The sequence below is a fragment of the Caballeronia sp. LZ033 genome, assembly GCF_031451265.1.
GTDB lineage: Bacteria > Pseudomonadota > Gammaproteobacteria > Burkholderiales > Burkholderiaceae > Caballeronia.
Genome location: NZ_JARUXQ010000007.1, coordinates 1 through 55,700, shown reverse-complemented (window position 1 = coordinate 55,700; position 55,700 = coordinate 1). Strand labels below are relative to the sequence as shown.

Annotated in this window: 56 protein-coding genes and 3 pseudogenes (1 of these 59 running past the window's edge); 21 read left to right on the top strand and 38 right to left on the bottom strand. The window is 65.2% G+C overall.

Features of this window, described 5'->3' with window-relative positions; all coding sequences use genetic code 11:
* Both sdhB and QCE62_RS34175 read left to right on the top strand, forming a co-directional pair.
* Positions 1-45 (top strand): annotated as a pseudogene (gene sdhB / locus QCE62_RS34180) (succinate dehydrogenase iron-sulfur subunit) (its annotated part extends 151 nt beyond the left edge of the window); the annotation flags it as partial.
* 139 nt (positions 46-184) lie between these two features.
* A complete protein-coding gene (locus tag QCE62_RS34175) occupies positions 185-1,375 on the top strand; it encodes an amidohydrolase family protein (RefSeq protein WP_309927731.1) in 1,191 nt (396 codons plus the stop codon).
* A 10-nt stretch (positions 1,376-1,385) separates the two neighbouring features.
* Here the strand turns inward: QCE62_RS34175 and QCE62_RS34170 are convergent, their stop codons facing one another.
* From QCE62_RS34170 to QCE62_RS34105, 14 genes are all read right to left on the bottom strand, one after another.
* Complete coding sequence (locus QCE62_RS34170; protein ID WP_309927729.1) at positions 1,386-2,222, bottom strand: bifunctional allantoicase/(S)-ureidoglycine aminohydrolase; 837 nt, start codon at positions 2,220-2,222, stop codon at positions 1,386-1,388.
* A 124-nt stretch (positions 2,223-2,346) separates the two neighbouring features.
* Positions 2,347-2,739 carry a hypothetical protein gene (locus QCE62_RS34165; protein ID WP_309927727.1) on the bottom strand — a complete coding sequence of 131 codons (393 nt, stop codon included), beginning with the start codon at positions 2,737-2,739 and terminating at the stop codon, positions 2,347-2,349.
* A 64-nt stretch (positions 2,740-2,803) separates the two neighbouring features.
* Complete coding sequence (locus tag QCE62_RS34160; protein WP_309927724.1) at positions 2,804-3,472, bottom strand: RraA family protein; 669 nt, start codon at positions 3,470-3,472, stop codon at positions 2,804-2,806.
* The gene (locus QCE62_RS34155) at positions 3,469-4,512 is read right to left on the bottom strand and encodes an amidohydrolase family protein (RefSeq protein WP_309927722.1); all 1,044 of its coding nucleotides are present in this window, start codon (positions 4,510-4,512) and stop codon (positions 3,469-3,471) included. The genes QCE62_RS34160 and QCE62_RS34155 overlap by 4 nt, the downstream gene beginning before the upstream one ends.
* Positions 4,513-4,541: 29 nt before the next feature.
* On the bottom strand, positions 4,542-5,864 hold the full coding sequence (locus QCE62_RS34150; RefSeq protein ID WP_309927720.1) for an MFS transporter: 1,323 nt from the start codon (positions 5,862-5,864) through the stop codon (positions 4,542-4,544).
* 183 nt (positions 5,865-6,047) lie between these two features.
* A complete protein-coding gene (locus QCE62_RS34145; RefSeq protein WP_309927717.1) occupies positions 6,048-6,947 on the bottom strand; it encodes a LysR family transcriptional regulator in 900 nt (299 codons plus the stop codon).
* Positions 6,948-7,023: 76 nt separating this feature from the next.
* Positions 7,024-7,281, bottom strand: coding sequence for a PAAR domain-containing protein (locus tag QCE62_RS34140; RefSeq protein ID WP_309927733.1), 258 nt, complete (start codon positions 7,279-7,281; stop codon positions 7,024-7,026).
* 586 nt (positions 7,282-7,867) lie between these two features.
* Positions 7,868-9,022: an acetylornithine deacetylase gene (gene argE, locus QCE62_RS34135; RefSeq protein ID WP_309927715.1), complete on the bottom strand. Its 1,155-nt coding sequence runs from the start codon at positions 9,020-9,022 to the stop codon at positions 7,868-7,870.
* A complete protein-coding gene (locus QCE62_RS34130; protein WP_309821382.1) occupies positions 9,019-9,432 on the bottom strand; it encodes a RidA family protein in 414 nt (137 codons plus the stop codon). Before QCE62_RS34130 ends, argE begins: the two co-directional genes overlap by 4 nt.
* A 23-nt stretch (positions 9,433-9,455) precedes the next feature.
* Positions 9,456-10,196 carry an amino acid ABC transporter ATP-binding protein gene (locus QCE62_RS34125; RefSeq protein WP_309927713.1) on the bottom strand — a complete coding sequence of 247 codons (741 nt, stop codon included), beginning with the start codon at positions 10,194-10,196 and terminating at the stop codon, positions 9,456-9,458.
* Positions 10,193-11,152, bottom strand: coding sequence for an agmatinase (locus QCE62_RS34120; RefSeq protein WP_309927712.1), 960 nt, complete (start codon positions 11,150-11,152; stop codon positions 10,193-10,195). Before QCE62_RS34120 ends, QCE62_RS34125 begins: the two co-directional genes overlap by 4 nt.
* A gap of 30 nt (positions 11,153-11,182) precedes the next feature.
* Positions 11,183-11,845 (bottom strand): amino acid ABC transporter permease, encoded by a 663-nt coding sequence (locus tag QCE62_RS34115; protein ID WP_309927711.1) that lies wholly within the window; start codon positions 11,843-11,845, stop codon positions 11,183-11,185.
* Positions 11,835-12,515 carry an amino acid ABC transporter permease gene (locus QCE62_RS34110; RefSeq protein WP_309927710.1) on the bottom strand — a complete coding sequence of 227 codons (681 nt, stop codon included), beginning with the start codon at positions 12,513-12,515 and terminating at the stop codon, positions 11,835-11,837. The genes QCE62_RS34115 and QCE62_RS34110 overlap by 11 nt, the downstream gene beginning before the upstream one ends.
* 4 nt (positions 12,516-12,519) lie before the next feature.
* Positions 12,520-13,371: a transporter substrate-binding domain-containing protein gene (locus tag QCE62_RS34105; protein ID WP_309927708.1), complete on the bottom strand. Its 852-nt coding sequence runs from the start codon at positions 13,369-13,371 to the stop codon at positions 12,520-12,522.
* Between the two features lie 149 nt (positions 13,372-13,520).
* Between QCE62_RS34105 and QCE62_RS34100 the strand changes: the two genes are divergently transcribed.
* A complete protein-coding gene (locus tag QCE62_RS34100) occupies positions 13,521-14,426 on the top strand; it encodes a LysR family transcriptional regulator (RefSeq protein ID WP_404987875.1) in 906 nt (301 codons plus the stop codon).
* A gap of 18 nt (positions 14,427-14,444) precedes the next feature.
* On the opposite strand, the gene QCE62_RS34095 is transcribed toward QCE62_RS34100, so the two are convergent.
* On the bottom strand, positions 14,445-14,828 hold the full coding sequence (locus tag QCE62_RS34095; protein WP_309927702.1) for a hypothetical protein: 384 nt from the start codon (positions 14,826-14,828) through the stop codon (positions 14,445-14,447).
* A 505-nt stretch (positions 14,829-15,333) separates the two neighbouring features.
* Here QCE62_RS34095 and QCE62_RS34090 point away from each other — a divergent pair.
* The 5 genes from QCE62_RS34090 (at position 15,334) to QCE62_RS34070 (ending at position 21,706) form a co-directional block, all read left to right on the top strand.
* A complete protein-coding gene (locus QCE62_RS34090; RefSeq protein ID WP_309927699.1) occupies positions 15,334-17,400 on the top strand; it encodes an EAL domain-containing protein in 2,067 nt (688 codons plus the stop codon).
* 205 nt (positions 17,401-17,605) lie between these two features.
* Positions 17,606-19,177 carry a sensor domain-containing diguanylate cyclase gene (locus QCE62_RS34085; protein ID WP_309927697.1) on the top strand — a complete coding sequence of 524 codons (1,572 nt, stop codon included), beginning with the start codon at positions 17,606-17,608 and terminating at the stop codon, positions 19,175-19,177.
* Positions 19,174-19,455: a DUF3253 domain-containing protein gene (locus tag QCE62_RS34080; RefSeq protein ID WP_309927695.1), complete on the top strand. Its 282-nt coding sequence runs from the start codon at positions 19,174-19,176 to the stop codon at positions 19,453-19,455. Before QCE62_RS34085 ends, QCE62_RS34080 begins: the two co-directional genes overlap by 4 nt.
* 381 nt (positions 19,456-19,836) lie before the next feature.
* Positions 19,837-20,448 (top strand): DUF1275 family protein, encoded by a 612-nt coding sequence (locus QCE62_RS34075; RefSeq protein ID WP_309927694.1) that lies wholly within the window; start codon positions 19,837-19,839, stop codon positions 20,446-20,448.
* Between the two features lie 34 nt (positions 20,449-20,482).
* A complete protein-coding gene (locus tag QCE62_RS34070) occupies positions 20,483-21,706 on the top strand; it encodes a Gfo/Idh/MocA family oxidoreductase (protein WP_309927691.1) in 1,224 nt (407 codons plus the stop codon).
* A 17-nt stretch (positions 21,707-21,723) separates the two neighbouring features.
* On the opposite strand, the gene QCE62_RS34065 is transcribed toward QCE62_RS34070, so the two are convergent.
* Entirely contained in the window at positions 21,724-22,965 is a 1,242-nt protein-coding gene (locus QCE62_RS34065; protein ID WP_309927689.1) for an FAD-binding oxidoreductase, read from the bottom strand.
* A gap of 201 nt (positions 22,966-23,166) precedes the next feature.
* On the opposite strand from QCE62_RS34065, the gene QCE62_RS34060 reads away from it, so the two are divergent.
* Both QCE62_RS34060 and QCE62_RS34055 read left to right on the top strand, forming a co-directional pair.
* Positions 23,167-24,762: a winged helix-turn-helix domain-containing protein gene (locus QCE62_RS34060; protein WP_309927687.1), complete on the top strand. Its 1,596-nt coding sequence runs from the start codon at positions 23,167-23,169 to the stop codon at positions 24,760-24,762.
* On the top strand, positions 24,763-25,398 hold the full coding sequence (locus QCE62_RS34055) for a hypothetical protein (RefSeq protein WP_309927685.1): 636 nt from the start codon (positions 24,763-24,765) through the stop codon (positions 25,396-25,398). It begins immediately after the preceding gene.
* A gap of 27 nt (positions 25,399-25,425) precedes the next feature.
* Here QCE62_RS34055 and QCE62_RS34050 read toward each other — a convergent pair whose 3' ends face one another.
* Together QCE62_RS34050 and QCE62_RS34045 are read right to left on the bottom strand one after the other, a co-directional pair.
* Complete coding sequence (locus QCE62_RS34050; RefSeq protein WP_309927681.1) at positions 25,426-26,322, bottom strand: oxidoreductase; 897 nt, start codon at positions 26,320-26,322, stop codon at positions 25,426-25,428.
* Between the two features lie 139 nt (positions 26,323-26,461).
* Entirely contained in the window at positions 26,462-26,875 is a 414-nt protein-coding gene (locus QCE62_RS34045; RefSeq protein ID WP_309927678.1) for a thioesterase family protein, read from the bottom strand.
* Positions 26,876-27,053: 178 nt separating this feature from the next.
* On the opposite strand from QCE62_RS34045, the gene QCE62_RS34040 reads away from it, so the two are divergent.
* The 3 genes from QCE62_RS34040 to QCE62_RS34030 are packed head-to-tail and all read left to right on the top strand — an operon-like array spanning position 27,054 to position 29,811.
* Entirely contained in the window at positions 27,054-28,187 is a 1,134-nt protein-coding gene (locus QCE62_RS34040; protein WP_309927675.1) for an acyl-CoA dehydrogenase family protein, read from the top strand.
* A 1-nt stretch (position 28,188) separates the two neighbouring features.
* Positions 28,189-28,956, top strand: a complete 768-nt coding sequence (locus tag QCE62_RS34035; protein WP_309927673.1) for a 3-ketoacyl-ACP reductase — start codon at positions 28,189-28,191, stop codon at positions 28,954-28,956.
* A 9-nt stretch (positions 28,957-28,965) separates the two neighbouring features.
* Complete coding sequence (locus QCE62_RS34030) at positions 28,966-29,811, top strand: sugar phosphate isomerase/epimerase family protein (RefSeq protein ID WP_309927670.1); 846 nt, start codon at positions 28,966-28,968, stop codon at positions 29,809-29,811.
* A 15-nt stretch (positions 29,812-29,826) separates the two neighbouring features.
* Here the strand turns inward: QCE62_RS34030 and QCE62_RS34025 are convergent, their stop codons facing one another.
* The 16 genes from QCE62_RS34025 to QCE62_RS33950 form a co-directional block, all read right to left on the bottom strand.
* Entirely contained in the window at positions 29,827-30,606 is a 780-nt protein-coding gene (locus QCE62_RS34025) for an enoyl-CoA hydratase/isomerase family protein (protein WP_309927667.1), read from the bottom strand.
* The gene (locus QCE62_RS34020) at positions 30,599-32,194 is read right to left on the bottom strand and encodes an acyl CoA:acetate/3-ketoacid CoA transferase (protein WP_309927665.1); all 1,596 of its coding nucleotides are present in this window, start codon (positions 32,192-32,194) and stop codon (positions 30,599-30,601) included. The genes QCE62_RS34025 and QCE62_RS34020 overlap by 8 nt, the downstream gene beginning before the upstream one ends.
* A 22-nt stretch (positions 32,195-32,216) precedes the next feature.
* Complete coding sequence (locus QCE62_RS34015) at positions 32,217-33,377, bottom strand: acyl-CoA dehydrogenase (protein WP_309927663.1); 1,161 nt, start codon at positions 33,375-33,377, stop codon at positions 32,217-32,219.
* Positions 33,378-33,416: 39 nt separating this feature from the next.
* Positions 33,417-34,937 carry a CoA-transferase gene (locus QCE62_RS34010; RefSeq protein WP_309927660.1) on the bottom strand — a complete coding sequence of 507 codons (1,521 nt, stop codon included), beginning with the start codon at positions 34,935-34,937 and terminating at the stop codon, positions 33,417-33,419.
* A gap of 1 nt (position 34,938) precedes the next feature.
* Positions 34,939-35,412, bottom strand: a complete 474-nt coding sequence (locus QCE62_RS34005) for a MaoC/PaaZ C-terminal domain-containing protein (RefSeq protein ID WP_309927658.1) — start codon at positions 35,410-35,412, stop codon at positions 34,939-34,941.
* A gap of 10 nt (positions 35,413-35,422) precedes the next feature.
* A complete protein-coding gene (locus QCE62_RS34000) occupies positions 35,423-36,241 on the bottom strand; it encodes an aldo/keto reductase (RefSeq protein ID WP_309927655.1) in 819 nt (272 codons plus the stop codon).
* Between the two features lie 4 nt (positions 36,242-36,245).
* Positions 36,246-37,004: an enoyl-CoA hydratase/isomerase family protein gene (locus QCE62_RS33995; protein WP_309927652.1), complete on the bottom strand. Its 759-nt coding sequence runs from the start codon at positions 37,002-37,004 to the stop codon at positions 36,246-36,248.
* Between the two features lie 10 nt (positions 37,005-37,014).
* Positions 37,015-38,181, bottom strand: coding sequence for a dihydrodipicolinate synthase family protein (locus QCE62_RS33990; RefSeq protein ID WP_309927649.1), 1,167 nt, complete (start codon positions 38,179-38,181; stop codon positions 37,015-37,017).
* A 40-nt stretch (positions 38,182-38,221) separates the two neighbouring features.
* On the bottom strand, positions 38,222-39,022 hold the full coding sequence (locus QCE62_RS33985; RefSeq protein WP_309927648.1) for a 3-ketoacyl-ACP reductase: 801 nt from the start codon (positions 39,020-39,022) through the stop codon (positions 38,222-38,224).
* Entirely contained in the window at positions 38,998-40,263 is a 1,266-nt protein-coding gene (locus tag QCE62_RS33980; RefSeq protein WP_309927646.1) for a TRAP transporter large permease, read from the bottom strand. Before QCE62_RS33980 ends, QCE62_RS33985 begins: the two co-directional genes overlap by 25 nt.
* Positions 40,260-40,820 carry a TRAP transporter small permease gene (locus QCE62_RS33975; RefSeq protein WP_309927643.1) on the bottom strand — a complete coding sequence of 187 codons (561 nt, stop codon included), beginning with the start codon at positions 40,818-40,820 and terminating at the stop codon, positions 40,260-40,262. The genes QCE62_RS33980 and QCE62_RS33975 overlap by 4 nt, the downstream gene beginning before the upstream one ends.
* A gap of 22 nt (positions 40,821-40,842) precedes the next feature.
* Positions 40,843-41,826: a TRAP transporter substrate-binding protein gene (locus tag QCE62_RS33970; RefSeq protein ID WP_309927639.1), complete on the bottom strand. Its 984-nt coding sequence runs from the start codon at positions 41,824-41,826 to the stop codon at positions 40,843-40,845.
* A gap of 203 nt (positions 41,827-42,029) precedes the next feature.
* Complete coding sequence (locus tag QCE62_RS33965) at positions 42,030-43,067, bottom strand: LacI family DNA-binding transcriptional regulator (protein WP_309927637.1); 1,038 nt, start codon at positions 43,065-43,067, stop codon at positions 42,030-42,032.
* 64 nt (positions 43,068-43,131) lie between these two features.
* The gene (locus QCE62_RS33960; protein ID WP_309927634.1) at positions 43,132-43,947 is read right to left on the bottom strand and encodes a shikimate dehydrogenase; all 816 of its coding nucleotides are present in this window, start codon (positions 43,945-43,947) and stop codon (positions 43,132-43,134) included.
* The gene (locus QCE62_RS33955; protein ID WP_309927631.1) at positions 43,944-44,990 is read right to left on the bottom strand and encodes a Gfo/Idh/MocA family oxidoreductase; all 1,047 of its coding nucleotides are present in this window, start codon (positions 44,988-44,990) and stop codon (positions 43,944-43,946) included. Before QCE62_RS33955 ends, QCE62_RS33960 begins: the two co-directional genes overlap by 4 nt.
* A gap of 93 nt (positions 44,991-45,083) precedes the next feature.
* Positions 45,084-45,776: a TetR/AcrR family transcriptional regulator gene (locus tag QCE62_RS33950; RefSeq protein ID WP_309927628.1), complete on the bottom strand. Its 693-nt coding sequence runs from the start codon at positions 45,774-45,776 to the stop codon at positions 45,084-45,086.
* 324 nt (positions 45,777-46,100) lie between these two features.
* Here QCE62_RS33950 and QCE62_RS33945 point away from each other — a divergent pair, with 324 nt between their 5' ends.
* From QCE62_RS33945 to QCE62_RS33915, 7 genes are all read left to right on the top strand, one after another.
* Positions 46,101-46,859: an enoyl-CoA hydratase/isomerase family protein gene (locus QCE62_RS33945; protein WP_309927625.1), complete on the top strand. Its 759-nt coding sequence runs from the start codon at positions 46,101-46,103 to the stop codon at positions 46,857-46,859.
* A 119-nt stretch (positions 46,860-46,978) separates the two neighbouring features.
* On the top strand, positions 46,979-48,322 hold the full coding sequence (locus QCE62_RS33940) for an MFS transporter (RefSeq protein ID WP_309927623.1): 1,344 nt from the start codon (positions 46,979-46,981) through the stop codon (positions 48,320-48,322).
* Positions 48,323-48,381: 59 nt separating this feature from the next.
* Positions 48,382-49,986: a CoA-transferase gene (locus QCE62_RS33935; RefSeq protein ID WP_309927620.1), complete on the top strand. Its 1,605-nt coding sequence runs from the start codon at positions 48,382-48,384 to the stop codon at positions 49,984-49,986.
* Positions 49,983-50,816 (top strand): shikimate dehydrogenase, encoded by an 834-nt coding sequence (locus QCE62_RS33930; RefSeq protein WP_309927617.1) that lies wholly within the window; start codon positions 49,983-49,985, stop codon positions 50,814-50,816. The genes QCE62_RS33935 and QCE62_RS33930 overlap by 4 nt, the downstream gene beginning before the upstream one ends.
* A 24-nt stretch (positions 50,817-50,840) precedes the next feature.
* Positions 50,841-51,998 carry a dihydrodipicolinate synthase family protein gene (locus QCE62_RS33925; protein ID WP_309927614.1) on the top strand — a complete coding sequence of 386 codons (1,158 nt, stop codon included), beginning with the start codon at positions 50,841-50,843 and terminating at the stop codon, positions 51,996-51,998.
* 12 nt (positions 51,999-52,010) lie between these two features.
* Positions 52,011-52,862 carry a sugar phosphate isomerase/epimerase family protein gene (locus QCE62_RS33920; RefSeq protein ID WP_309927610.1) on the top strand — a complete coding sequence of 284 codons (852 nt, stop codon included), beginning with the start codon at positions 52,011-52,013 and terminating at the stop codon, positions 52,860-52,862.
* 40 nt (positions 52,863-52,902) lie between these two features.
* Positions 52,903-53,394 carry a MaoC/PaaZ C-terminal domain-containing protein gene (locus QCE62_RS33915; protein ID WP_309927607.1) on the top strand — a complete coding sequence of 164 codons (492 nt, stop codon included), beginning with the start codon at positions 52,903-52,905 and terminating at the stop codon, positions 53,392-53,394.
* 10 nt (positions 53,395-53,404) lie between these two features.
* On the opposite strand, the pseudogene QCE62_RS33910 reads toward QCE62_RS33915, so the two are convergent.
* Positions 53,405-53,959: pseudogene (locus QCE62_RS33910) on the bottom strand (LacI family DNA-binding transcriptional regulator); the annotation flags it as partial.
* Here QCE62_RS33910 and QCE62_RS33905 point away from each other — a divergent pair.
* Positions 53,928-54,278: an enoyl-CoA hydratase-related protein gene (locus QCE62_RS33905; RefSeq protein ID WP_309927604.1), complete on the top strand. Its 351-nt coding sequence runs from the start codon at positions 53,928-53,930 to the stop codon at positions 54,276-54,278. The pseudogene QCE62_RS33910 and the gene QCE62_RS33905 sit on opposite strands and share 32 nt — an antisense overlap.
* Before the next feature lie 13 nt (positions 54,279-54,291).
* Here the strand turns inward: QCE62_RS33905 and QCE62_RS33900 are convergent.
* From QCE62_RS33900 to QCE62_RS33890, 3 genes and pseudogenes are all read right to left on the bottom strand, one after another.
* Positions 54,292-54,411 (bottom strand): annotated as a pseudogene (locus tag QCE62_RS33900) (alpha/beta fold hydrolase); the annotation flags it as partial.
* 420 nt (positions 54,412-54,831) lie between these two features.
* Positions 54,832-55,404 (bottom strand): PAS and helix-turn-helix domain-containing protein, encoded by a 573-nt coding sequence (locus QCE62_RS33895; RefSeq protein ID WP_309927602.1) that lies wholly within the window; start codon positions 55,402-55,404, stop codon positions 54,832-54,834.
* 63 nt (positions 55,405-55,467) lie between these two features.
* Positions 55,468-55,700: membrane dipeptidase (locus QCE62_RS33890; protein ID WP_309927599.1), on the bottom strand; the 233-nt coding region annotated here is incomplete at its 5' end.

Genomic DNA, 55,700 nt, shown 5'->3' with positions numbered 1-55,700 from the left:
GCGATCGGCAAGATCAAGGAATTGATGGTGCGCCGGGCGGTTTAAGGCAAGACAAGGCATCGAACAACGCGAAAGGCGCGGCCCCTCAAAAGGCCGCGCCTTTTTGTCTGGCGCGTGCCAAAAGCGGTCACGGTCCGGCAGGGTACTATTCCCGCATACGAAGCCAACCGTCTCAGGTGCGTTCATGCCGCGCTCACTCCATCTCAGCAACCTTCGCCTGGCCGATGGCCAGCGCGTGTCCGTCACCATCGAAGACAAGCGTATCGCAGCGCTTGGCCCTGAGCTTGCCGTGCCGCCCGGCGTGCCCGTCGAAGACGGCGGCGACGCGCTGCTGCTGCCGGGCTTCGTCGAGGGCCACACGCATCTCGACAAGACCCACTGGGGACTGCCGTGGTATCGCAACGAAGTCGGCCCGTTGCTGACCGACCGCATCAGCAACGAACGCGCGTGGCGCAGCACGTCAGGACATAGCGCCGAAACCCAATCGCTGGCACTGGCGCGTGCATTCATGCAGGCCGGGACCACGCGTTTGCGCACGCACGTTGACATCGATACCGATGCGGGCCTGCGTCACCTCGAAGGCGTGCTCGCCACGCGTGAAACCCTGCGCGAGATGCTCGACATGCAGATCGTCGCGTTTCCGCAGTCGGGCATGCTGATCCGTCCAGGCACGGCCGAACTGCTCGACCGCGCGCTCGCCGAAGGTGCGGACGTGCTCGGCGCACTCGATCCCGCCTTGATCGACCGTGATCCGGTGGCCTCGCTGAACACGACATTCGCGCTCGCGCAACGCCATGGCAAGCCCATCGACATTCATCTGCACGAACCCGGCGAAGTGGGCGCATTCACGCTGCGGCTGCTGCTGGAGCGCGTCGAGGCGACGGGCATGCAAGGGCAAGTCGTCATCAGCCATGGCTTCTGTCTGGGCGCATTGCCAGAACGTGAACGCGACAGCTTGCTCGATCGCATCGCGCACTTGCGCGTGGCGTTGATGACGAGCGCGCCGCCGTCAGTCACCGTGCCGCCCTTGAAGACATGCATAGACAAAGGCATCACGATATTCGGCGGCAACGACGGCATACGCGATACCTGGACGCCCTACGGCGTGCCCGACATGCTCGAACGCGCGATGCTGATCGGCATGCGCTACGACCTGCGGCGCGACGACGATCTGCAGCTTGCGTTCGATACCGTCAGCGTGGCCGGAGCACGCGGCTGCGGTTTTACGGACTATGGCTTGCGCGTCGGCGCGCGCGCGGATCTCGTGCTCGTCGATGCAAAGTCCGTCGCACAGGCGGTCGTCGCGCGGCCGAAGCGCAAGCTCGTCATGGCGAACGGGCGCATCGTCGCGCGCGACGGAGCACTCGTCGCGTGATGAAGCCTTATCAACGCCGCGCGCCGAGCGTGAGCTTCACGTGGCGGTTGACGTCCTTGTACAAGAGATAGCGGAAGCGCCCTGGTCCGCCTGCGTAGCATGCTTGCGGACAGAAGGCGCGCAGCCACATGAAGTCGCCGGCCTCGACCTCGACCCAGTCCTGATTCAGCCGATACACCGCCTTGCCTTCGAGCACATAGAGCCCGTGCTCCATCACGTGCGTTTCCGCGAACGGAATCACACCGCCGGGCTGGAACGTGACGATGTTCACGTGCATGTCGTGACGAATGTCTTCGGGATCGACGAAGCGCGTCGTCACCCAGCGCCCTTCGGTGCCGGGCATTGGAATGGGCTCGATGTCCAGCTCATTGGTCACGAAGGCGTCGGGAAGCGGCACGCCGTCGACGGCTTCATAGTGCTTGCGCAGCCAGTGAAAGCGCGCGGCATCCTGATGACGATTGCGCATCTGCCAGGACACGCCCGGTGGAATGAACGCATAGCCGCCGGGCTTGAGCACATGCAGGGCGCCTTGCAATGTCAGTTCGATCTCGCCTTCCACGATGAACAACACGCCTTCGGCATCGGGGTCCTGCTCGGGCTGCTCGCTGCCGCCACCGGGCGCGACTTCCATGATGTATTGCGAGAACGTCTCGGCGAATCCCGTCAACGGGCGTGCCAGGACCCACAGACGGGTCTTGTCCCAGAACGGCAGATAACTGGTGACGATGTCGCGCATCACGCCTTTCGGAATGACGGCATAGGCTTCGGTGAACATCGCACGGTCGGTCAGGAGTTCGGTCTGCGCCGGATGGCCGCCATGCGGCGCATAGTAGGGTTGGCTTGACATACGAGAGTCTCCGTAAGGGTGGACATCGCATGCGCGTGGCGGAGCCGTGATCGTTGCGCCGTGCCGCGCATCGATCCATCATAGTCTTTCCGGCGCAGCCCGATGGCGCCTTTGCCGTGACCGCCTACAGCGGCACGTCTTCGATCAGTGCGAGACGCAATGCGCGAATGCGGCGATCCACGAAGTAGCCGCCGCCTTCCGTGTAACGCAGATAGAGACGCCCGCAGACCGAGCACTCCCACACGCCGCAACGGTTGTACGGGAAGTAGCGCGGCGCGATGGGCGCGTCCGCTGACCAGTACTGGATCTTGTTGGGCAGATACTCGGCGAACGTGGGCTCCGGATCGTCTTGCGGCCACAAGGTGCCGATCTCGCGGAGCTGCGTTTCGTCGAGAGAAAGCGGTTGCGACTGCCAGCCGTCGAGCGGGGTTTTCGTGCAGGTGCAGGGGCCGGGATTGCCGGCCTCGGCGTGTCGTGCGAGTTCGATGAGTGCTGCAGTGTCCAGGGTGTCGGGCATGACGCGTGAAGTCGGAGAGGCGAACGCGTCATCATGCGCGCGCGGGCGTGAGTTCGGCAAGCCCTCAGCCGTTCATCATCCGGTCACGTTGTGCCGCGACCCAGGTGCGATCGAAGCGTCCTTGCGCGATGGCTTCGAGCTGTGCCGCTTCCTTCGCTGCCTGCTTGCGCGCGCCTTCGATGACGGCTTCGACATCGGCCGGTGCAATGGCCAGCACGCCGTCCTCGTCGCCGACGACGATATCGCCCGGATGCACCACCATGCCGCCCACGGTCACCGGCACGTTGATCTCGCCCGGTCCGTTCTTGTAGGGTCCGCGATGCGTGACGCCGCGCGCATACACCGGAAAATCACGCTGGCTCAGCGCGCCGACGTCGCGGATCGCGCCATCGATCACGAGGCCCTGCACGCCGAGGCTTGCCGCATAGCTCGCCATGATGTCGCCCATCAGCGCTTGCGTGAGTTCGCCTGCGCCATCGATCACGAGCACGTCGCCGGGGCGGCAGTAATCGAACGCGCGATGAATCGCGAGATTGTCGCCGCCGCGTGTGCGCACCGTGACCGCGGTGCCGGCCATCGGCCGCGGACGATGATAGGGACGCAGCCCGGTCGTGCCGCTCACGCGGGCCATGTTGTCGCTCAGAAGCGAGACCGCGAGTTCGCGCAACGCAGCGAGCGTCGCGGGGCTCGCCTGTACCGCCGATTCATGTTCACGCCAGCCAGCCGGATTCATGACGTTGCTCCTTCGGTGGATTGTTGTTGTCGGTCGAGCTGCGCGTTGAGGCGTCCATACACGGCCCGCGCGTTGTCTTCGTAGATGCGCTGACGGTCGGCATCCGCGAGCCATTCGATGGCGTCGATATAGCGGCGCGTATCGTCGTAATGATGGCCGGTCTCGGGATCGATGCCCTGCACCGCGCCGATCGTCTCCGATGCAAACAGGATGTTCTTCGCCGGAATCACCTTGGCGAGCAGCTCGGCGCCCGGCTGGTGATAGACGCAGGTATCGAAGAACACGTTGTTGAGCAGATACTCGGTGAGCAGCGGCCGCTTCATGTCCTGCGCGAGTCCGCGATAGCGGCCCCAGTGATAAGGCACTGCGCCGCCGCCATGCGGAATGATGAACTTGAGCGTCGGGAAGTCGGCGAACAGATCGCCGCTCAGCAACTGCATGAACGCGGACGTATCGCCGTTGATGTAATGCGCGCCCGTTGCATGAAAGTTCGGGTTGCACGACGACGAGACGTGGATCATGGCCGGCACGTCGAGTTCGACCATCGCTTCATAGAGCGGATACCAGGACCGGTCCGTGAGCGGCAGCCCGGACCAATGACCGCCCGATGGATCCGGATTCAGATTGCAGCCGATGAAGCCCAGTTCTTGCACGCAGCGCCGCAATTCGGCGATGCAGTTGTCCGGCGCGACACCGGGAGCCTGCGGCAACTGGCACACGCCGACGAAGTTACGCGGAAACAACTCCACCACGCGATGCACGAGATCGTTGCATGCGCCGGACCAGACGGCATTGGCTTCGGCTGTGGCGAGGTGATGACCCATGCCGGCGGCGCGCGGCGAGAAGAGGGTGAGATCGGTGCCGCGTTCGCGCTGGATGCGCAACTGCCCGCCTTCGATGCTCGCGCGAATCTCGTCATCGGACACGGCGGGCAGCGGGGGCGGCGTATGACCGTCCTTCAGCGCGGCAATCTGTTTCGCGCGCCATGCTTCATGCTGCGGGGGCGAGGTCGTGTAGTGGCCATGGCAATCGATGATCATGCGTAAGGTCCGTTGCGTTGAGTGCGAATTCAGGTGCGTGCGGCGGGGTCGCCGGCGGGCAGGGAGGAGGCTTCGTCGTCGGCGGGCTTGACGCGCATGACCAGCGCGATCACGGTGGCCACCACGAGAAACGCCGCGATGGTCAGCAATGCGAGCTTGAAGTTGCCGGTTGCGTTGCGCACGAGGCCGATGCTCCACGGCCCGACCAGCCCGCCGAACTGCGCGATCGTGTTGATGAGCGCGATGGTGGCCGCGCCTGCCGCGCCGGTCCGGAACGACGACGCGAGACTCCAGAACAGCGGATTGCCTGCGTAGATGAAGAGCCCTGTCACGCACAGCAGCACATAGGCGATGACGGGATTCGGCGCATAGGCGCTGCCCGCGATGGCCACGGCGCTCATGCCATAGACGAAGGCGAGATGCTTCTTGCGGTCGCCGGTGCGGTCGGAACTGCGGCTGATGATGAAGGTGCCGAGCACGCCCAGCAGCGGCGGCGCGGCCGAGAGAAAGCCGACTTCGATGTTGCTCAGGTGGCCGAGGCTCTTGACGATCTGCGGCAGCCACAGGAACAGTCCATAGATGCCGACCAGTGCGCAGCCGAAGAGGCAGGCGAGGCTCCATACGCGGATGTCGCCCGCGACGCGCAACAACGGGAAGTGCTTGGCGCCGCCCACGGCTTCGCGTTCGGCGGCGAGCGTGGTTTCGAGCCACTGCTTTTCGTCGTCGCTCAGCCAGTCGGCTTCAGCGGGCCGCTCTGTCATGATGCGCAGCGTGAGCAGGCCGAGCAGCATCGCGGGAATGCCTTCGAGGATGAACATCCATTGCCATCCTTGCAGGCCCAGCACGCCGTTCGCGTAGGTCATGAGCATGGTCGAGATGGGGCCACCGAGCACCGCCGAGAACGATCCCGCGATGATGTAGCCGCCCACCGCGCGGGCCCGGTAGCGCACCGGGAACCACTTGGTCAGATAGACCGCGACGCCCGGCAGGAAGCCCGCTTCCATCACGCCGAGCGTGAAACGCAGCACGTAGAAGCTCTTGTCGTCGAAGACGAAGGCAGTGGCCGCGGCGACGGCGCCCCACGTCAGCAGGATGCGCGCAATCCAGCGGCGCGCGCCGACGCGATGCAGCAACAGGTTGCTCGGCACTTCGAGCACCATGTAGCCGACGAAGAAGATGCTGCCCGCGAAGCCGAACACGGCCGGGCTGAAGCCGAGCGCCTTGTTCATGTCGAGCGCGGCGAAGCCGATGTTGATGCGGTCGAGATAGTTGAAGAACATCATGGCGAAGAGCAAGGGCATGAGGCGCCCGTAGACTTTTCGCATCGTCGCCGCTTCGTTGAAAGGGGTCATGCCGTCTCCACGTTCTTCATCGGATCGCGAGGCTCTGCGGCCCCGCTTTACAAACAGCCTGCGCCGTTCTTGCAATCGGGCTGGCTGACGTGTACAGCACGCCAGCCTGTACGTTGGATCGATGATAAGAAGCGCGACGGCGCGCGTCCAAGACGCGTTGCTTATGCTTCTATAAGCTTCTGCTTATAGTGTGGGAGAGTCGAGGGACGGCGGAAGGCAGCGCAGGAAGGCGTGCAGATGCGCCGAATCGTCTTCGCTGCGGAAGGTGGCGGCGAGTGTCGACCAGAGCGATGCGCCGGGGCCCGCGAGCGGGCGGAACACGACGTCCGCGCGTCCGTGCCGCGCCACGGATTCACCGACGAAAGTCACGCCGAGCCCTGCTGCGACGAGTGCGATCGCGGTCTGGATCTCATAGGCCTGATGCGCGATGAACGGCGTCACGCCTGCGTCGCGATACAAGGACTGCACGGTGTGCTTGAACTGCGCGTTCTGATGTTTTGGATAGACGATGAGCGGGGTATCGGCGAGTTCGGCGATGCGCACTTTCTTTCGTGCAGCCAGCGGATGATCGGGCGAAAGCACGGCCACTACATGCTCGCGCAGCAGTGTGTAGGAGGTGCAGCCCGGGATATCGAGCGGCTGCCGTCCGATGCCGACGTGGATGCGCAGGTCGCGCAAGGCATCGGTTTGCTCCTCGGTCAGCATTTCGAAGAGCTTGAGTTCGACTTTAGGGTAAGCGTGATGAAAGGCTTTGAGCGCGGGCGGGAGGATGCTGTACATCGCGGAGCGCGTGAAGCCGATCGAGAGCCAGCCGCGCCGTCCAACGCCGATCTCTTGTGCGCCGAGGCTCGCCTGTTCCCATGAGCCGAGTATCTGGCGCGCTTCGGTGCACAGGTAGTGGCCGGCTTCGGTGAGCCGCAGCGGCCGTTGCGCGCGGTCGACGAGTTGCGTGCCGAGGCGCTCTTCCAGCAGGCGGATCTGCTGGCTCAGGGCGGGTTGCGCGATGTGCAGGCGCTCCGCGGCACGGCTGAAGTTCAGTTCCTCGGCGAGAATGACGAAGCATTGGAGGGATCTGAAGTTCATGGGAGTGTTGGAGTTCTGTGATGGCGATGTGGGATTCGGCTGCGGCCGGGCGGGCCGCGTTGACATTGGCACGACGTTACACGGAGGGACCGCTGCTTGTCACGATGAGGCTCGCGCCGCATGAGGTGCTGCTGCCGTGACGGGCAAGCGGACGGCCATCGACTACGCTGTGAGCGCCGTCGATGATGACGCCGGGGCCATGCAGCGGGCAACTGACGCTGTCGCCTAAGCGTGCGACAGGGCGGGTGCTGACGATGAGGCCGGATGTGGCGGAGGTCACCATGCCGCCGTGGGTGGTGGGGGTGCCTAGGGTGGCGATGGGGGTGGAGTGCATGGGGGAGGGGCGCGGACGTTCCGGGTTGCTCATAAAGTATTGCTTTCAATGCATTTACTTCCACGATACCCATGGGATGAGGCTTGCACATGAGGGTAGTTTTGACGCCGCTCCACTCATCATTGCCATGCTGGCTCGGAAGCCGCTCCGAGTATATATCTTGATATCAGTCGTCCAAACGCGAACTATTCGACACTGATGAGTTTTCCGTTGTCGAACTCAAATCGAACGCTATCAAGATAGACATGATGGGTTCCAGGCTCGGTCTTCAATACAACGGAGCCCGGTGGTCGCGATGTAACGTATGAATTCAGGCGGAACAAGACTTCATCAGCAGCGCCGGTTCACCCGCAGGCAGGATGGGCAGCGCGGGGCCGCTGACGGTCAGGGTGCGGGACAGGCCCTGCATGCTGTTCGTGTTCCTCGTTCCGTTCATGGCTGTGGAGCACACGAACAAGGAACACAAGCGAACAATGTGTACGGGACGCGCGCGGTGAAGGCACTAATGTCCGCGAGCGTGTCACTGACTGTCTACCAGAATGGTCCGAAACTGGACGGTCGCTTTGGGACACACTGATTGGAAGTGTCAGGGCAGAGTCCCTCCCTGGGCCAAACTCCCCACCAACCGCGCCAGAAACTCATCACACGCATCCAGCTGCGCCAGCTCGACAAACTCATCCGGCTTGTGCGCGACAGCGATATCGCCGGGACCGCACACCAGCGCCGGCACCGAGAGCCGCGCCGAGAACAACCCGCCTTCCGTACCGAACGCGACCTTGCGCGTATCCGTTCCTGGCGGCAACAGCGCTTCGAGAAAGCGCACCGCGTCGCTTGTAACGTGCGTCTCGAGACCGGGATAAGCATTCACTTCCTCGATCTCCGGCAGCGTCGCGCTGCCGTCCGCTGCAGCGCGCGCCCGGATGCCGTCGAGAATCGCTTCCGCACGATCCGCCGCCAGCGTGCGGATCTCGAAGTCGAGCGTGCACTCGTTCGGCACGATATTCAGCGCACGGCCGCCGTGAATCGTGCCGACGTGAATCGTCGAATAAGGCACGTCGTAACAGTCGTCCTGTGCGCCGTGTTCCGCGAGCTGCTGCTGCGCCGCGCGCATGGCCGTGATCCAGTCGGTGGCGACGTGGATCGCGTTCGTGTACTTCGGTGCGAGGGCAGAATGCCCTTCCTCGCCGCAACAGACCGCGCGGTACGCGGCCTTGCCCTTGTGGCCGGTGGCGATCTGCATCATCGTCGGCTCGCCGACCACGCACAGCTCGGGCCGCACCGGCGCGCTTTCCAGCACGTCGATCAGCCGCCGCACGCCCACGCAGCCGATTTCCTCGTCATACGACAGCGCGAGCTGCAACGGCTTCCTCAGCGTGCGTGCCGAGGCATCGAGCATCGCGACGACCGCGCACGCAACGAAGCCTTTCATGTCGGCCGAGCCGCGTCCGTACAGGCGTCCGTCGCGCACCGTCGCCTCGAAGGGCGGCACGGTCCACGGCTGGCCTTCGACCGGCACGACATCGGTATGACCCGAGAGCATCACGCCGGGCACATGCGCCGGCCCGGTGCTCGCGAACAGGTTGGCGCAGGTGCCCGCATCGTTTCTGACGAGCGTGCATGCGATTCCCGCCGCGCCGAGCAGTCCTGCGACATGCTCGATCAGCGCGAGATTGGGCGTGCGCGAGATCGTCGGGAAGGCGATCAGCGCCTTCAGCAACTCGGCGCTGCGGCCGGGCGTCATGCCGGCTTTACCGCGGTCACGTCGATCTCGACCAGCCACTCGGGCCGCGCGAGCGCCTGCACGACGATGCCGGTGGAAACCGGAAACACGCCCTTGAGCCAGCGGCCCATCACGTTGTAGACGGCCTCGCGATAGCGCGGATCGATGATATAGACCGTCACCTTGCAGATGTCTTCGAGCTTGCTGCCGCATTCGTCGAGCAGCATCTTGACGTTCGCCATCGCCTTTTCAGTCTGCGCGGTGACGTCGCCGATGCCCACCGACTCGCGCGTGTCGAGATCCTGGCCGATCTGGCCGCGCAGATAGATCGTGTTGCCGGCGATCACGGCCTGGCACAGGTCGTTATCGAGCTTCTGTTCCGGATAGGTTTCGCGCGTATTGAACTTGCGGATGCGGGTATGCGTGGTCATGTCGTATCGAAAAAAAAGTGGAATCAGTGCTGAAGAATTTTCGAAAGAAAGCGTTTCACCGCGGGACTGGCCGCGTCCTGGAAAAACGCATCGGTGGGGCTGTCCTCGATGATCGCGCCGTCCTCCATGAACACGACGCGATGTGCGACGCGCCGCGCGAAGCCCATCTCGTGCGTCACCACCATCATGGTCATGCCTTCGCGCGCAAGCTCCACCATCACGTCGAGCACCTCGTTCACCATCTCGGGATCAAGCGCGGAAGTCGGTTCGTCGAACAGCATCGCCATGGGGTCCATCGAGAGCGCACGCGCGATGGCGACGCGCTGCTGCTGGCCGCCCGACAACTGCCCCGGATACTTGTGCGCATGCGCCGAGAGCCCGACGCGATCGAGCAGTTCACGCGCCTTTGCACGCGCGCTCGTCTCGTCGCGGCCGAGCACGATGCGCTGCGCAAGCGTCAGGTTGCGCGTCAAGTCGAGATGCGGAAACAGCTCGAAGTGCTGGAACACCATGCCGACGCGGCTGCGCAGCTTCGGCAGGTTGGTCGACTTCGCGGCGAGCGAGGTGCCGTCGACGAGAATGTCGCCTTTCTGGAACGGCTCCAGCGCATTCACGGTCTTGATGAGCGTCGATTTTCCGGAACCCGAAGGCCCGCAGACCACGACGATCTCGCCCTTGTTCACGTGCGTCGAACACTGCTTGAGCACGTGATGCGCACCGTACCATTTGTCGATGCCGCGAATCTCGATGACCGGTGTCGTCATTTGTCGAAATACCCCGCGCGGATCGACGCGCCGATCAGGTTGAGAATCAGGCGGCCCGCCGTGATGCAGGAGATCAGGTTCTTGTCGTCCTTCTCCGGCTGGATCTCGACGATGTCCATGCCCACCACGCGACCCTTCTTCACCAGACCGTGAATCAGCTTGCGCGCCTGCACGAAGGTCACGCCGCCCGGCGCCGGTCCCGCCACCGCCGGCATCACCGAGGGATCGAGACCATCGGCGTCGATGGTCAGGTAGTAGTTGCCGCCGTCGGGAATGCGGGCGAGCACCGCCTCCATGCCGATGTCATGCAGTTCGTAAGCCGTCACAAGGTCCGAGCCGTACGCGCGCGCCGCGACCAGTTCCTCGGGGCGTCCGCTGCCTTGCGCGCGCAGACCGATCTGGATGATGCGGTCGACGTGCGCCATTTCGGAGGCGCGGCGAATCGGGCTGGAGAGGCCTTCGCGCACGCCGTTGACATCGTCGCGCCAGTCGAGGTGGGCATCGATATGCACCAGCGTGATCGGGCCTTTCTGGTCGAGGCCGCGCAGCACCGGCGTGGTGATGCCGTGATCGCCGCCGAGCACGATGGGCATCGCGCCGCCCGCCGCGATGCGGCGCACCGCTGCTTCGGCACGCGCATAGTGTTCGCCAGGCTTCATCAGGTCGGGGATGATGTCGCCGCAATCGACGAAGCGCACATCAGTACGGCCTTGCAGCAGCGGACCGTCGATATCGAAGTCGTAGTGATAGGGCTTGCGCACGACGCGGTCCGTTGCCTGGCGGATCGCCGAGGGCGCGTTGGTCTGGTCGTTGCTGAAGTCCGATGCGTCATAGGGCGCGCCATACGGCATGCCGAGCACGGCGATGTCGGCCTTGAGGTTGTCGATGTCGAGATCGAGTTCCGAGTACAGCAGCGTGGGATGGCCGACGCGCGGCGCGACAGTGTATTGGGTCATGGGGTGTCTCCAGAGTGAGGGGAAGGCGCGTCAGACATGACGCGTGCGGCGGCCGATCACGGTCTCCAGGCGCCGGCCGGCGCCCGCCAGCAGAACGCTGCAGATCCAGTACATCAAGGCCGTCGTGCCGAGCACTTCGACATAGGCGAACGTGTTCGCGGTGAGCAGGTTGCTCTGGTACGTCATCTCCGGCAGGCTCATCACGGAGAAGATGGCGGAGTCCTTGAACATCATGATGACGAGGCTCGTGGTGGGCGGCGTGATGAAGCCGAACAGCTGCGGCGCGATGATGTGCCGCTGCGCCTGCCAGAACGTCATGCCGAGCGACAGCGACGCGAAGGTCTGGCCGCGCGGCACGGAACGCAACGCGGCGCGCAGGATCTCGCAGAAGTAGCCGCCCGTGTAGAACACCGTGCAGCCGATCGCCACCGTCATCGCCGAGGCGGGCACGCCCAGTTTCGGCAGGCCGAAGAACGCCAGGTACACGAGGATCAGGTACGGAATGTTGCGCACCAGCTCGACATAGGCGAGCGCCACGGGCCGCAGCACGGTGCGCGACTGCGCCGCATAGGCCGCCACGATGCCAAGCACGATACCCAGCGGAATGCCGGTCACGCTGACCAGCGCGGTGATGCGCAATCCTTGGAGCAGCGGGGGAATCGCTTCACGGACGATCGAGAAATCAATGGCCATGGGGAAGCATCCTCGCGACGCGGCGTTCGCACAGTCGCGAAGCAGCGGAAATCAGGAACAGGATCACGAAATAAACGGCGGCCGTGATTGCGAAAACCTGCAGCGGCAAGTCGGTCTGCAACGTCGCGTTGCGTGCGACGGTCGCGAGCTCGGGCACGGCGATGATCGACATCAGCGAGGACGCCTTGAGCAGGATCGTGAACTCGCTGGTGAGCGGCGGAATCGATCGATAGATCACTTGCGGCAGCAGCACATGACGCCAGACCTGCGCGGTGCGCATGCCCACCGCATAGCCTGCGGCGCGCTGACCCCAGGAGATCGTGCCGAGCGCGCCGCGCAGGATTTCGACGATATACGCGCTGGTGTTGCAGGCGAGCGCGGCAATCCCCGCCGTGACCGGCGAGATCGAGATGTCGAGCAGCGCGGGCACCATGTAGTACGCGATCAGCATGTGGATCAGCGCGGGCGTGCCGCGAATCAGGCTGACCCACAGCACGACCAGCGAGCGCAGCGGCGCGAACGGCGAAATGCGCGCGAGCAGCAGCACGATGCCGAGTGCGAGCCCGATCACGAAGGCGCATGCCGACGCGCTCAGCGTGAGCGCCGTCCCTGACACGACGCCGTCGAGGAAGGGCGCGATCACGCCGCCCGGGTCGATCCAGTCGAACATGGCGTCAGATCGCCCCGGCCGGCAGATAGTCGCTGCGTGGCGTGTCCATCGCGGCGCCAAACCATTTGGTCTGGAGCGCGGCGAGCTTGCCGTCGTTCCGGAAAGATTCGAGCGAATCGTTGATGAATTTGCGGATCTCGAGATCGTTCGGATTCGCCACCCACGCGAGCAGCTTCGGCTGGCCGATGGTGCCGGCGATGCGGAACGCGTTCGGCTGGCGCTTCATCTGCACGGCGGCGATGTTCGACGGCATCAGCGCGACATCGACGGTCTTGTTCGCCAGCGCGTTCGATACATCCGGATAGGCCTGGAACAGCTTGGTGTCCGCATAGCCCTTGCCAGTCTTGTCCTTCAGTTCCTTCTCGAACTCGGTGGCCACCGGCTGCGACGACGAACCCATCTGCGTGCCGATGATCTTGCCGCCGATGTCGAGGTCGCGGTTGATGCTCTTGTCGTCCGCGCGCACCATCAGCACCGAACGCACGACGCCGACCGGCTCGCTGAACGCGAAACGCTTCGCGCGCTCCGGCGTGATGCCGACGCTGGTCGCCACGAAGTCGAACTTGTGCGACATCAGGCCCGGCAGCAGACCCTGAAACGGCAGGTTCATTTGTTCGAGCTTGACGCCGAGTTTCGCCGCCATCAGTTCCAGCACGTCATGCCCATAGCCGACGATCTGGCCGTTCTCGACGAATTCGAACGGCTCGTACGCCGCCTCGGTACCCACCACGAGCTTGCCGCGCTTCTTGATATCGGCGAGCGTGCCGCCTTCGGCGTGCGCGATGGTCGGCAGCGCCAGCGCGGCGCCCGACGCAAGCGTCGCTTTCACAAAAGATCGTCTGGACCAGGTTTTCATTGCTTTCTCCGCTTGAGGGGACGGCTTGAGGGACGCTCGGGGACGAGGCAGCCGAAATGTATGTCGCCATAAAGTGAGTGAAAAATGATTTTTTTATCGGTATGGTTCCGAAAAACGTAACCTTTTTCGAAGCTCTTTTCTTCGCTGCCATGTCCGAACGACCCCCCGTCAAACATTCCGTCGTGAAGCGCCCCGACTTCAGCGAGCGTGACCTCCGGTCGCTGCGCATCTTCTGCTCGGTCGCGCAGGCGAATGGTTTTGCCGCCGCCGAGAAGCAGCTCAACATGTCGAAGGCGTCGATCAGCCGGCATATCCGCGAGGTCGAGGAAACACTCGGGGCGCGGCTGTGCGAACGCGGGCCGTCAGGTTTCGTGCTGACGCACGCGGGCAAGGTGGCGCTCGAACTCGCGCGCGATGCGCTGATGTCGCTCGCGCGCATCCGTCCGGAAATCGATGCGGTGCGCGGCGTGTTGTCCGGAACGCTCGCCATCGGCATGGTCGAGCACATCGTCAGCGACGAAGGCTGTCATCTGCCGGAAGCACTGGCCTCGCTCAAGGAACTGGCGCCGGACGTGAGCGTGGAACTGCGCGTGATGACCTTCAATGAGCTCGATCTCGCGTTGCGCGAGCGTCGCGTGCAGGTGGCGATTCGCGGAATGTACCGGCGCGAGGCCGGCTTTCACTACTTGCCGCTCTTCATCGAGCGCCAGCAGCTTTATGTGGCGCGCCGCAGTCTCCGTGATGCCGCGGCGCTGCCGCTGGTGTATCGGTCGCAACCCTTCGTGCACGAGATGCTCAATACGCTCGGCATGGCGCGCGGGCCGTCGGCTTCGGGTCTGGAGGCGGTCGCGATGCTCGTGCTGTCAGGCCACTATGTCGGCTTGCTGCCGCAGTTCTATGCGGCTTCGTTTGCGAAGCGGCAGGCGCTCGTCAAGGTGCCGGGCGTGCCCGTGTACGAAAACACCATCAGCGCCATCACCGAGATCTCGCGGCCCCGCACGCGCGCGCTCGATCTGTTCCTGGACCTTCTGCAACAGCTCCATGGCAGTGCGTGAAAGGAGGATGGCGCGTCTTCACACGACGCGGTTCATGCGATCGACGACGAGTTCACCGCAGGCGGCGATCGCCCCAGCCACGACAGGAACGAGATGATCGGGCACGCGCCACTCGGCGGCGGTCGTATCGGAGAGCAATTGCTCGGAGAACAGGTGGAAGACTTCGGAGCAGGCTACCTCGGGTCGCGGGTCGCGGCTGCCGTGTTCCCGGTAGAGACAGGCAAAGTGCAATACACACCGGCTGAGCGAAGCACTGGTCAATTGCGCCCATGAAGAATCCTCCCGGCCCGCCAGACTCATCTGCATCTCGCGCACGGTAGCCCACAGCACGCCGGCCAGACGCTCGGGAATCCCGAGATAGCTGTAACCCACGCTTCCGCTTTCCATGATTTCGTTCTCCATCCATACGTCGTGACTGGCGCGACCAATGTGCAATCGTCATGCCGAGTAATACACCGGTAAGGCGGAATGTCTTTTTGAACCACTCGTCCTTTCCGTTGCGCACGCTATGCAGCGGCCACAAAGCCTGATCCCACTTCCTTTCGCAAGTTCCATCGATAACATCCTGGGTCGTTAATGCAATACGTACGCACGGGACGAATGGACGTAACACTGTGTGCATGTAACGTAACGGACCGCGTGACACCCGCTGCGTATGGGTTACGCGCATACGTTTCTGGTAAGACAATTGGCATGGAACCTGCATGAAGCTTTATTCGGAAACGGACGGTCAGACCGTTTCATCAAGGGCTTTTTGAGTGCACGAAAATGCTGTGACAGTTGCGCACGTTCGGTTCAGAATGTCGCGTGCATCGGTTTCGGAAGCAGATACGCACGAGGTTGAAGCTGTTCATTCTTGGAACACCAGCAACACACAAGCGTTGCTAAAAAAAGCAATCCGGAATACATGCTCGCCACTTCCTATAATCCGCTCCTCGTCGTCTGTTCGCTGTTCGTAGCGATCCTGGCTTCCTATACCGCGCTCGACATGGCCGGCCGTGTGGCATCGGCCAAAGGGCTGGCCGGCCTCTTCTGGCTCGTCGGCGGCGGTTGTGCAATGGGGCTCGGCATCTGGTCGATGCACTTCGTCGGCATGCTCGCCTTCGATCTGCCCATCCCCGTCGGCTATGACCCGGCCATCACCTTCCTGTCGCTGCTGATCGCCATCGCGGCATCCACCTTTGCGTTATGGCTCGTCAGCCAGTACGCGCTGCCGTGGCGCCGGCTGATGCTCGGCTCACTGCTCATGGGGCCCGCCATCGCCGGCATGCACTACACGGGCATGGCCGCGATGCAGATGAACCCGGTCATCGACTACGACTGGAGCCTGGTGGCGCTGTCCATTGTCATCGCCGTTGCGGCGTCGGGCGCGGCCTTGTGGACGGCCTTCCATATCCGCGGCAGGGCGGCCGGGGTGTTCCTGTTTCGCGGCGGCGCATCGCTGCTGATGGGGTCGGCCATCGTCGGCATGCATTACACCGGCATGGCGGCCGCGCATTTTCCGCTGGGCAGCATATGCGAGGCGGCGCGTCACGGGACGAACACGTCATGGCTGGCAGCGATCGTCATCGTCGTGACCGTGGCGGTGCTGAGCATCGCGCTGATCGTATCGGTGCTGGAGCTCAGGCTCGAACTGCGTACCGCCGCGCTGTCCCGGTCGCTCGCGGAAGCCAACAAGGAGCTGATTCATCTCGCCCTGCATGACAGCCTGACCCGGCTGCCCAACCGCGTCCTGCTCGATGACCGCCTGAACCAGCTCATCCAGCAGGGGCGGCACTTCACGCTGATGTTCCTCGACCTCGATGGCTTCAAGGCCGTCAACGACGCATTCGGGCACCAGGTGGGAGACCGCTTGCTGATCGACGTCTCGCGACGCATTGGCGCCAGCATGCGCGAGAACGACACCTTCGCCCGTGTGGGCGGCGACGAGTTCGTCCTGCTGTGCGACGTCACCCGACCTGCGGACGTCGCGAACATCGCGGCCACGCTGATCCGCATCGTTGAAGAACCGTACTCGGCGGGCGAGCATGAAATCCAGGTGTCGACGAGTATCGGCATTGCCTGTCATCCCGAGCATGGCCGGACCCAGAGCGAGCTGCTGTCGAGCGCCGATACGGCGATGTACCGCGCCAAGGCCATGGGCCGCAACAACTACTGCTTCTTCGAGCCGTCCATGCACGCCGACGCCTACGAGCACATGCAGTTGGCGCGTGAGCTGCGCATGGCGCTGTCGGGCGGCGAACTGATCCTGCACTATCAGCCTAAATTCGAAGCGCGGAGCGGTCCCGTGGTGGGGGCGGAAGCGCTGCTGCGCTGGAAGCATCCGTCGCGGGGCCTGATGGCGCCGGACGAGTTTCTCCCGATTGCCGAGAAGAGCGGGCTGATGGTGCCCATCGGCGAATGGGCTCTCAACGAGGCCTGCCGTCAGATGCGCATCTGGGTCGAGGCGGGGCACACGGACTGGAGCGTCGCCGTGAATCTGTCGGCCACGCAGTTCGTCCACACGAGTCTCGTGCAGGTCGTGCGCCAGGCGCTCGTTCAGCATCGGCTCGAACCGCGTCACCTGATTCTGGAGATCACCGAATCCACCGCGATGCACGACGTCGAAGTCAGCCTGAGCGTGCTGAAACAGTTGCGCGAGACAGGCGTGCGGATTGCTATCGATGATTTCGGAACGGGTTATTCCAGTCTTCTTTATCTGAAGCGGCTGCCTGCCCATGAACTGAAAATCGACCGGGGCTTCATTCGCGATCTGAGGCGCGATACCGAGGACGCGGCCATCGTGGCGGCGATCGTCGCGCTGGGGCGGACTCTCAATCTGCGAGTCGTTGCGGAGGGCGTCGAAACGGAGGAGCAGCAGGCCTTCCTGAGCCAGCTGGGCTGCGATATGTTGCAGGGCTTTCTGCTGGGACGGCCCATGGCGCCGGAACAGTTCGTGAAGGCTGTCGAAGCCGGCCGGGTCGTGTCCGATTAGCCTCTGTTCGGCTTCCAAGGCAGCCGCTGTCCACCGGAATGGCGTCCGGCACGTTAGGATGCGGGACTGCTCCGGAAAAAACCGGAACGCTGGTCAAAAATTATTCAAAACGAGAGAGGGCGCGCGGTTTCTGACAGAACCGCGTTCGCGAAGGAGAGCACGGTTGAAGCAGTCATCAACCCTCGGAAAGGAATCACGCTGGACGATGTCCTGGGTCGACAGGCACGCGATCCTTATCGCGCTGAGCACGACCTTCGTCTGCCTCGCGGTTCTGATCACGACGGCCGTGGTCCTGGTCTCCGGCAGGCAAGAGGCATTGGACAAGGCGCGCGACACCTCCGAGAACGTGGCCGCCGCCCTTGCGCGCGACATGAGCCGCAACCTGCAGGTCTACGACCTTTCCTTGCAGGCCGTGGTGGACGGGGTGTCGAATCCGGAAATTCTCGCGTTGCCGCCGGAGTTGCGCAGGCAGATGCTGTTCGACCGCGCGACCATGGCGCCCCACGTGATGGGCATCTACGCCGTGGATGAGGAGGGCCGGATCGTGCAGGGGCGCGCACGGCTCTTTCCAACGCTGAACCTCGCCGATCGCGATTACTTCCTCGTGCACAAGAACCGCGACGACGTGGGCCTGTTCATCTCGAAGCCTTATGAATCCCGGCTGAGGAACGGCAGTCCTTCCATCGCGCTCAGTCGCCGCATTTCGAAGGCGGACGGCAGCTTTGGCGGCGTCGCGCTGATCGCGCTCGACCTCGACTATTTCCAGCAGCTGGTCGACGGCGTCAAGCTGGGCACACACGGCGCCGCCACCATCATGCAGACCGACGGTTTCATCCTCGCGCGCTATCCGCAGGTGAGCCGCAGCAAAATGATTTCCGTTGCCTCACCCGCGTTCCTGTCCATGCTCGGACCGAAGGGCGGTTCATTCGTCGCGAAGTCGCCGGTGGATGGTGTCGAGCGTCTGTCCACGTTCGCGAACGTGGAGGACAGCAATCTTGTCGCCATGGTCGCGCCGGCCATGGATGAAATCACCGAAGAGTGGAGGCATCGTTCGCTCATCATCGGCGCGTTGAGTGTCGTGGTGTCGTGCGCGTTCACGATCGTCGTGTGGCTGCTCGTGTTCGCGGTGCGCCAGCGCGATGCGGCGCAGGCGCGGCTGATTGCAATTGCGGACACGGACGGGCTGACGGGCGTCGCCAACCGTCGCGGCCTGGACGCGACGCTGCCGGCGATGTGGGCGCGGGCCGTGCGGCATCGGCTGCCGATGGCGATCATGTTCGTCGATGCCGATCACTTCAAGGCCTATAACGACACGCATGGCCACGTGGCGGGCGACCGGGCGTTGCGCTTCGTCGCGCATTGCCTGACGCGGCGGGCGCGCCGGCAGAACGACATCGTCGCGCGCTATGGCGGCGAGGAGTTCATCGTCGTGCTGGCCGACTGCACGCCGCGCCGCGCCGAGGATGTCGCCGACGCCATCCTGACCGATGTCGCCGCCTGCGCGGAAGAAAGCGGGATGGCGCAGCCCACGCCGCTGGCGCCGGTGACGGTGAGCATCGGCGTGGCGCTCTGCCAGCCGGACGACGGCACGACTCTCGAAACAGCGATGCGTCGCGCCGATGAAGCCCTGTATGACGCAAAGCGTGACGGTCGCAATCGCGTATCGATCGTCACGGTGGAAGCGAATCCGGTCCGCAAGACGAAGCTTGCGCGTGACACGCTGCACGCCGATGCGGCGCGTCGATCCCGCAGCCTCGCGGACGAGACCGTCAAATGACACGCGTATCCGCTCCGGACATCGAACGATGCGTGCTCGATCTGCTGCGCAGCCGCGCCGAGACGGCGTCCATTTGTCCGTCGGACGTTGCGCGCGCGCTCACCCACGATGAAGACGGCTGGCGCGACCTGATGCCCGCGGTGCGGGACGTGGCTGCGCGGATGGCGCATCGGCAGCGACTGAAGATCACGCAGGGAGAAACGACGCTCGACCCGGACGACATCGGCCATGGCCCGATCCGGTTGCGTCGCGGGCCAGGCTTTCCGGCGAGCGGTTGACGCCGGGTTCAGATGCCGACACCGTATGCCGGCACATCGATCACGACATCAGATAGGTCATTCGCGACATCGCGCTGGCCGGGGAGCGCGCGCTTCGGCCAGCCTGAAGCTGCCCGGATTCATCCCGTAAGCGTTCGGCGATGACCACGCGCTGACAGCACTGCCGCACCAGTTGCTCCCGTGACAGACGTCCGCGCTGCCATCACCCGCTCCGGCGCTTTCACCGCGCGCAGGCTCATGACAAGTCTCTGAAAGCGAGATCGTCCTGACGCCCGGCCTCATCCCACAGGCACCGAATTTGCGGACCGTGGAAGCTTCCGGACCACGCCCTCCCCACACAACACGAACATGCCTTCGTCCGTCACGTCCTGGCTGAGAGACATGGCCGATACCGCAGTGCCTGTGCTTGCGCTCGTGGCCATCGCGGGCGGTACCGACGCGCTCATCATGCTTCACAGCAAGGACCTGCTGGCTGTCTACATGACCGGCAATTCGACCAAGCTCGGCCAGTCATTGATCGCCGGCGCATGGAGCAAGGCGCTGCCGCTCGTGAGCGTGATCGCCAGCTTCTTCGTCGCGGCGACGCTTGCCGCATGGCTCGCGGCACGCCTGCCGAGCTGGCGTGCCCCGGTCTGCCTGACATCCACCGCGTTGCTGCTGGCCTGCGCCGTGCCGTTAGCAGGCACCGCGTATCCGGTGACCGCCACCTGTCTGATCGCGGCGGGCATCGGCGCAATCAACCAGACCCGCGCCGATGAGCCAGGCATTTCGTTCATCACAGGCAACTTCATCCGCATCGCGCGGCATCTGGGAGAAGGGAAGTTCAGCGCGGCGGCAGCCGGCGTCGGGCGATGGATGGCGTTCGTCGCCGGCGCGGCGCTCAGTACGTTGCTCGACTTTTTATATGGCACGGGTGCGCTCGCGATTCTGGCGGCGACGGCCTTCGCGGGTGCATGCGTTGCGCTGCTTGCACGCAATGCGCCGCAAGCATGATCCGAATGAACCACTCAACGCAGGAGGATGCATCATGTCCACACACGACAAGGCCAAATTCACCGTAAGCGGTCCCGGCACGCCCGATGGTCCGTCGCTCCCCGCGCCCGGGCAGTCGCAGACGCCCGCCGCCATCGATCTCGGCACGGTCGAGGACGGCAAGGTTCGCTTCGGGAACTGGAAGGGCGACGCCGACAAACCTTCGCCACCTCCGCCCGCACCATCGGCGCCGGATCAGCGCGTGGGATTTGCGGTGATCGGGCTGGGCCGTCTGGCGCTGGAGCAGATCCTTCCCGCCTTCAACGCCTGCAAGGACGCGCGCGTCACGGCGCTCGTCTCGGGCAGCCCCGACAAGGCGCGGGCGGTGGCGAAGCAATACGGCATCGACGAGCAGTCGGTGTATTCATACGCCGAGATGTCACGCCTCGCGGACAATGCCGACGTTCAGGCCGTGTACGTCGTCACGCCGAATGGCCTGCACCTGGAGCACGTGAGCGCCGCGGCGCAGGCAGGCAAACACGTGCTGTGCGAGAAGCCCATGGCGAACACCGCCGACGAGGCGCGGCAGATGATCGACGCCTGCGCGAAGGCGGGCGTGAAGCTGATGATCGCTTACCGCTGTCAGTTCGAGGTCTTCAACAGCGAGGCCACGCGCCGGGTGCAGTCGGGCGCACTCGGCAGGGCGCGCGTGATCGAGGCGACCAATGCGCAGGTGCAGGGCTCGGGCGAGCAATGGCGGCTGCGGGCGGCGCTCGCGGGAGGCGGTGCATTGCCGGACATCGGGCTGTATTGCCTGAACGGGGTGCGCCATGTGCTCGGCGAAGAGCCCGTGGAGGTGTATGCGCAGATCGTCAATCCGGCGGCGGACGAGCGTTATCGCGAAGTGGAAGAGACGATTGCGTTCATGCTGCGCTTCCCCTCCGGCGCCATTGCCAACTGCGCGGCGAGCTATGGCGCGCATGAGTCGAAGGACATGCGCATCCGTCTCGAGAAAGGCTGGATCGACGTGGAGAACGCCTTCGCCTACAAGGGGCAGCGCATGCGGATCGCGCATCGCGAAGGCGATATCGAACAAGTCGATGAGCCGCGGCTCGAATTCAAGGATCAGTTCATGCTCGAGATCGATCACTTCGCGCGATGCGTGCGCGACGGAAGCGAGCCGGACACGCCCGGTGAAGAAGGTCTGCGCGATCAGGTGCTGATGGAAGCGTTATATCGCTCCGCGCGCGAAGGCAGGCCGGTGCGTCTCGACGAGTGAGACGCCTGCCGGTCCGTTCAACCTCTCGCGAACCGCTCGGCCCGGAACGGAAACGGGTCGGCCACCGGCGCGGCGCCCGTCATCATCTCTGCAATCAGCCGCCCGGTCACGGGGCCGAGCGTCAGTCCGTGATGCGCATGACCGAAAGCGAACCACAGGCCGTCATGACGCGGCGCCCGGCCGATGACCGGCATCATGTCCGGCGTGCAGGGACGCCGGCCGAGCCACGGCGTGTCATCGAGACGCGCGCCGAGCGGAAAGGTCGCGCGCGCGACGGGTTCGAGCGCGTCGAGCTGCGCCGGCGTGGCGGGCGCGTCGCAGTAGGCCAGTTCCGCGCCCGTCGTCAGGCGGATGCCGCGCGCCATCGGCGTGATCAGATAGCCTCGCTCCGCGTCGAGCACCGGCTGATGCAATTGCGCGCCATCGGCCGCCGCGTAGTGCATGTGATAGCCGCGCTTCACGACGAGCGGCAGCGCGTAGCCCAGACGTGACGTGAGCCGCTCCGACCATGGACCGAGCGCGATCACGGCCGCACGCGCCTCGATGCGTCCCGTGGCCGTCTCGACCTGCCATTGCGGCGCGAGCGTCGCCGCATCGCCGACGAAAACACGGCCTCCCAGCTGCTCGAAATAACGCGCGTAAGCCGTTACGAGCGCGTTGGGATCGCTGACGGACACGGCGTCGGTATAGCGCAGCGCGCCGCTCAGCGCGCGACTCAGCGAGGGTTCTTCACGTTGCAGCTGCGCGGCATCGAGCACCTGGTAGGCGACGCCGTATTCTTCATGCCAGCGCTGCGCCGTGCGCCGTTCCGCATCCTGTGCAGCCGCGCTGCGAAAGACCTTGAGCCAGCCGCCCGGGCGCAGCAGCCCCTGCGCGCCCGCTGCTTCGGCAAGCTCGCGATGTTCGCTGACGCAGTGCTCGATCAGCGTGGCATAGGACCGTGCGATGGCCGCATGCCGGTCCGCGCGCGAATGGTGCCAGTAGCGCAGCAGGAAGGGCACGAAGGCGGGCAACGCGCGCGGGTGATAGCGGACCTCGGCCGAACGGTTGCCGGCATAGCGCAACAGCGTGGCGGCGTCGCGGGGCAGCGCATACGGATACACGCCTTCGCGCTGGATCAGCCCCGCATTGCCCAGCGAGGTCTCGTTGCCCGGCGCCTTGCGGTCGACCAACGCGACCGCGAGTCCGCGGCGTTGCAGATGCACGGCAACCGATACGCCCACCATGCCGGCGCCGAGTACGAGGGTATCGAACTTCATTGCAAAGACTCCGTGCAAGCCTGGCGCATGACATGTCCCTGAAGGTGTGAGCGGATTGTCTCAGGTCATGCCGGTTTCGTGTGACGCGACCGCGAGGCGGGACAGCTTCCATTGAGCAGGGGTGATACGGGCTAGACTGATGCGGCGCTGTTTCCTTTCATTTTCCTGTGACGGCCCCGAGGCCGTTCCGACAGCCCGATCATGCCCAGCACCCCGTTCGAAAGCGGCCCTGCCGACGACGCGACAGAAGTGGTCTATCTGTTCGGATCGTTCAGGCTCGTTCCGTCGCAACAGATGCTGCTCGATGGCGATGCGCGCGTGCTCATCGGCGGACGTGCCTTCGACCTGTTGACCGCTTTGGTGGAACGTCGCGGCGAGCTGGTCACCAAGCAGGAACTCATGGCGCGCGCCTGGCCGCGCGCCGTGGTCGAAGACAGCAATCTCAAGGTCCATATCGCCGCGCTGCGCAAGGCGCTGGGGAAAGCGGCCAACGACCAGCGCTTCGTCGCGACCGTGGTGGGGCGCGGCTATCAGTTCGTGGCGCCCGTCAAGCGCGAGGCGGTCTCATCCGGCGCGGATCTGCCGCAAGCCCCGCACGCGGCGTCGCACAACCTGCCTGCGGCGCTGGTGCGTCCGGTCGGCCGCGCGGAGACCATCCGCACCTTGCGGGACCGGCTGACGCGCACGCGCATCCTGACGGTGGCCGGTCACGGCGGCATCGGCAAGACCACGGTTGCGCTGGCGCTCGCGCACCAGAGAGAGCAGGCGGGGCAGCACGATGTCTGGTTCGTCAATCTGTCGCGGCTGTCCGATGCGCGTTTCGTTCCTCACGCCGTCGCGCACGCGATGGGTCTCGCCGTGCATTCGGACGACATCCTGCAGGCGCTGACGAACACCGTCCGCTTGCAGCGCCGGCCGCAACTCGTGGTGCTGGACAACTGCGAGCACGTGATCGAGGCGGCCGCGGTCGTCGCGGAGAAGCTGATCGCGGCGGCGCCGTCCCTGACGGTGCTGGCGACGAGCCGCGAGCCGTTGCAGGCGCTCGGAGAACATGTGTACCGGCTGGAGCCGCTCGCAAGTCCGCCCGACTCTGCCACCCTGACGATGGCCGAAGCGCTGCGTTATCCGGCGGTGGAACTCTTCGTGACGCGCGCCGAGGCCGCGCGCGGCGGCTTCATGCCGACCGACGAGGAAGCGCCGCTGCTCGCCCGCATCTGCCGCAGGCTCGACGGCATTGCTCTCGCGATTGAACTGGCTGCCACGCGTCTGGATGCGTTCGGCGTCCGCGAACTCTTCGAGCTGCTCGACGACCGCTTCGCGACGCTCGCCCAAGGCCGCCGCACCGCCCCGGAGCGCCAGAAGACGCTGCTCGCGGCACTCGACTGGAGCCATCAGCTGCTTCCCGAAAACCGAACGTGTCGTGCTGCGGCGGCTGGGCGTCTTTCCGGCGGCGTTCGCGCTGGAATCAGCGGCGGCCGTGGCAAGCGACGCACGCCTGACGCCCGCCGGCGTGATCGGAGACGCGATATCGGAGGGCAGCGGCTCACGGCCTTTGCCTGGCATCACATGGGCAGGCAGGCTGAAGCGCGGCGCTTGCTTGCCGGCGTGCTCGAAGCCTTCGAAGCCCAATGTCGACAGTCGCGACTGTCGGATAACCACGTGAACGGACGCGAGGGCACGCGTTCGCTGATGGCCAGTGTCCTGTGGTTCCAGGGCTGCGCGGAACGCGCGCTGGAGGAGGCATACCGGGCGCGCAGGGATGCCGAGGCAAGCGGCCATACGCTGACCATCGGCTAGGTGCTGGTGTTCGCGTTCATTCCGCTGACCTTCTACGCGGGCGATCTCGACGCCGCCGAAGAAGCACTCGACATCCTGCAGGATTGTGTGGCGAAGAACGGCCTCGCGCTCTTCGATGCCATGGCGCGCGGCCTTCACGGCGCCTTGCTGATCGAGCGGAACGAGCGTCAGGGCCTGACGATTCTCAGCGACGCGCTGGCGCAGCTCGAACGCGAGCATCTCGGCATGCGCCAGACGCTGTTTGCCGGGCTCTACGTGCATGGTCTGTCGCGCTTCGGGCGGCATGCGGAGGCGCAGGCGGTCATCGACGACGCGCTCGCGCGTGCGAAGCAGCACGACGAACTGTGGAATCTGCCGGAACTGTTGCGTATCGCGGGCGAGATTCGCGCGGCGTCCGGTAGTGGCGATGCGGAGGGCTTGTTCAAGCAGGCGCTCGAGGTCGCGCGTCAGCAGGGCGCGTTGTTCCTCGAACTGCGTGCGGCGAAGAGTCTGGCGCGTTACAAGCACGCGCAAGGTGAAAGCCGTCATGCGCGCGCACTGCTGTCCGAGGTATGCGAGCGGTTTCCGCCAGGCTGCGCGATCGTCGATGTCAGGGAAGCGCGGGCGTTGCTCGACAGCTGGCGCGCGGCGGAGTGACACGCTGCTGTTGAACGTGCATCGCGCTCAACCCGGCCCGTCACTGGCCGCAGCCAGCAGCGGCACCACGAAATCGCTGATCGGTGTTGCAATGCCGTGCGCGCGGCCACGGCGCTGCACCACGCCGTTGCGGCAATCCCATTCGAGCGGGCGGCCCGCTTGCCGGTCGGCGAGGATCGAGGTGCCCAGGTCGGCTGGCGAGCGGCGAAAGCCATCGACGATTTCCTGCGCCACTTCATCGCCCAGCGTCGCACCTTCGGCCCGTGCTACTGCAAGACATTCCTTTGCGTAGGCAAGCGCCAATCCGGCGATGTCGTCACGGGCAAACATGCCGGCGCGGCGGCCGCTCAGCACCATCAGGCCCGCCACCGCGTTCAGCAACAGCTTGCGCCAGGCGACTGAGGCGAAGTCTTCCGCGATGTCGGCGCGGCAGCGCGTACCGTGCATCGCTTCCATCACGAGGCGGCTTTCAGGCAGGTCCGGCAAGGTGAGACGCGCTTCGCGGCGCAGCCACACCGAGGCGTCCGGTTCGCGTTGCGCGGGAAACCAGACGACGGAAGGCAGCACCGGATTGCCCGACAGATACGGCGCGAAGAGCTGCTTCTGTTCGACGCCGTTCTGCAGCACGCAGACCACGGTCCTGTCATTGCACAGGACGGAGAGCCAGGGCGCTGCGGCATCGATCTGCGTCGACTTGACGGCGACGAATACCAGGTCGTAAGTGTCCGTGATCTCTTCCGGACGGGTCCGCACCGGTCCCGGCACGATGATGCGTTCGCCTTCGAAGCGCATCTCCAGTTGCGGAAGCGCGGTGCGGCCGCACAGGGTGGGCGTGCGGCCGGTCTCATGCAACGCGGCGGCGACGGTGGTGCCGATTGCCCCCGGGCCGATCAGGGCGATTTTCATGGTGTCACGCTGGGTCATCGTGTGCTGGCGTCCCTTGTCTGTTTGCCGGGCAGGGGCCCGGGCGTCAGCACGCGAGGGTAGCGCAAGTTGCCTCAGGCTGCTGCGGAACGCATGGACTGCATGCTTGCTGTAAGCGGAGGGTGCCGCACGCAATCGCTCACTCACACGCCGCCCGAATGAACTCCGGTATCGCGACTGCCTTGAGCGTGCCATCCGCCAGCTTGACGCACAACGCGCGCGTCGCGCGAAACTCGCAGATCAGCGTATCGCCGCGCATGATGCGATGTGCCTGAATGAAGACCTTGTTGCGCCATTCCTCGGTGGACGTACGAATCTCGAGCGTTTCGCCATACGTGGCCGACGCATGAAAGCGGCTGTGGATTTCCAGCAGCGGCGCGCCCACGCAACCGGGCAATGCGTCCAGATTCCGCCACGGCGGCAGACCGCATTGCATGAAGTAATCGTGCGATGCGGCATCCATCCAGCGCGAGAAGTTCGGGAAGAACACGATCCCCGCGGGATCGCAATCGCCGAACTGCACCTCGACACGAAAAATCGTTTCCTTGAGCACGCGTCCGACCTCGGATTGAGTTGAGCCAGCCGTATGGTAGTGCGCCAGATCGGCCAGCGTCCAGTGAACCAGCGAGTGAATTCCTCAACTTGCTAGATCGATCTACTTGGCATAGAGTAACGCTCACGGATCAGCCGATCACAGCACCCGAATGCAAGACCACAACCGAGGAGACGAGGTGATTCTGTCCACCGAGCATCAGCAGGTCGCCGACATGGCCCGGCGCTTCGCCAACGAAGTCATCCGTCCACAAGCTGAGCGGCTGGACCGCGAAGAAAGCTTTCCGGCGGAGATCTACCGGCAGATGGGCGAGACCGGCCTGTTCGGCATCACCGTGCCGGATTCGCTGGGCGGCGCGGGGCTGGATTGCCTCGCGTATGCCATCGTGATGGAGGAGTTGAGTCGCGGTTATGCCTCGGTCGCGGATCAGTGCGGTCTGGTCGAATTGCTCAGCACGCTGTTGAGCCGGCATGGCACGCCGGCACAGATCGACCGCTGGCTCGGACCGCTGGTGCGTGCCGAGACAAAGGGCGCGTATTGCATCACCGAGGCCGGCGCGGGCAGCGATGTCTCCGGCGTGAAGACCACGGCCGTGCGCGACGGCGAAGGCTGGCTGCTCAGCGGCTCCAAGTTGTGGATTCACAACGCGCCCGTCGCCGATGTAGCGCTCGTGCTGGCTCGCACGGACCCCGCTGCGGGCAAGCGCGGCATGAGCATTTTCATCGTCGATTGCGCAGCGCGCGGCGTGTCGCGCGGACCGAAGGAGCACAAGCTGGGACAGCGCGCGTCGCAGGTCGGCGAACTGCATTTCGATGAAGTCAGGCTGCCCGCCGATGCACTGCTCGGCACCGAAGGCCGCGGCTTCCACATGATGATGAGCGTGCTCGAGAAAGGGCGCGTGGGGATCGGGGCGCTGGCCGTGGGCATCATCCAGGCCGCGCTGGAGGCGGGTGTCGAACAGGCGAAGATGCGCAAGCAGTTCGGCCAGGCCATCGCCGAGTTCCAGGCTGTCCAGTTCATGCTGGCCGACATGGCCAAGGACTGCGAGGCGGCGCGCCTGCTGGTGCGCGCGGCCGCGAGCAGGATGGACGTGGGCCTCGAAGCGACCGCCGCAGCCTCGATGGCCAAGTGCTTCGCCGGCGACGCAGCGGTACAGCACACCAGCAACGCCATTCAGATCTTTGGCGGCAGCGGCACCATTCGCGGCTACGAAGTGGAACGCCTGTACCGCGACGCCAAGATCACGCAGATCTACGAAGGCACGAACCAGATTCAGCGCATCATCATTGCGCGTCAATTAATGAAGGCATGATATGAGTAAAAGCGCAGTCGTCACGGGCGCGTCGCGCGGCATCGGACGGGCCGTCGCACTGGCGCTGGCCGCTGAAGGGTTCGATATCGCCGCCATCGCGCTCGGCGACGCGGAGCGTCTTCAGTCGCTCGTCACCGAAGTCGAGGCGCTCGGGCGTGCCTGCCTGCCGCTGGATCTCGACATCGGCGACATCGACGCTCACGCGGCCGCGCTCGATGCCATCACGGCGCGCTTCGGCGGCATCGACTGCCTGGTGAATAACGCGGGCGTCTCGGTGCTCAACCGTGGCGATTTGCTCGACGTGAACCCGCAAAGCTACGACCGCTGCTTCGATATCAACACGCGCGGCACGTTCTTCCTGTCGCAGGCCGTGGCGCGGCAGATGACTCAACAGACGCCGGCCGGCGAGGGGGCGCGCAGCATCGTGTTCGTGACGTCGTCGAACGCGGTGGTCGCTTCGGTCGAGCGGGGCGAATACTGCATGTCGAAGAGCGCGCTGTCGATGGCGGCGCGCCTGTTCGCGCTGCGGCTGGCGTCGCATGGCATCGGCGTATTCGAGGTGCAGCCCGGTCTGATCCTGACCGAGATGACCGCGCCGTCGAAGGCGAAATACGATGCGCTGATCGCCGAGGGCATGACCGCGACGCCGCGCTGGGGCCAGCCTGAAGACGTGGCGCGCGTGATCCGCACGATGGCGGCCGGACTGCTGCCCTATACCGTCGCGCAGGAAGTGCGCGTGGACGGCGGCCTGATGATCCAGCGCTTCTGAGGTCATGCCATGCGCGAACTGAACGGACGCGGCGATCTCTGCTGCATCAATACCGCGACGCTGGGCCATCGCGAGGCAATCGACGTGACGGCGGCACGCATCGCGGAACAGGGCTTCGGCTGGATCACGCCGTGGCGTCACGAAGTTGACGAGATGCGCCCGCAAGCAGCCGCCAGCGCAATCCGGGCGGCCGGGTTGAAGGTCAATGCCTATTGCCGCACCGCATACTTTGCCGCGCCTGATGAAGCGGGCCGTCGCGCGGCGCTCGATTCGAACCGCCGCGCGCTGGAAACCGCGGCAGTGCTCGGCGCGCCGCTGCTGGTCGCGGTGGTGGGCGGGTTGCCGTCCGGTTCGCGCGATATCGACGATGCCCGCAAACAGATTCTCGACGGCCTCGCCGCCTTGCAGCCGACGATCGACGAGACGGGCGTGCGCATTGCGCTCGAACCGCTGCATCCGGTCTATGCCGCCGACCGCAGCCTGCTCAACACGCTCGATCAGGCGCTCGACTGGTGCGACCGTCTGGACCCGTCGCGCACGGGCAGCTTCGGTGTGGCCGTCGATGCCTACCATGTGTGGTGGGATCCGGCGCTGATGCCGGCGATCGCCCGCGCGGGGCAGCGCATTCTCGCGCTGCATGTATGCGACTGGCTTCTCGAAACCCGTGACCCGTTGCAGGACCGGGGCATGATGGGCGACGGCGTGATCGATCTGAAGCGCCTGCGTGCGGCCGTCGAAGGTGCGGGCTATGACGGTCCGGTGGAAGTGGAGATCTTCTCGCGACTGGACTGGTGGACGCGTCCCGCCGACGAAACGCTGCGCGTGTGCCGCGAGCGCTTGTTCGAGTGCTGCTGAAGCGCTCGATCCGCGTCAACGTCCTTCATAAAGCGGCGGACGCTTTTCCCTGAAACTGCGAATGCCTTCCGCCGCGTCCTGCGTGCTCGCGGCGAGTGCGCCTGCCATCGCTTCGAGCGTCGCGGCGGATTCCTCGCCGCTGGCGGCGTTCATCAATTGCTTCGTCAGCTGCAACGCCACCGGCGCACGCGCGGCCATCTCGCGGGCCAATTCTTGCGCGCGCACCGTCAGTTGCTCGCGCGGCACGACTTCATGAACCAGCCCGCAGGCGTGGGCATCGGCGGCGCTCAGGCGTGTGCCGCTCAATGCCAGATACTTTGCGTGGCTGGCGCCGATGAGCCGCACCAGCCGCTGCGTGCCCGACCATCCGGGACAGGTCGCGATGGATGCTTCCGGCAGCGCAAAGCGGGCTTCCGTGGCCGCGATGCGCACGTCCGCCGTGATCGCCAGTTCGAGTCCGCCGCCGAACGCATGGCCGTTGACCGCCGCGATCACCGGCTGACGCAGTCGCGCCCATTGATCGAAGACCTGATGTCCCCGGCGCACCCAGCGCCGCCACATGTCGAGCGGTTCGAGCGCGGCCCATTCGTTGATGTCCGCCCCGACGCAGAACGCCGTGGCGCCGCTGCCCGTGAGGATGACGATGCGCGTCGCCGTGTCGGCTTCGAGTTCGCGCGCGATCTGTTCCAACCGTTCCAGCATCGCGGGCGTCAGCGCGTTGAGCTTGTCCGGCCGCTCCAGCGTGACGGTGGCGACGTGAGCCTCGCGGGCGACGGAAACAAAATGGTCAGTCATGGCGGGTCTCGCGAGGTTTCAGGCGCAGTCCGAAGGGCGCGTCGGTGAACAGGGCGGGGTTCATCGGGCGCAGGTCGGGCGACACCTTGAGTGCGACTTCGGCCTGCTCCAGGATGTCGCGTTGCAGGTCCACGCCGGGCGCGATCTCGGTCACGGTGAGGCCGTCTGCGAGCAGATCGATGACGCAGCGCTCGGTAACATAAGTCACGCGTTGCCCGCGCTCGCGGCCGACGCGCCCGCTGAAGGTGATCTGCTCGGCGGCCTGCACGAATTTGCGGGTGCGGCCTTCCTTCAGGATCGCGAGCTTGCCGTCGCCCACTTGCAGTTGCGCGCCTGCGGTGAAGAAGCCGGAGAACACGATGCGCCGCGCGTGGGCCGTGATATCGACGAAGCCGCCGCAGCCCGCGGTCAGATACGGTTTCGATGCGAGCCGCGAGACGTTCACGCTGCCGTCGCTGTCCACTTGGAGGAAAGACAGCAGCGCGATATCGAAGCCGCCGCCCTGAAAGTACGTGAACTGATTCGGTGAAGGCACGATGGCATCCGCATTCGATGCACAGCCGAACGCGAAGCCAAGCAGCGGCATGCCGCCGACGGCGCCTTGCTCGATGGCCCATGTCACCGCGCCATGCAGGCCTTCTTCGAGCAGGATGCGCGGCACGTTGGCCGAGATGCCGAAGCCCAGGTTGGCGGCATGGCCGTGCGCGAGTTCCATCGCCGCACGTCGGGCGATGACCTTCTCCGGCCCCCACGGCGTAGGCTCGAAAGCACTCGATGGCAACGCGATCTCGCCGCTGATGGCGGGGTCGTAGGGTGTCTGGGTGGTCTGCCACTGATCCGGATCCACGACGATGTAATCGACCAGATTGCAGGGCACGCGCACATCGTGTGGACGCAGCGTGCCGGACTTCACCACGCGCTTGACCTGCGCGATCACGATGCCGCCATGATTGCGCGCGGCCAATGCCTGATCGATCCCGCCGAGCAACGCGCCTTCGTGCTCATAGCTCAGGTTGCCTGCTTCGTCGGCGGTGGTTGCGCGGATGATCGCCACGCGCGGCACGAACGCCGGAAAATAGAGCCAGTCCTCGCCGTCGAAGGACACGCGCCGCACGATCGGCCGCGCGGACGCAGCGGCGTTCATCGCGCAGCCTTGCAGATCGGGATCGACGAAGGTGCCCATGCCGACTTTCGTCAGCACGCCGGGACGTCGCGCGGCGGCGTCCCGGTGCATGTCGAACAGGATGCCGCTCGGAACGTTGTAGGCCTCGATCCGGTTCTCGACGATCATGCGCCAGATGTCGGGCATCGGCAGCGAGGAAGGCCCGCTCGGATAGGATCCGGCCAGCGTGCGCGCGAGCAGCCCGGGCCGCGCGAGATGATCGATGCCCTTCACGCCGTACATGTCGCCGGCGGCGATCGGGTTCAGCGTCGTGAGATTGCGCGGCTGGCCCTCGCGCTCGAAGCGCGCGCCGATGGCGGCCAGCACCTTGTCCGGGCAGCCGAGCGCGCTCGACGAACTGATGCTGACAACATCGTCCGTGCGGATCAGCCGGGCTGCGGCGTCGGCGGTGATGAGTTTGTTCATGTCGTGAGGAAGAGGGCTGGGCTCAGCGGTGCAGGTCGAACAGCGCTGCGCCGCGCTTCAGCGCATTGCGCGCGATGATGCCGCGATGAATCTCCGAGGTGCCGTCGAAGATGCGGTAGACGCGTGCATCGCGGTAATACCGTTCGATGGCCAGTTCCTTGCAGAACCCCATGCCGCCGAACACCTGCACCGCGCGGTCCACCACGCGGCCGAGCGTTTCTGACGACTGCACCTTGACCATCGAGATCCAGTCGCGCGCGTCCAGCCCTGCGTCCATCATGCTGGCCGCGTTGAGCAGCATCAGCCGCGCCGCGTTGATCTCCATCACGCTGTCGGCGATGAGCTGCTGGATCATCTGGAAGTCGCCGATGCGTTCGCCGAACTGGCGCCGCTCGGCCGCATAGCCGATCATCATTTCCAGCACATGCGCCGCCTTGCCGATGCCGCGCGCGCCCACCAGCGCCAGGCGCACACGGCCGAGCATCCGCATGGCGAGCCGGAAGCCTTCACCCTCGCGGCCGAGCAGTGCGAGCGGTTCCAGTGGGACATCGTCGAAGAAGAGTTCGTGATGGGGCGTGCCGCGCAGGCCCATCATCGGCTGATCGCGGCCCACGGTGAAGCCGGGCAATGCCTTGTCCACCACGAACAGCGAGATCTCCTGTTCGCCGGTGCGGGCCGAGACGAGGAAGAAGTCGCTCCATTGCGCGTCGCTGATGAAGTGCTTGCTGCCGTTCAATACCCAGCCGGACGCAGTCTTGCGGGCCGTGGTCTTGATGGCTTGAGCGTCCGAGCCCGCGCCGGTTTCGGTGATCGCGAGACCGCACGTGCGCTCGCCTCGAATCGCGGGCGCGAGCCAGCGCTCGATCTGCTCGCCTTCGCAGGCCAGCAGCGCGTCGTAGACGTTGCCGAAGGCGCGTCGCACGAGGATGTCCGAGCTGTGGCCGAACTGTTCCTCGCACAGCATGGCATCGACTGTACTCAATCCGCCGCCGCCCAGTTCAGCGGGCATGTTGACCGCGTACAGGCCGAGCGCCTGGGCGCGCTTTTGCAAATCGCGCGCACGCTCAGGCGACAACACGCCTTCGTCCTCCACCTGTTGTTCAAGCGGCTGCAACTCGGTCCGCACGAAGCGGCGCGCCGTTTCTATCAGCATCATCTGCGTGTCGCTCAGCGTGAAGTCCATCGGCTTTTGTGCTCCCCTATGCCTGTATTAAACCGCTGCCTACGCCGTGGCCACGCGCTCGCGCAGCGACGGATGCAGCGCCACCTCGAAGGGCATGCGTTCGAGCACATCGCGCACGAGATCCACGCCGGGCGCGACCTCGATCAGCTGCAAGCCCTGCGCCGTCAGTTCGAAGACGGCGCGCTCGGTCACGTAGATCACCTGCTGGCCGTCGGCGCGGGCGCGCTTGCCGCTGAAGGTGATATGACGCACCTGCTCGACCAGCTTGGGCACCGCGCCATGGCGGCGGATCTGCACCTTGCCGTCTTCGTGCTCGACTTCCAGTCCCTTGGCTTCGAACGCGCCGCAGAAGACCACCTTGCGCGTGCGCTGCGTGATGTCGACAAATCCGCCCGGCCCGACGATGTTCTCGCCCAGCCACGAGACGTTGACGTTGCCTTGCGCGTCCAGCTCGCCCATGCCGAGAAACGCGATGTCGATGCCGCCGCCGCTGAAGAAGTCGAACTGGTCGTTGGATTTGAGGATCGCGCTCGGATGGCGCGTTGCGCCGAACAGGTCGCCGCCCAGCAGTTCGCCGTTGTGCGAGCCCTGTTCGATCACGGTCCAGCTGATCTCGCGGCCTTCCGCATGCGCGACGGCGGGAATGCCGTCGGGCAGGCCGTAGCCGAAGTTGACGCAGGCGCCGGGCGCCAGTTCCTGCGCGGCGCGTTTCGCGATCAGATAGCGGAGACCTTCGGGCAACGGCGGCGGCGTGCGCGTGCCGGGTGCGGCCAGTTCGCCGCTGATGGTGGCATCGTAGGCCGCGCCGGTGGTCTGCTTCTGCTCCGCGTGTACGCAAATCTGATCGACCAGCACGCCCGGCACCGTGACCGCGCGCGCGGGCGCGATCGGCGTGGCGGACACGTCGCGCACCTGGGCGAACACGCGGCCCCCGCTGTTGTGCGCGGCGAGCGCGGCGGCGAAGGCGTCGATGTCGGCGGGTTCCTCGCGTGAGGTGAGATTGCCTTGCCCGTCCGCCGTGGTGCCGCGCACGATGGCGAAGTCGATCCGCAAGGGCTTGTACCAGAGCAGTTCCTTGCCGCCGAGCGTGACCACTTCGACCAGATCCTCGCGGGCGCGGGCGTTGACCCGGCCGCCGCCGTGACGGGGATCGGCGAAGGTGTCGAGGCCGATATGCGTGACGAGTCCATGACGGCCCGCACCGGCTTCGCGGATCAGCGTCTGGATCACGCCGGCGGGCAGCGTATAGGCTTCGATGCGTTCCTCGCGCGCGAGCGTCTGCATGCGCTTCGACCAGGTCCAGTGACCTCCGATCACGCGTCTCACCATGCCTTCGTGCGCAAAGCGGCTGATGCCGCTCTCCCGGCCGTCGCCGATGCCCAGGCCATGGATCAGCGTGAGATCGCAGGGATGACCGGTCGCGAGAAAGCGCCGCTCGATGGCCGCCGCGACGTGATCCGGCTCCACCAGCCCGCCGCCAGAACCGCTCAGCACGACCGTCGCGCCGTCGAAGACCGCTGCCGCCATCGTGTCGGCGTCAACCAGATTGGCTTGCTTCATTTCATCGTTCCTCGTTGCTCGTTTTCACGGCATGGGCGCGGGTCCGCACCATCAGCACGTTGAGTCCTTCCTGGATCACCGCGTCGTCCTGATTGCGCACCTCCACCTGCAAGCGCACGATGCCGCGGTCGGCGCGCTTCGTCGGGCGCTTGTCGAGCACGCTGATGCGCCCCTGGATGCGGTCGCCGATCAGCACCGGCTTGTGGAAGCGATAGGTCCATTCCAGCGTCGCGACCGAAGCGAGACTGGTGGCCGCGCGGTTCTTGAGACCATCGACCATCGCGAGACACAGCAGTCCATGCGCGATGCGGCCGGAAAAGCCGACGCTGCGCGCGAAGTCGTCGTCCATGTGGACGTCGAAGAAGTCGCCTGAGAGGCCGGCGAACTGCACCACGTGGCTTTCGGTGACGACGATGCCCGAGGTTGCGAAGCTGAGTCCCGGCTCGATCTCTTCGAAGAGCAGCGGTTGGGTCATGATTGTTCCTTCAGTCGAAGTCGGGCGCGTCGGGCACGCGTTCGCGATTGACGATGCGGTAGTTCGTCGAGTTGAGCGCATCGATGCGATCCATGTCGATGCTCGACAGCGTGAAGTCCATCACGTCGAAATTGGCCTGTATGTTCTCGCGCCGGGTGGACATCGTGTTGATGGTTACGCCCTTCTGCAGGATCCAGCGCAGCGCGGCTTGCGCAGCCGTCTTGCCATAGCCCGCGCCGATCTCCTCGAACAGCGGGTATTTGAAGATTTCGCCGCGCGCCACCGAGCAATACGACGACAGCGGAATGCCCGTCTCCGTGGCGGTGCGCAGCAACACGCGCTGATCGAGCAGCGGATGGAACTCGACCTGGTTCGTGATGAGCGGGAGTTTCGTCGCGGCCTTCGCGGTGCGCATCATCGCGGCGGTGAAGTTGCTGATGCCGATGTGGCGCGCAAGGCCCGCCTGCACCGCTTCTTCGAGCCGTTGCACCGAGGGCGCGACATCGCCATGAGCGGGCGGCCAGTGCAGCAGCAGGATATCGACCTGATCGATCTGCAGCTTCGCGAGGCTCTCGCGCAGCGAGGGCAGTAAGGCTTCGGCGGAATCGTTGGCCGGCGCGATCTTGGTCGTGATGCACAGGTCTTCGCGCTTCATGCCCACGGCTTGCAGCGCCGTGCCGACATCGGCTTCGTTGCCGTACATCTGCGCGGTGTCGATGGCGCGATAGCCGGTGTCGACCGCGATACGCAACGCGTCCTGAAGCGCCTGGCCTTGCAGCGGCCAGGTGCCGAATGCACGTTGATGAGTACCCTGGAAGAGTGGATTCATGGTGTCAGAAGGAAGCGGTGGTCTTGTCGAAGAAGGCACGGATGCCGCGTTCGGCGTCCGCGCTGGAACGGACCGCGAGCGCGGCTGCGGGATAGGCCGTGCGGGCGTCCTTGTGGTCGTCGATGATGAGCGCCTTCGCCAGCGCAGCGGCGCGTGGTGAGATCTGGCACAAGCGCGTGGTCCAGTCATCGAGGCGGGCGGGCAGGTCTTGCGGCAAGCAAACCTCGTTGAGCACGCCCCAGTGCAGCGCCGTGTGCGCGTCGATCTCGCGCGACAGCAGCACGGCTTCGAGCGCGCGTCCGCGGCCCGCGATGCGCCGCAGCCGGTCGCCGCCTTCCCAGCCGGGAATGGCGCCGATGGCGACTTCCGGAAAGCGCAGGCGCGCGCCGTCGGTGGCGAGCCGCAGATCGCAGCACAGCGCCAGTTCCAGTCCGCCGCCGAAGCACAAGCCCTCGATCACGGCGACGGTCGGGCAACGCAAGCGCTCGAAGCGTCCGAGCAACTCGTTGCCCTTGCCGATCCACTGCTGCGCGAAGGTCTCCGGATCGAGCGCCGACCATTCGCGGATATCCGCACCGGAGCAGAACACGCCGCCTTCGGCGCCGCGCAGCACGACGGCGCGGATCGTATCGTCCTGCTCGACGCGCGCGATGGCATCGTCGAGTGCGGCGAGCATCGCGAAGTCGAGCGCGTTGGCCTTGCCCGGATTGCTCAGTTGCAGCGTGAGCACTGCGCCGTCGCGGCGCGCGAGTAGCTGTCCCATGCGCGGAGCCTCAGTCCTGGGTCACGCCGTGGACGGCGAGGAAGGTCTTCATGCGCATCACCGCGAGTTCGGGTTGCCGCAACAGACCGGCGGCATCGGCGAGCCTGAAGAGATCGACGAAGTAGGGCAGCGGACGCATGGCCTGATGGCCGGCCAGCATCGTCATGTTCGGCTGATGGCCGTTCAGCCAGGCCAGAAAGACGATGCCGGTCTTGTAGAAGCGCGTCGGCGCCCGGAAGATGTGGCGCGAAAGCGGCACCGTGGGCGCCAGGATTTCGAGGAAGCGCTCGCGCCGTCCCGCAGCCAGTTCGCCGAGCGCGGCCGACGCGGCAGGTGCGATGGCATCGAAGATGCCGAGCAGCGCGTGCGAGTAGCCCTGCTCGTCGCCGGCAATCAGTTCCGGATAGTTGAAGTCGTCGCCGGTGTACATCTTCACGCCGGCAGGCAGCAGGCGGCGCATGTCGATCTCGCGTTGCTTGTCCAGCAACGACACCTTGATGCCCTCGACCTTCGCGGCGGACTCCGTCATGACGTCGAGCGCGATGTCGCGCGCGGCGCTCAGGTCGTCGGTGCCCCAGTAGCCGGTCAGCGCGGGATCGAACATGTCGCCGAGCCAGTGCAGGATCACCGGCTGATCCACCTGCGCCAGCACCCGCCGATACACCGACACATAGTCCGCCGGCGTGCGCGCCACGCGGGCCAGCGCGCGGCTCGCCATCAGGATCAGGCGGCCGCCGGCTGTCTGGATCGCATCGACCTGTTCGAGATAGGCGCTCACCACGGCATCGAGCGAAGTGACGGAGGCGGGATCGAGATGATCCGTGCCGCAGCCGTTGAAGACCGGCACCGGACTGTCCGACAACTCCGCGCGCGTGCGGCGGATCAGTTGCAGCGAGTCCTTCCAGTTCAGACCCATGCCGCGCTGGGCGGTGTCCATCGCCTCGGCGATGCCCAGGCCCAGCCCCGCGAGATAGCGGCGGTATTCGAGCGTCCTGTCCCAGTCGATCCGGCCGCCTTCGGACGGTTCGACGTCGGCGAACGGATCGGCCACGACGTGCGCCGCCGAAAGCACGATGCGGTTGAACGGCGCGGCGGGGCGAGCGTCCGGAAGCGGCGTGCCGGCGAGCGTGTAGCGCTCCAGCGCGCCGGTCGATGTGGGCAGTTTCAGGCTGTTCATAGGGCGGGACCCGGGGTCATCGGAAGAAGAGGGAAAGCGCTCACAGGCGCGGAACCGACAGCGCGCCGTCGATGTTGAGCACGCTGCCCGTCGCGAACTGCATCTGTCCGGACGCCAGCGCCGCGACCGCAGCAGCGACGTCGGCCGGGACGCCCCAGCGCCGCATGGGCACGACGCCGTCGGCGATGCGTTCGTCATGGCGCGCGGCGACGGCCTCCGTCATCGGCGTGCGGATGATGCCGGGGCGAATCTCGAACACGCCGATGTTCAACGGCGCGAGGCGCAGCGCGAACAGCTTGGTGAGCATGCCGAGTCCAGCCTTCGACATGCAGTATTCGCCGCGCTCCGTCGACGCGAGTTCGGCGCTCACCGACGACACCGTGACGATGGTGCGTGCGTGTTGTGCAGGATGCGTGTGTTCGGCCATGTGACGCGCCACGGCCTGCGTGAAAAAGAAGGTGCCGCGCATGTTGATGTCGATCACCTTGTCATAGGAGCGCTCGCCGAGTTCGAGCAGGTCGCCGCGCGCGTCGGCGGACACGCCCGCGTTGTTCACGAGACAGGCGATCGGCCCGCATGCCACGACGATGCGTTCGACCAGCGCGCGGTGTGCGCCGCTGTCGGCGAGATCGTGTTGCCAGAAGCCCGCGCGCGCGCCGTGCGCTTCGGCGGCGGCAAGCACCTGGTCCGCGCCGTCTTCCGCGATGTCGAGCAGCGCGAGATCGAAGCCCTGCCGCGCCAGTTCCGCCGCGATGCCCGCGCCGATGCCGCGCCGTGCGCCGGTGATGAGCGCCAGCGGCCGGACGGCGCGCGCCGCTAGTAGAGAAGATGAGGAAGCCATTCGGAGAACGCCGGCACGAAGGCCAACAGCAGGATGGTGACGAACATGATCGCCATGAAGGGCAGCATCGGGCGCACCAGGTTGACCATCCTGATGTTGGCGACGCCGGTGACGATGAAACATGCCGTGCCGATCGGCGGCGTCACGAGCGAGATGCCGACGATGGCAATGGCCAGAATCGCAAAGTGCACGTCGCTGTAGCCGGCGTCCTGCGCGATCGGCAGGAACAGCGGGATCAGCAGGATCAGCGCGGGAATGCCGTCGAGCAGCGCGCCCAGCAGCCAGAACACGACCACGATGAACACCGTGAAGACGAAGCGGTTGCCGGTCAGTTGCGAGGCGAACTCGGCCACCTGCTCGCCCACCGAGTTGTACGCCAGCATGTAGCCGAGAATCTGCGCGACGCCCACCAGCGACAGCACGATGGCGCTGGTGCGGCCCGCCTTGATCAGAATGCCGGACCAGGCGCGCGTTGGAATCGAGCGTTGCAGCAGCGTGATGATCGTGACGTAGGCCACCGCCGCAGCCGCGGATTCCGTCGCGGTGAAGAAGCCCATGAAGATGCCGCCGAGAATGATGATGGGGGCACCGAGCGCCGGGATCGCGAGCAGGAACGCGCGGCCCAGTTCGCGCACGCTGAAGTGGACCGGCGCCACCGGCGGCTCCGACCGCGCGCGGTACATGATGATGAACATCTTCGTGACGCCGACCAGGATGGCGGGCAAGGTGGCCGCGAGAAACAGCTTGGTCACCGACATGTTCGCGACCGTGGCGAGCACGATGATGGTGATCGACGGCGGAATCAGGATGCCGGTGCCGGCCGCCGCCGCGATGATCGCCGACGACCATTCCTTGCGATACCCGGCTTTCTCCATCGAAGGCAGCATGGCCGAGCTGATGGCGGCGGCGTCGGCATTGACCGAGCCGCTCAGGCCGGAGAACACCATGGTCGAGGCCACTGCGCTCACGCCCAGCCCGCCCGGCACGCGGCCCACCAGCAGGTTCATGAAGCTCACCAGCTTGCCGGCCGAGCCCGAGTGAAACAGGATCTCGCCGGCAAGGATGAACAGCGGCACGGCGAGCAGCGTGAACGAGTCCACGCCGTGATACATCGCCTGCGCGATGTTGGTCAGCGGCAGGCCCTGCATCAGGCCGTCGATGGTGCCCACCACGCCCAGCGACGCGATGATCGGCGCGCCCGCCACCACGAACAGCGCGAGAAGCCCGATGGTCAGAATCATTGCGTCCTCGTTTCGGCAGAACCGTGTGCGTGGGCATGAACGGGGTCGGCATCGGCATGCGCGAGCAGGTCCCAGACATGCGCCAGCAGATGCAGCAGCCCCAGTGCACTGCCGGCCGGGATGGCGGCGAACGAGATCCATTGCGGGATGCCGCTCGGCGTGATCTGGTCGAAGCCCAGTTGCATGAACTGCCAGCCGCCCCACGCGAGCGCGACGAGCAGCGCGCCCATCAGCAGCATCTGGACGAGCGACGCAAGCACGAGCCAGCGCCCCGAGAGCCGATCCTCGAACAGTTCGAAGGCCACGTGCACCTGGTCACGCACGCCGACCGCGATGCCGATGAAGGTCATCCAGATCATCAGCGTGACGCTGACCTCGATGTTCCACGAGAGCGACACATGGAAGACGAAGCGGGACACGATGCCCGCCAGCACGACGCAGAAGATCGCGAAGACCAGGACGGCGATCAGCAGATCTTCGACGCTCGCGAGCAGGCGAAACGGCGCAGTCTGGTTGATGCCGTCCCTGCGCGCGGAGGAACGCGGATGGGGTTTCATGGCGGGCACCTGGTGCGGTTGATCAGAGGTCCGGCAGGTACTTCGCCAGCTCGGCGAAGTTCGAGCGGTACTTGGCGTAGATCGGCTTGACGGCCGCGCGGAACGCGGCGCTGTTGGTATCGTTGAATTCGACGCCGTTCTTCTTCGCTTCGGCGAGATACTTCGCGTCCGACGCAAGCCACAGGTCGCGCTCGTGCTGCTGGGCCTGCGCGGCGGCCTGCTTGACGGCGTCCTGCTTCTTCGCGTCGAGCGAGTCGAACCATTTCTTGCTGGCCAGCATCGGGTCGATCGAGAAGAAGTGGTTCGTGTACGAGTAATGCTTCGCCACCTCGCTGTGATGCTGCTGGACGAAGAAGGTCACCGAGTTCTCGGCCCCGTCCACCACGCCCTGCTGCAACGCCGAATAAATCTGCGTGGTGTCCAGCGGCGTGGCCTGCGCGCCGAACTGGTTGAACGTCGCGATCATGATCTGGTTGCCCTGCGTGCGAATCTTCAGGCCCTTCATGTCGTTGGGCTCGTTGATGGCGCGCGTGCGGTTGTAGACGCTGCGCAGACCCGAATCGAACCAGCCGAGCAGCACGAAATCCAGCTTCTCCAGAATGCCCGCGTAGGCCTCGCCGAGCGCGCCATCTTGCGCAGCGAACAGCGTCTTGCGATCGGGAAAGGCGAACGGCATCGCGAACAGACCGAGGCGCTTGTCATAGCCTTCGAGGTCCGCCACGTTCGCCACCGTGATTTCCAGCGTGCCGTTGCGCAGCTGCTCGTTCATGCGGGTGTGCGAGCCGAGCACGCCGTCGGGGAACACGCGGGCGTCGAAGCCGGTCGTCTCCTTGAGCCGCTTCGCCATCAGGTTCTCGGTGATCACTTCCGGGTTGTGCCGGTCCACCACGTCGCCGATGCGAATCGTCTGGCTGTCCGCACTGGCGAGACGCGGCAGCCAACCGGCCGCCGCCGAGGCGACCGTGAGCGTCAGGAGTTTTCTGCGAGAGAGTAGGTAGTCGCGCATGCGTCGGATTCCTGTGGTTCTTATGGCCGTGACGCACGACAGGCGGCACGGATGGGCCTTGGCCGTCGTGCTTGCGCACACGCATCCAGCCATCAGGCAGATTGAGTAGATCGATCTACCTGAAAGGTTAGGGGCAGCTTCGATGTGACGCAAGCGGATTTTTATAAGGGAAACCCGAACGGGCGAAGCCGTGGGCGCGATGCTCAGGCCGCGCCGGGACGCCCGCCGCAGGTGCCGCGAATGATCAGCACAGGGTCCGAGAGGATGCGCGTGGCGGTGCGCGACGGCTCCGTCATGCGCTTGAGCAGCAGGTCCGCGGCGCTCTGGCCGATCTCGTCCTGCAAGACCTGGACCGTGGTGAGCGGCGGCTCCCAGAGCGCGGCTTCGGGCACGTCGTCGAAACCGACCACGCCGAAGTCGCGGCCCGGTTCGATGCCATGCGCGCGCAGACCGAGCATCACGCCGAACGCGACGATGTCATTGCCGCAGACCACCGCCGTAGGCGGATTCTTCAGGCGCAGGAGTTCGGTGATGATGCGCTTGCCGTCGTAGCGCGTGAGCGGCGAGGGCACGAGCAGACGTTCGTCGAACTTGATCTTGGCCGCCTGCAAGGCCTCGCGATAGCCTTCGGCGCGATCGCTGCCGGTGGAGGCGCGCATGATGCCGCCGATCATCGCAATGCGCTTGTGGCCGAGCCCGATCAGATGCGAGGTCGCGAGCGCCATGCCGCGACGGTTGTCGACGCCGACGTAATCGGCCTGGAGTCCGCTCACATAGCGCGACGCGAATACGCACGGGATGCCCCACGCCAGCACCTGGCGCATCTGCGTGGCTGTGGTGGATTCGGTCGGACAGACGATGAGGCCGTCGATATTGTGCTGCCTCACGGTTTCGAGAAAGCGGCTTTGCCGGTCGAGCGACTCGTCCGTGTTGCCGAGCAGCGTCATGAATCCCTGCGTGCTGAGGCTCGCCTCGATGGCGCGGACCAACATGGTGAAGTAGGGATTGGCGAGGTCGTTGACGACCACGCCGACGGTATGCGTCTGGTTGCTGCGCATGCCCGCCGCATGGCGGTTATAGACATAACCCTGACGCTTGAAGGCTTCCAGTACGCGTTCGCGGGTGGCTTCGGAGATGCGCGGGCTGTTGCGCAGCACGAGAGAAACCGTGGCGCGGGACAGGCCGAGTTCGTTGGCGATGTCCAGCAGCGTGACGGAAGAGCCTGGTTTGCCTCGGGACATGGGGAGCGCTTGAAGATTCGTATGTCCGGAGTGTATATGAATCGGCTGCGCCGACCGGGGCGCACTACATCGGTTTCAGGCCAAAGAATTCGGCGACGATCTCCGCCTGGTTCTCCAGCAGATGCCGTCCCAGGTGCGTGCGATGACCGCGCTCTTCAGCCCGTCGCAGCAGCGGCGTCCGTTCGGGCTTCATGATGATGTCGGCCACGAGCACGTTGCGGTCGAGTTGCTCGATGGAGAAGGGCAACGCATCGCCTTCGGCCATGCCGCAGGGCGTCGCGTTGACGACCATGTCCACGTCAGCGGGTTGCGAGTCTCCCGCCGCGACGTTCACCTGCGAATAGGCCTGCGCGATCTCCGCGACGAGCGCGTCCTGCTTCGCCCGGTCCACATCGATCAGGCGCAGCGACTTGACGCCTGCGCTGGCAAGCGCGTGCGCCAGCGCCTTGCCCGCGCCGCCCGCGCCGGCCTGGAACACGGCCATGCCGCGCGGTTCGTGGCCCTGCTTGCGCAGGCCGCGCGTGAAGCCTTCGCCGTCGTACATCTCGCCGATCCACTCGCCGGATTCGGCGCGGCGCATGCAGTTGATCGCGCCGACCTTCTGCGCGATGGGCAGCAGCCGGTCGACCCAGCTGGTCATCGCAATCTTGTGCGGCACCGTGACGACGATGCCGTCGAGATTGGCGATGCGCTTCAAGCCGGCAATGGCGGTTTCGAGCGATGCCGCGGGAATCTGCATCGGCACGAGCACCGCGTTCACGCCCATGCGCTGGAAGATGGCGTTGAACACCAGCGGCGAGCGCGCTTGTGCAATCGGATCGCCGACGATGGCGAACAGGCGTGTATCGCCGCCGACAGCGGCATTCAGGGCAGAAGTCATGATGGCGAACCTGGGTTGACGGGCATGGGTTGGCGGGCGGCCGACGAAGCGATCAGCGCATCGATCAGCACGTGGACGTCCAGCGCGCTGCGCAACGAGGCGACCGGTTCGACGCCGCGCATCGCGGCATCGACGAAGCTGGACATCACGGCCCGATGCGCGTGATGCGAGAACGCCATCGGGTCTGCGCCGGAGCCGAGCGAAGCTGTCTCGCCTTCTTCGAGCGCCGAGCCGTCCATGTATTGCACGCTGAGCTTGCCGCCGCCGAGCGTGGCGCTGCCCTTGCTGCCGCTGATCTCGATGCGTTCGGGAAAGCCGGGATAGATGGCCGTGCTGGCATGCAGCGACGCCACACAGCCGCTGCGATAGCGCATGACGCCCGCCACGGTGTCCTCGCACTCCATCCGGTGCGCGGGACTGGTGACCGCATAGGCGAAGACTTCGTCCGGCAGTCCGACGAGCCACAGGAACAGGTCCAGCGTATGAATCGCCTGGGTCATCAGCACGCCGCCGCCGTCGCGCGCGAGCGTGCCGCGCCCGGGTTCATCGTAATAGGACTGCGGACGCCACCACGGCACGGCCACACTGGCGCTGTGAATCGCGCCGAGTGCGCGTGCATCGAGCAACTGGCGCAGCTTGCGCGATGCATCGCGCGTGCGGTGCTGCAATACCGCCGCCGCGACGATGCCATGTTGTTCGCAACACGCGACCAGTTCGCGTGCGCGCGACGTGGTGACGTCGATGGGCTTCTCCACCAGCAGGTGCTTGCCCGCCGCCGCGATCCGTGCGCCGAGTTCGAGATGCGTGTTCGGCGGAGTCAGCAGCAGCACGCCGTTCACATTTTCGTCGTTGAGGGCGGTGTCCAGATCCAGCGTGACGCGGGCGTGCGGCAAGCGGCTCGCGAATGCGTCCGCCCGTTCCGCCGAGCGCGCCACGACGTGGCGCACGCTTACCCGGTCCTGCAAGTCGAGCAGCCCCGCCAGATGCGGCGCGGAAGCCATGCCCGCGCCCACGACGGCAATGCCAAAGCCAATCTCGTTCATAGAATGTCTCCGTGAGAAGACATTAAGGTAGATCGATCTAATTGTCCAGTAGGCTTAACGCCGACTGTGCGATTCGTCGCGTGTACGAGAGACTTACCGGGTGTATTTCGCGAGCACCACGCGCGAGAACGAGTTCATGAACTGTTCGACGCGCTCGAAGCCGCCCGCGTCCTGTGCGAACACCGAGAGGCTGTCGATCAGATGCGTCAGCAGAAGAATCAGGTCTTCCTTCGGCGTGTCGCGTTTTAACTCGCCGCTGCGGCTTGCTTGTTCGACGGCCACTTCGACCGCCGCGTGAATCTCGGTAGTGAAGCCCGCGAGGGCCGCGCGTGCTTCGTCGGTCAGCACGTCGCTTTCCATGCGCAGGCGTCCGATCAGGCTCCACGGCTTGCGCGTCTTGCCGCCCGGGTTGTATTTGCGGAACAGGTTGCGGTTGTAGCCGATCTCAGCCTGCAACTTGTCCTGCAAGGAAAGCGTTTCATCGAGCCAGATCTTCTTCTGGCCTTCCGTGGCGCCCGCCACATAGTCCTTCACCACTTCCTCGACGAGGCTGTTCTTGTTGCCGAAGTGATAGTGGATGTTGGTCGTGGTGATGCCGAGTTCCTTGGCGATCACGCCAAACGTGGTCTTGTGATAGCCGTGCGCGATCAGGAGCCGCTTCGCCAGGTCCTTGATGCTGTCGTACATCGACGAGCGCTTCGGTGCGGCGGCGGCCGGGTCGCCCTTGCCGGCCTTGGTGGCTTTCGCGGGCTTCGCGGGTTTCACGGCGCTTGTGGTCTGACTCAACGTGGCACCTTGGTGAGGATCGGAGGGTTGACTGGGCCTCACACGGGGCAAAGAAACGGGCGTGGCGGGCGGGGACCGGAGCGTGCCGTGGGCAGCGATCCGGCACTTTTCAGCGGCTGATTTTACACGACGCTCATTCTTTTCCCGTTGCCGCCCTCGCCTGAAAAAGGACTGCGCCGCCTTCGTTCGCTGCACCTCAAATTTCCGTTGCCTGACGCCTGAGATTGATGATAATGTCCGCTCAAGCTACTTACTAGTAAGTAAGTATGAGGAGAAACGCGAAGAGGACAGGCTGCCCTGGCGGCCGACAAAAGAGGAGGCGCGATGCAGGAGAACATGGTGATGCGGCGTCACGGCGCGGTGGCCGAGATCGTCATCAACCGTCCCGAGAAAATGAATTCGATGACGCCCGGGATGACGCAGGCGCTGCTCGGGATCCGTCAGGACATCGAGCGCGATGCGGCGATCCGCGTCGTGCTGCTGCGCGGCGAAGGCGAGCGCGCGTTCAGTGCGGGCAGCGACCTGCATTCGCTCAAGACTTACCAGACGGCATGGGAGTTTCGTGCACGCACCGACTACGCGATGGTGGTGCGCGACTTCACCAAGCCCGTCGTCGCGGCCTTGAAGGGCTGGGTGCTGGGCGGCGGCCTCGAGATGATGCTCGGTGCGGATATCCGGGTCGCCGGCAAGAGCGCGAAGTTCGGCGCGCCCGAAGTGCTGCGCGGCTGGGTGGGCGGCGGCGGTGCGTCGCAGATGCTGCCGCGTCTCGTCGGCTATGGACAGGCCATGCGTCTGCTATTGACGGGCGATACCATCGACGCCGGCGAAGCGCGTGATATCGGGCTGGTCGAGATGGTGGTGGAAGACGCGGAAGTCGTCGACAGCGCCATGGCGCTGTGCCGCAGGATGGCCGAATTCAGCCCCATCGCGACGCAATCGGTCAAGGCCGCCGTGCGCGCGGCGCTGTCGATGAGCGTCGAGCAGGGCATCCGCTACGAGAACGAATTGACCTCGCTCTGTTTCGCGTCGGGCAATTACGAAGCGGGCGCCAACGCCTTCGGCAAGCGCACGAAGCAAGGCTGACAGCAAGACTGATTCATGCAGCAGTACCGTCCGCCGCAACAGGCGGAGGGATTTCCGTCAACGTGCACCGCGAGGCCGCGGTGTCGCACAAAATCAAAAGCGAAGCAGGAGACAGCGCCATGCAACCAGCACACGCGCAGAAGGCAGACCGCAGGAACATCCGACGCGCCGTGTTCGCGTCGACCCTCGGCACCATCATCGAGTGGTACGACTATGGCCTGTACGCTGCGGCGTCGGGCCTCATCATCAACAAGCTGTTCTTTCCGCAACTCTCGTCGCTGGCCGGCACGCTGGCCGCGTTCGCGACCTTCGCGGTGGGCTTCATCATTCGCCCGCTGGGCGGCATCGTCATCTCGCACATCGGCGACAAGTACGGCCGCAAGCCGGCGCTCGTGTTCTGCGTGACCATCATGGGGGCGGCCACGGTCGGACTGGGGATACTGCCTACCTGGCAGCAGGCGGGCATCATCGCGCCTTTGCTGCTGGTGCTGATGCGCATGATGCAGGGCTTCGGCGCGGGCGCGGAACTGGCGGGCGCCATCACGCTGATCGCCGAATACACGCCGCCGAGCCGGCGCGCGTTCTTCACCTCGATTCCGAACGCGGCCACCAACTTCGGCGTGATGATTGCGATCGCAACCTTTCTGCTGATCTCGTATGTGCCCGAGGACATCCTGTTCTCGTGGGCATGGCGCGTGCCGTTCCTGCTGTCGCTGGGGCTGTTCGGCGTCGCCATCTACATTCGCTCGAAGCTCGATGAAACGCCCGAGTACGTCGCCGCCATGGAAAAGGCCAGCAAGAAGGCCAAGGCGGAGAGGGTGCCGTTGGCGCAACTGTTCCGCAACAGCCGGCGCGAACTGCTGTGCGGCTTCTTCGCGATGGGGGGCCATCAAGCGCTCAGCTACGTGCTCAATACCTTCGCGCTCAGTTACATGACCAACACGGTCGGCATGGCGAAATCGGACAGTCTGGTGGTGCTCATCATCGCGCTGTTCTTTTCATTGTTCTGTGCGCCGGTCGGCGGCATGCTCGCGGACCGCTTCGGCAGCGCCAACATCTTCGCCGCCGGCGCGATGATCGCCCTCGCGCTCGTGTATCCGCTGTTCCTCGCGATCGATTCGAAGGACGTCGTGCTCGCCACCATTGCGATGAGCGCGGTCTATGGCATCAGCTGGGGCTGCACCTGCGGCGCGCAGGGGGCGTTCCTGGCCAACCTGTTTCCCACGCAGTACCGCTTTTCAGGCATCGCGATGTGCCGCGAGATGTCCGGCGCACTCATAGGCGGGCCGACGCCGTTCATCGCCACCGCGCTGGTGGCCTACGCGAACGGCAAGCCCACCTACGTGATGGTGTTTCTCGCGGTCTTCAGCTTCCTCACGCTGATTGCGGCGCTGCTCGGCAAGCAGCTCTCGCGTCATCGCGACGATGAGCCCGCCTTGCCGGAAGCGCGCACGGCGGCGTGACGAAGGCGAACACGCCTGGACATTGAAATCGACACACAGAAACAAGCGGAGTTGAAACCATGCAAATCTTGACCGCCGACCAGGCTGCATCCCTGCTCAAGGATGGCGATACATTGATGATCGGCGGATCGGGGAGCGGACATGCCGTGCCGGAAACGCTGATCGAAGCGCTCGAACGGCGCTTTCTCGCGAAGGGCGAGCCTCGTCAGTTGACGTCAGTGCATCCGGTCGGTCTGGGCGATCGCGGCGAGCGCGGCGCGTCGCGGCTCGCGCATGCGGGCCTGCTGAAGCGCGTCGTGTGCGGCACGCTGGTTGATTCGCCGCCGCTCGCGCAGATGGCGCTGAACCAGGAGATCGAGGCGTGGACGCTGCCGCAAGGCGCGCTTTCGCTGCTGACGCGCGAGATGGCGGCGGGGCGTCCAGGGCTCATCAGCCATGTCGGCCTGCACACCTTCGTGGATCCGCGCAATGGCGGCGGCATTCAGGGCGCGCCGAGCGACGACAAGCTCGTGAGCCTGATCGAACTCGAAGGCCGCGAGTGGCTGTTCTACAAGCCCTTCGAAGTCGATGTCGCGTTCCTGCGCGGCACCACGGCGGACGAGGACGGCAACATCTCGATGGAACATGAAGCCGTGTTCGGCGACATGCTCTCGATGGCGCAGGCCACGCGCCGCAACGGTGGCTTGGTCATCGTGCAGGTCAAGCGGCTGGCGAAGCGCGGCACCCTGCCGGCCAAGACAGTGAAGATTCCCGGCATGCTGGTGGATGCCGTGGTGATCGATCCCGAACAACCGGTGACCTACCAGACCGCCTACGACCCCGCCTTCACCGGCGAGATGCGCATTCCGCTGGAAGGCTTTCCGCGCTTGCCGCTCGACGAACGCAAGATCATCGCGCGGCGTCTCGCGATGGAACTGCGCGTCGGCGCCGTGTGCAATGTGGGCTCCGGCGTGTGTACCGGCATCGGACTCGTGGCGGCCGAGGAAGACGTGCTGCATCATATCGTGCTGACCAACGAGCAAGGGCTGATCGGCGGCGCGCCGGCGGCCGGACTCGATGCGGGCGCCGCGCGCAACTACAGCGCCATCGTCGACATGCCGTATCAGTTCGACTTCTACGATGGCGGCGGTATCGACATCGCGTTTCTGTCCGCCGTCGAGATCGATGCGCAGGGCAGCGTCAACATCAGCCGCTTCGCGAACAAGCTGATCGGCGTGGGCGGCTTCATCAACATCAGCCAGAACGCGCGCAAGATGGTCTTCGGCGGCACCTTCACGGCGGGCAGCCTGAAGGTGGCGTGCGAAGGCGGCCAGTTGCAGATCCTGAAGGAAGGCACGCATCGCAAGTTCGTGTCGAAACTGCAGCAGGTGTCGTACAGCGGACCGTATGCGCAGGAACGCGGCCAGATCACGTTGTTCGTGACCGAGCGCGCGGTGTTCCGCACCATCGACGGCGCGCTCGAACTGATCGAAATCGCACCGGGCATCGATCTCGAACGGGACGTGCTCGCGCACATGGCGTTCCGTCCGGTCATCTCGCCGGACCTGAAGCTGATGGATGAGCGCCTGTTCCGTCCCGAGCCGATGGGCCTCGACGCCGCGATGGACGAACAAAGCTGGCCGTCGCATGCGCGGCTCGCTGCGTTCAGGGAGCAGCAGTCGTGACGAAGCATGCGCAAGAGGGACCGCGCATCGGCGGATCGACACGGCTGTTCGGCATTCTCGGCAACCCCGTCACGCAGGTGAAGACGCCGCAGCTGATGAACGCGCTCTTCGAGACCGGCGGCATCGATGCAATCTGCCTGCCCTTCGATGTCCCCGTGAACGTGTTCGAGCCTGCCGTCGCAGGTCTTCAGGCGCTCGGCAATCTCGATGGCCTCGTGGTCACGGTGCCGCACAAGGTGCGCGCGATGTCGATGGTCGATGAAGTCTCCGACACCGCCCGCCGCGTCGGCGCGCTCAATGTGATGCGCCGCCAGCCCGATGGCAGCTGGTTCGGCGACCTGTTCGACGGCACCGGTCTCGTGCAGGGGCTGACGCGCATTGGCTTCGAGGTGCGCGGCAAGCATGTGAAGCAACTCGGCGCGGGCGGCGCGGGCGCGGCCGTCGCCCATGCGCTGGCGGAGGCGGGCGCGGCGAGCATCGCGCTGAGCGATCCGCAGCGCGAGTTGCCCGAGCAGTTGTCGGCGCGGCTGAATCGCTACTACCCGGGCTGTGCGACAAACGTCGATGTCGATCCCGCCAATCTCGCGGGCGTGGACGTGCTGATCAACTGTTCGCCCGTCGGCATGAAGCCGGGCGACGGCATGCCCGTCGCATTCGGCGCGTTCGCGCCTGCGCTTCAGGTGGTGGACATCATCATGACGCCCGCAGAAACGCCGCTGCTGAAACATGCGCGGGCGTGCGGCTGCCGCGCGACCAATGGCCAGCCGATGATCGAAGGACAGCTCGCGGCCTTCGCGACGTTCTTCGGCATCGAGATGCCTGCGTCGTAACTGAACCTTCAAGCCTTCGACATCATGCAAATCGTTCTTCCGGCCGCTTCCGGCCAGTTGGAAAACTATCGGCTTACCGGCGACCCGATCGGTGGGGCGCCGATGGGCGCGAAGTTCAACCGCATCGCTTATTCAGCGGCGCACGTCGTGGCCGATCCGCTTCGCAGCAGCGAGCTGAACCAGCCCGCCGTGCTCGACTGGACGCGCACGATAGAATACCGGCGCTATCTGATCGGTCAGGGACTGGGCATCGCCGAGGCCATGGACACCGCGCAGCGCGGCATGGGCGTGACGTGGGATACCGCGCGCGAACTCGTCGAGCGCACGATGCAGGAAACTTGCGATCTGCCCGGCGCGCTGATCGCCTCGGGCTGCGGCACCGATCATCTTCCGGCGCACGAGGCCACGTCCTGCGACGACGTGATCCGCGCCTACGCGCTGCAACTCGACGCCATCCAGCGCACCGGCAGCCGCGTGATCCTGATGGCGAGCCGCGCGCTGGTGCGTGTGGCGCGGCATCGCGACGATTATCTGCGCGTGTATCGCGAAGTGCTGGCGATGTGCTCGCGGCCCGTGATCCTGCACTGGCTCGGCGACATGTTCGATCCCGAGCTGAAAGGCTACTGGGGCAGCAACGATCTCGACGCAGCCGCCGATGTGTGCCTCCAGGTGATCGCGGACAATGCGCACAAGGTGGACGGCATCAAGATCTCGCTGCTGGACGATGCACGGGAGATCGCTTTCCGGCGCCGCCTGCCGCAATGCGTGAAGATGTACACGGGCGACGACTTCAATTATCCGTCGCTCATCAAGGGCGACGAGCAGGGCTATTCGCATGCGCTGCTCGGCATCTTTGATGCCATTGCGCCCGCTGCATCGCAGGCGCTTGCTGCACTGGCCGCGGGCGACGCCGCACGCTATGACCGTCTGCTCGAACCTACGGTGGCGCTGTCGCGGCACATCTTCCGCGCGCCCACGCAGTACTACAAGACGGGCGTCGTATTCCTCGCGTACCTGAACGGATTCCAGCCGCACTTCTTCATGCCGGGCGGACATCACGGCGCGCGTCCGCCGCTGTATCTCGCGGACGTGTTCCGTCTCGCGGATGCCGCGAACCTGCTGCGCGAGCCCGAACTCGCTGTGCAGCGCATGCGGCTCGTGATGCAGACCTTCGGACTATGAGCGGAGACACGCATGGAGACGCTTGAGAACCGGCTGGACCGTTGTGCGATCAATACCGCGACACTCGGACATCGCGAGCCGCTCGATGTAACGCTCGAACGCGTGGCGCGCGCCGGCTTCGGCGGCGTCGCGCCATGGCGGCATGAAGTGGAAGCCATGGGCGTTGCCGCCGTGGCGCGCAAGCTGCGGGCGCTGCAACTCACGGTGACCGGCTATTGCCGCTCCACGTACCTGACGGGCGAAACGCAGGCCGCGCGGCGCGCGAGCATCGACAGCAATATCAAGGCGCTGCACGAGGCAGCGGAACTCGAAGCGCGCTGCTTCGTGATGGTGGTGGGCGGTGTGAGCGCGAACGGGCGCGATCTTCCGGGCGCGCGTGCGCAGGTGGAAGAGGGCATCGCCGAGTTGCATGCCGAGGCGCGCAAGCTCGGCGTGCCGCTCGCCATCGAACCCTTGCATCCGATGTACGCGGCGGAACGCGCCGTCATCAACACGATCGGGCAGGCGCTTTCGCTGTGCGAGAAGATCGCGCCGGGCGATCCGTCGATGCTCGGCGTTGCCATCGACGTCTATCACTGCTGGTGGGACCCGCTGCTCGCGGAGTCGATCGCGGCGGCGGGACGCGCGCAACGGATCCTCGCGTATCACGTGTGCGATTGGCTCGCCGACACCAGCGACATGCTGCTGGACCGCGGCATGATGGGCGACGGCGTGATCGATCTGACGGGCTTTCGCGGTGAGATCGAACGCGCGGGTTACGCGGGCATGGTGGAAGTCGAGTTGTTTTCGCGCGACCGCTGGTGGAAGGTCGAGCCGGACGAAGTGCTGAAGGTGTGCGCGCAGCGCCTGCAAACGGTCTGCTGAAGGCGGCCGCTCATCACCAACAATGGAGACAACGACGCTCATGGAAGTACGACAGGATACCGATGCCATCGCCCAAGGCCGTGCGCTCGCGCCCGGCATGTACGACCTCAGCGACATCGAGGCCGGCGACCACTTCGCCACCTCGGGCATGACGGTCACGGAAACGCACGTGGTCAATTTCGCGGGCGTATCGGGCGATCTCTACGATCTTCATCTCGACGACGTCGCGGCCCAGGAAGCCGGCTTTCCCGGCCGCATCGCGCATGGACTGCTGGGACTCGCGCTCGCCGACGGCCTCAAGACCCGTTGCGCCGTCCGCCTGAAGGGACTGGCGACCTTGAGCTGGAACTGGTCGTTCCGCGCGCCGCTGATGATCGGCGATCGCATTCATGTCGAGGTCGAAGTGGTCGCGAAGCGGCCGACCAAGCGCGCGGATCGCGGCATCGCGACGCTCAGGCTCAAGGTGCTGAACCAGGCCCGCGAAGTGGTCCAGGACGGAGAAACGCTGCTGCTGATGGCGAACCGGACCTGAACCGCCGCGTTCAGCGGCCGTCAGTCACGGCCGTCGAATCGCGCACGATCAGACACGGTTCGATGGTCACGTGCTCGATGTGATCCTTCCCGCCCAGCATGTCCACCAGCTTCTGCATCGCGACCTCCCCGATCGTCTCGCTTTGCGTGTCCCCGCTCGTCAGTGTCGGCGCGGACAGTTCTCCGTAGGGAATGTTGTCGATGCCGGTCATGGCGACATCGTCGGGCACGCGAATGCCGAGCGCACGCGCCGCCTTGATGAAGCCGAGCGCGATCAGGTCGTTGTAGCAGATCACGGCCTGCGGACGGCGCGGTCCCAGCATCACGCGCGAACACGCATGCTCGCCGGCGCGGCTGGTCGGTGTGTGAGCGTCGTGTACGTCGACTTCGATACCGGCTTCCGCAAGGCCGTCGCGCACGCCGGCAATGCGCGCAGCGTTGATCTGCGCATGACCGAAACCCAGATAGGCGAAGCTGCGAAAACCGCGCTCCAGCAAGTGCCGCGTGAGCATGTAGGTTGCGAGGCTGTTGTCGATGCCCACGCTCGAGATAGGCAAGGTCTCGCTGTACGCTTTTCCTTCGGATCAGGTCGTGCAGATTCCGGGCGCCGGCGCATTGCAGCGGCTGGCCGGCATCGTGGGCGGGGGACGGGCGCGGGACATCCTGATGCGCTCGCGCTATGTCAGCGGCTCGCAGGCATACGAATGGGGACTGGCGACCGATTTCGCCGTGGATAGCGATCTGGAAAGCGCCACCGATCTGCTGGTGCAGGAACTGCTGTCGCTTTCGCCTTCGGTGCAGCGCGCCGCGAAGATGTTCTTCAACGAGATCGACGACGAACCCGAGCCTCTCGCGTTGGCTCCTGCTATCGAAGCCTGTACCTGAGGCTCGGGTCTGTTCAACTGCGCAGGAATTCGAGCAGGTCGGCGTTGACCTTGTCGGCGTCGGTGGTGCACATGCTGTGCGGCGCACCCGGATACACCTTCAGGCTCGCGTGACGCAATAGCTTCGCCGACAGCACGACCGTTTTGCCGGCGCCCCAGTCCTTGAAGAAGATGCGCGTGCCGTCCTTCGCCGTGACCGAATCGGCCGATGCATTGCCCGGCGTCCTGTGTGCAGACGCCACGCGTTCCGCCGCCGATGCCAGCGGTACCGCCGCGGCCGCCATCGCGGCGATGGCGGTGCCGGCGCTCACGGTGAGCATGTTCCGGCGTTCGATCATGGGTGTGTCGATCAGCTTTGCCACAGTGTCTTCGCTGGATGCTGCTGTGAGTTCAGTCAGGACCGGGCTTGAGCGCGTGAACACGCGAGTGATTCGGGTCCCGGGTCTCGGAGGGCAGTCACCTTCAAGAGCCGGGATCATGCTAAGTCGGGAAACCCTTTTCGTTCTTTCGGCAATGCACGCAATTCGCCGAAACCGCCTTGAGTTGACGGACCGTCAGGCCAGCAGCCGCGTGATGAGTTCCGGCGTCGCGCGCACGCCGTACTTGCGCAGGAGGCTCGCACGATGGATATCCACCGTGCGCGGGCTGATGTTCAGTTCCTTGCCGATCTCCTTGCTCGTCAGGCCATGCACGAGACAGGCGGCGACGTCGCGCTCGCGTTCCGTCAGCGTGCTCGTGACATCGGGCGGCTTGGCGCTGTCCGAAAGATCCGTGAAGGTCCAGACGGCAAGCTCGAAAGGGCGTTGCGGGTTATAGCCGAAGCCGCGCACGGTGACCCAGAAATGACTGCCGTCGATGCGCCGCATGATGCGGTCGTCGCTGAAGACCGCGCGCTTCGCGATCAGCGGTCCGAGACGGTGACCGGTGCTCGCGAAGTCTTTTTTCTGCGGGTAGAGCTTGGAGAACGACTGATCGACGATATCGCCGCGTTCCGCCCGGAACAGTTCGAGCGCGCGTGCATTGCAGTCCACCATGATGCGCTCGCGGGCCACGATCACCGCAACGGGCAGATGCCGGAAAAGATCTTCATAGTCCAGCTTGGACGTCGTCTCGCTCGGGTTCGGCATGATGGCGTGCATTGGGTGTACACAGGCGTCGGGATTGTACGCCCGCGCGACTGGCCAGCACGTTCAGACGTTCCACACTTCGCCGAAGAAGCGCATCCAGTTCTCGCCCATCACCTTCTTGATGCGCGACTCGCTCCAGCCTGCGCGTTCCATCGCGGCCGTCAGGTTCGGAAACTCGCCGATGGTGCGGATGCCTGCCGGATTCACCACCTTGCCGAAGTTCGTCAGGCGGCGATAACGGCCCTTGTCGTGCGTGATCCAGTCGAAGAACTCGGTGCTGTAGCCCTGCGTGAAGT

Excerpts from the sequence above, each read along its gene's own strand:
- QCE62_RS34170 (WP_309927729.1), bottom strand. The coding sequence starts at position 2,222 with ATGTCAAGCCAACCCTACTATGCGCCGCATGGCGGCCATCCGGCGCAG.
- QCE62_RS34020 (WP_309927665.1), bottom strand. The coding sequence starts at position 32,194 with ATGAACAAACTCATCACCGCCGACGCCGCAGCCCGGCTGATCCGCACG.
- QCE62_RS33985 (WP_309927648.1), bottom strand. The coding sequence starts at position 39,022 with ATGGCTTCCTCATCTTCTCTACTAGCGGCGCGCGCCGTCCGGCCGCTG.
- QCE62_RS34130 (WP_309821382.1), bottom strand. The coding sequence starts at position 9,432 with ATGACCACGCATACCCGCATCCGCAAGTTCAATACGCGCGAAACCTAT.
- QCE62_RS34100 (WP_404987875.1), top strand. The coding sequence starts at position 13,521 with ATGTCCGAACGACCCCCCGTCAAACATTCCGTCGTGAAGCGCCCCGAC.
- QCE62_RS33905 (WP_309927604.1), top strand. The coding sequence starts at position 53,928 with ATGCCCACGCTCGAGATAGGCAAGGTCTCGCTGTACGCTTTTCCTTCG.
- QCE62_RS34140 (WP_309927733.1), bottom strand. The coding sequence starts at position 7,281 with ATGCACTCCACCCCCATCGCCACCCTAGGCACCCCCACCACCCACGGC.
- QCE62_RS34080 (WP_309927695.1), top strand. The coding sequence starts at position 19,174 with ATGACACGCGTATCCGCTCCGGACATCGAACGATGCGTGCTCGATCTG.
- QCE62_RS34090 (WP_309927699.1), top strand. The coding sequence starts at position 15,334 with ATGCTCGCCACTTCCTATAATCCGCTCCTCGTCGTCTGTTCGCTGTTC.
- QCE62_RS33975 (WP_309927643.1), bottom strand. The coding sequence starts at position 40,820 with ATGAAACCCCATCCGCGTTCCTCCGCGCGCAGGGACGGCATCAACCAG.
- QCE62_RS34160 (WP_309927724.1), bottom strand. The coding sequence starts at position 3,472 with ATGAATCCGGCTGGCTGGCGTGAACATGAATCGGCGGTACAGGCGAGC.
- QCE62_RS33960 (WP_309927634.1), bottom strand. The coding sequence starts at position 43,947 with ATGACTTCTGCCCTGAATGCCGCTGTCGGCGGCGATACACGCCTGTTC.
- QCE62_RS34035 (WP_309927673.1), top strand. The coding sequence starts at position 28,189 with ATGAGTAAAAGCGCAGTCGTCACGGGCGCGTCGCGCGGCATCGGACGG.
- QCE62_RS33925 (WP_309927614.1), top strand. The coding sequence starts at position 50,841 with ATGCAAATCGTTCTTCCGGCCGCTTCCGGCCAGTTGGAAAACTATCGG.
- QCE62_RS33955 (WP_309927631.1), bottom strand. The coding sequence starts at position 44,990 with ATGAACGAGATTGGCTTTGGCATTGCCGTCGTGGGCGCGGGCATGGCT.
- QCE62_RS34105 (WP_309927708.1), bottom strand. The coding sequence starts at position 13,371 with ATGAAAACCTGGTCCAGACGATCTTTTGTGAAAGCGACGCTTGCGTCG.
- QCE62_RS34110 (WP_309927710.1), bottom strand. The coding sequence starts at position 12,515 with ATGTTCGACTGGATCGACCCGGGCGGCGTGATCGCGCCCTTCCTCGAC.
- QCE62_RS34050 (WP_309927681.1), bottom strand. The coding sequence starts at position 26,322 with ATGACCCAGCGTGACACCATGAAAATCGCCCTGATCGGCCCGGGGGCA.
- QCE62_RS34155 (WP_309927722.1), bottom strand. The coding sequence starts at position 4,512 with ATGATCATCGATTGCCATGGCCACTACACGACCTCGCCCCCGCAGCAT.
- QCE62_RS33980 (WP_309927646.1), bottom strand. The coding sequence starts at position 40,263 with ATGATTCTGACCATCGGGCTTCTCGCGCTGTTCGTGGTGGCGGGCGCG.
- QCE62_RS34000 (WP_309927655.1), bottom strand. The coding sequence starts at position 36,241 with ATGAATCCACTCTTCCAGGGTACTCATCAACGTGCATTCGGCACCTGG.
- QCE62_RS34075 (WP_309927694.1), top strand. The coding sequence starts at position 19,837 with ATGGCCGATACCGCAGTGCCTGTGCTTGCGCTCGTGGCCATCGCGGGC.
- QCE62_RS33940 (WP_309927623.1), top strand. The coding sequence starts at position 46,979 with ATGCAACCAGCACACGCGCAGAAGGCAGACCGCAGGAACATCCGACGC.
- QCE62_RS34175 (WP_309927731.1), top strand. The coding sequence starts at position 185 with ATGCCGCGCTCACTCCATCTCAGCAACCTTCGCCTGGCCGATGGCCAG.
- QCE62_RS34065 (WP_309927689.1), bottom strand. The coding sequence starts at position 22,965 with ATGAAGTTCGATACCCTCGTACTCGGCGCCGGCATGGTGGGCGTATCG.
- QCE62_RS34165 (WP_309927727.1), bottom strand. The coding sequence starts at position 2,739 with ATGCCCGACACCCTGGACACTGCAGCACTCATCGAACTCGCACGACAC.
- QCE62_RS34095 (WP_309927702.1), bottom strand. The coding sequence starts at position 14,828 with ATGGAGAACGAAATCATGGAAAGCGGAAGCGTGGGTTACAGCTATCTC.
- QCE62_RS33935 (WP_309927620.1), top strand. The coding sequence starts at position 48,382 with ATGCAAATCTTGACCGCCGACCAGGCTGCATCCCTGCTCAAGGATGGC.
- QCE62_RS34070 (WP_309927691.1), top strand. The coding sequence starts at position 20,483 with ATGTCCACACACGACAAGGCCAAATTCACCGTAAGCGGTCCCGGCACG.
- QCE62_RS33945 (WP_309927625.1), top strand. The coding sequence starts at position 46,101 with ATGCAGGAGAACATGGTGATGCGGCGTCACGGCGCGGTGGCCGAGATC.
- QCE62_RS34085 (WP_309927697.1), top strand. The coding sequence starts at position 17,606 with ATGTCCTGGGTCGACAGGCACGCGATCCTTATCGCGCTGAGCACGACC.
- QCE62_RS34060 (WP_309927687.1), top strand. The coding sequence starts at position 23,167 with ATGCCCAGCACCCCGTTCGAAAGCGGCCCTGCCGACGACGCGACAGAA.
- QCE62_RS34150 (WP_309927720.1), bottom strand. The coding sequence starts at position 5,864 with ATGACCCCTTTCAACGAAGCGGCGACGATGCGAAAAGTCTACGGGCGC.
- QCE62_RS33915 (WP_309927607.1), top strand. The coding sequence starts at position 52,903 with ATGGAAGTACGACAGGATACCGATGCCATCGCCCAAGGCCGTGCGCTC.
- QCE62_RS33970 (WP_309927639.1), bottom strand. The coding sequence starts at position 41,826 with ATGCGCGACTACCTACTCTCTCGCAGAAAACTCCTGACGCTCACGGTC.
- QCE62_RS33895 (WP_309927602.1), bottom strand. The coding sequence starts at position 55,404 with ATGCCGAACCCGAGCGAGACGACGTCCAAGCTGGACTATGAAGATCTT.
- QCE62_RS33990 (WP_309927649.1), bottom strand. The coding sequence starts at position 38,181 with ATGAACAGCCTGAAACTGCCCACATCGACCGGCGCGCTGGAGCGCTAC.
- QCE62_RS34125 (WP_309927713.1), bottom strand. The coding sequence starts at position 10,196 with ATGACGACACCGGTCATCGAGATTCGCGGCATCGACAAATGGTACGGT.
- QCE62_RS33920 (WP_309927610.1), top strand. The coding sequence starts at position 52,011 with ATGGAGACGCTTGAGAACCGGCTGGACCGTTGTGCGATCAATACCGCG.
- QCE62_RS33995 (WP_309927652.1), bottom strand. The coding sequence starts at position 37,004 with ATGGGACAGCTACTCGCGCGCCGCGACGGCGCAGTGCTCACGCTGCAA.
- argE (WP_309927715.1), bottom strand. The coding sequence starts at position 9,022 with ATGACGCCCGGCCGCAGCGCCGAGTTGCTGAAGGCGCTGATCGCCTTC.
- QCE62_RS34015 (WP_309927663.1), bottom strand. The coding sequence starts at position 33,377 with ATGGACTTCACGCTGAGCGACACGCAGATGATGCTGATAGAAACGGCG.
- QCE62_RS34115 (WP_309927711.1), bottom strand. The coding sequence starts at position 11,845 with ATGGCCATTGATTTCTCGATCGTCCGTGAAGCGATTCCCCCGCTGCTC.
- QCE62_RS34010 (WP_309927660.1), bottom strand. The coding sequence starts at position 34,937 with ATGAAGCAAGCCAATCTGGTTGACGCCGACACGATGGCGGCAGCGGTC.
- QCE62_RS34025 (WP_309927667.1), bottom strand. The coding sequence starts at position 30,606 with ATGACTGACCATTTTGTTTCCGTCGCCCGCGAGGCTCACGTCGCCACC.
- QCE62_RS34030 (WP_309927670.1), top strand. The coding sequence starts at position 28,966 with ATGCGCGAACTGAACGGACGCGGCGATCTCTGCTGCATCAATACCGCG.
- QCE62_RS34145 (WP_309927717.1), bottom strand. The coding sequence starts at position 6,947 with ATGAACTTCAGATCCCTCCAATGCTTCGTCATTCTCGCCGAGGAACTG.
- QCE62_RS33965 (WP_309927637.1), bottom strand. The coding sequence starts at position 43,067 with ATGTCCCGAGGCAAACCAGGCTCTTCCGTCACGCTGCTGGACATCGCC.
- QCE62_RS34005 (WP_309927658.1), bottom strand. The coding sequence starts at position 35,412 with ATGACCCAACCGCTGCTCTTCGAAGAGATCGAGCCGGGACTCAGCTTC.
- QCE62_RS34120 (WP_309927712.1), bottom strand. The coding sequence starts at position 11,152 with ATGACCCAATACACTGTCGCGCCGCGCGTCGGCCATCCCACGCTGCTG.